At 71.9% G+C, this 56,777-nt stretch carries 49 protein-coding genes, 2 pseudogenes and 1 riboswitch (1 of these 52 running past the window's edge); of the genes and pseudogenes, 40 read left to right on the top strand and 11 right to left on the bottom strand.

All coding sequences use genetic code 11. The features are described 5' to 3' along the window. From ACFWM7_RS02230 to ACFWM7_RS02220, 3 genes are all read left to right on the top strand, one after another. On the top strand, positions 1-1,186 hold the 3' portion of the coding sequence (locus ACFWM7_RS02230) for a sensor histidine kinase (RefSeq protein ID WP_383254026.1). It extends 35 nt beyond the left edge of the window; the window shows 1,186 of its 1,221 coding nt (coding positions 36-1,221); its start codon lies off the left edge, out of view; it ends in the stop codon at positions 1,184-1,186. Positions 1,187-1,343: 157 nt separating this feature from the next. After that, positions 1,344-2,093, top strand: a complete 750-nt coding sequence (locus ACFWM7_RS02225) for a response regulator (protein WP_383254024.1) — start codon at positions 1,344-1,346, stop codon at positions 2,091-2,093. A 91-nt stretch (positions 2,094-2,184) separates the two neighbouring features. Further along, a complete protein-coding gene (locus ACFWM7_RS02220; protein WP_383254022.1) occupies positions 2,185-3,381 on the top strand; it encodes a cytochrome P450 in 1,197 nt (398 codons plus the stop codon). 18 nt (positions 3,382-3,399) lie between these two features. Here the strand turns inward: ACFWM7_RS02220 and ACFWM7_RS02215 are convergent, their stop codons facing one another. Continuing rightward, a complete protein-coding gene (locus ACFWM7_RS02215; protein WP_383254019.1) occupies positions 3,400-4,419 on the bottom strand; it encodes a Gfo/Idh/MocA family oxidoreductase in 1,020 nt (339 codons plus the stop codon). Between the two features lie 98 nt (positions 4,420-4,517). On the opposite strand from ACFWM7_RS02215, the gene ACFWM7_RS02210 reads away from it, so the two are divergent. From ACFWM7_RS02210 to ACFWM7_RS02165, 10 genes are all read left to right on the top strand, one after another. Continuing rightward, positions 4,518-5,276 carry a GntR family transcriptional regulator gene (locus tag ACFWM7_RS02210; protein ID WP_383254017.1) on the top strand — a complete coding sequence of 253 codons (759 nt, stop codon included), beginning with the start codon at positions 4,518-4,520 and terminating at the stop codon, positions 5,274-5,276. Positions 5,277-5,864: 588 nt separating this feature from the next. Continuing rightward, positions 5,865-6,839, top strand: coding sequence for a sugar ABC transporter substrate-binding protein (locus ACFWM7_RS02205; protein ID WP_383254064.1), 975 nt, complete (start codon positions 5,865-5,867; stop codon positions 6,837-6,839). Beyond that, positions 6,836-7,882 carry an ABC transporter permease gene (locus ACFWM7_RS02200; protein WP_383254015.1) on the top strand — a complete coding sequence of 349 codons (1,047 nt, stop codon included), beginning with the start codon at positions 6,836-6,838 and terminating at the stop codon, positions 7,880-7,882. Before ACFWM7_RS02205 ends, ACFWM7_RS02200 begins: the two co-directional genes overlap by 4 nt. Further along, entirely contained in the window at positions 7,879-8,724 is an 846-nt protein-coding gene (locus ACFWM7_RS02195; RefSeq protein WP_383254013.1) for an ATP-binding cassette domain-containing protein, read from the top strand. Before ACFWM7_RS02200 ends, ACFWM7_RS02195 begins: the two co-directional genes overlap by 4 nt. Positions 8,725-8,857: 133 nt before the next feature. Further along, complete coding sequence (locus ACFWM7_RS02190) at positions 8,858-10,024, top strand: ROK family glucokinase (RefSeq protein ID WP_383254009.1); 1,167 nt, start codon at positions 8,858-8,860, stop codon at positions 10,022-10,024. Positions 10,025-10,136: 112 nt separating this feature from the next. Then, on the top strand, positions 10,137-10,733 hold the full coding sequence (locus ACFWM7_RS02185) for a hypothetical protein (protein WP_383254004.1): 597 nt from the start codon (positions 10,137-10,139) through the stop codon (positions 10,731-10,733). A gap of 561 nt (positions 10,734-11,294) precedes the next feature. Next, entirely contained in the window at positions 11,295-12,518 is a 1,224-nt protein-coding gene (locus ACFWM7_RS02180; RefSeq protein ID WP_383254062.1) for an alpha/beta fold hydrolase, read from the top strand. A gap of 12 nt (positions 12,519-12,530) precedes the next feature. Then, the gene (locus ACFWM7_RS02175; protein ID WP_383254001.1) at positions 12,531-13,184 is read left to right on the top strand and encodes an MBL fold metallo-hydrolase; all 654 of its coding nucleotides are present in this window, start codon (positions 12,531-12,533) and stop codon (positions 13,182-13,184) included. Positions 13,185-13,226: 42 nt separating this feature from the next. Beyond that, positions 13,227-14,006, top strand: coding sequence for an exodeoxyribonuclease III (locus ACFWM7_RS02170; protein WP_383253998.1), 780 nt, complete (start codon positions 13,227-13,229; stop codon positions 14,004-14,006). A gap of 86 nt (positions 14,007-14,092) precedes the next feature. Next, on the top strand, positions 14,093-14,839 hold the full coding sequence (locus ACFWM7_RS02165; protein WP_383253996.1) for a Clp protease N-terminal domain-containing protein: 747 nt from the start codon (positions 14,093-14,095) through the stop codon (positions 14,837-14,839). Between the two features lie 36 nt (positions 14,840-14,875). On the opposite strand, the gene ACFWM7_RS02160 is transcribed toward ACFWM7_RS02165, so the two are convergent. Further along, positions 14,876-15,655: an SDR family NAD(P)-dependent oxidoreductase gene (locus ACFWM7_RS02160; RefSeq protein WP_383253992.1), complete on the bottom strand. Its 780-nt coding sequence runs from the start codon at positions 15,653-15,655 to the stop codon at positions 14,876-14,878. Between the two features lie 109 nt (positions 15,656-15,764). On the opposite strand from ACFWM7_RS02160, the gene ACFWM7_RS02155 reads away from it, so the two are divergent. The 5 genes from ACFWM7_RS02155 to ACFWM7_RS02135 all read left to right on the top strand — a co-directional run bounded on the left by ACFWM7_RS02155 (position 15,765) and on the right by ACFWM7_RS02135 (position 19,591). Continuing rightward, on the top strand, positions 15,765-16,205 hold the full coding sequence (locus ACFWM7_RS02155; RefSeq protein WP_205082024.1) for a DUF6278 family protein: 441 nt from the start codon (positions 15,765-15,767) through the stop codon (positions 16,203-16,205). 146 nt (positions 16,206-16,351) lie between these two features. Beyond that, positions 16,352-17,095: an amino acid ABC transporter ATP-binding protein gene (locus tag ACFWM7_RS02150; RefSeq protein WP_383253990.1), complete on the top strand. Its 744-nt coding sequence runs from the start codon at positions 16,352-16,354 to the stop codon at positions 17,093-17,095. A 12-nt stretch (positions 17,096-17,107) separates the two neighbouring features. Then, positions 17,108-18,037, top strand: a complete 930-nt coding sequence (locus ACFWM7_RS02145; protein ID WP_383253987.1) for a glutamate ABC transporter substrate-binding protein — start codon at positions 17,108-17,110, stop codon at positions 18,035-18,037. A 16-nt stretch (positions 18,038-18,053) separates the two neighbouring features. Continuing rightward, entirely contained in the window at positions 18,054-18,698 is a 645-nt protein-coding gene (locus ACFWM7_RS02140; RefSeq protein WP_383253985.1) for an amino acid ABC transporter permease, read from the top strand. Further along, positions 18,695-19,591 carry an amino acid ABC transporter permease gene (locus tag ACFWM7_RS02135; RefSeq protein WP_383253983.1) on the top strand — a complete coding sequence of 299 codons (897 nt, stop codon included), beginning with the start codon at positions 18,695-18,697 and terminating at the stop codon, positions 19,589-19,591. The genes ACFWM7_RS02140 and ACFWM7_RS02135 overlap by 4 nt, the downstream gene beginning before the upstream one ends. A gap of 32 nt (positions 19,592-19,623) precedes the next feature. Here ACFWM7_RS02135 and ACFWM7_RS02130 read toward each other — a convergent pair whose 3' ends face one another. Then, positions 19,624-21,216, bottom strand: a complete 1,593-nt coding sequence (locus ACFWM7_RS02130) for a CocE/NonD family hydrolase (RefSeq protein ID WP_383253981.1) — start codon at positions 21,214-21,216, stop codon at positions 19,624-19,626. 148 nt (positions 21,217-21,364) lie between these two features. Then, positions 21,365-22,573, bottom strand: a complete 1,209-nt coding sequence (locus ACFWM7_RS02125; RefSeq protein WP_383253978.1) for an Ig-like domain-containing protein — start codon at positions 22,571-22,573, stop codon at positions 21,365-21,367. A 142-nt stretch (positions 22,574-22,715) separates the two neighbouring features. Between ACFWM7_RS02125 and murJ the strand changes: the two genes are divergently transcribed. Further along, a complete protein-coding gene (murJ, locus tag ACFWM7_RS02120) occupies positions 22,716-24,374 on the top strand; it encodes a murein biosynthesis integral membrane protein MurJ (protein ID WP_383253976.1) in 1,659 nt (552 codons plus the stop codon). Positions 24,375-24,409: 35 nt separating this feature from the next. Here the strand turns inward: murJ and ACFWM7_RS02115 are convergent, their stop codons facing one another. Beyond that, complete coding sequence (locus ACFWM7_RS02115) at positions 24,410-25,153, bottom strand: hypothetical protein (RefSeq protein ID WP_383253974.1); 744 nt, start codon at positions 25,151-25,153, stop codon at positions 24,410-24,412. Positions 25,154-25,258: 105 nt separating this feature from the next. On the opposite strand from ACFWM7_RS02115, the gene ggt reads away from it, so the two are divergent. The 3 genes from ggt (at position 25,259) to ACFWM7_RS02100 (ending at position 29,057) form a co-directional block, all read left to right on the top strand. Further along, positions 25,259-27,076 carry a gamma-glutamyltransferase gene (ggt, locus tag ACFWM7_RS02110; RefSeq protein WP_383253972.1) on the top strand — a complete coding sequence of 606 codons (1,818 nt, stop codon included), beginning with the start codon at positions 25,259-25,261 and terminating at the stop codon, positions 27,074-27,076. An 82-nt stretch (positions 27,077-27,158) separates the two neighbouring features. Further along, positions 27,159-27,893 (top strand): glycoside hydrolase family 75 protein, encoded by a 735-nt coding sequence (locus ACFWM7_RS02105; protein WP_383253970.1) that lies wholly within the window; start codon positions 27,159-27,161, stop codon positions 27,891-27,893. A 48-nt stretch (positions 27,894-27,941) separates the two neighbouring features. Next, complete coding sequence (locus ACFWM7_RS02100; protein WP_383253968.1) at positions 27,942-29,057, top strand: NADAR family protein; 1,116 nt, start codon at positions 27,942-27,944, stop codon at positions 29,055-29,057. A 59-nt stretch (positions 29,058-29,116) separates the two neighbouring features. On the opposite strand, the gene map is transcribed toward ACFWM7_RS02100, so the two are convergent. Beyond that, positions 29,117-29,884 carry a type I methionyl aminopeptidase gene (map, locus tag ACFWM7_RS02095; RefSeq protein ID WP_383253966.1) on the bottom strand — a complete coding sequence of 256 codons (768 nt, stop codon included), beginning with the start codon at positions 29,882-29,884 and terminating at the stop codon, positions 29,117-29,119. A gap of 73 nt (positions 29,885-29,957) precedes the next feature. On the opposite strand from map, the gene ACFWM7_RS02090 reads away from it, so the two are divergent. The 8 genes from ACFWM7_RS02090 (at position 29,958) to ACFWM7_RS02055 (ending at position 39,033) form a co-directional block, all read left to right on the top strand. Beyond that, on the top strand, positions 29,958-30,227 hold the full coding sequence (locus ACFWM7_RS02090) for a helix-turn-helix domain-containing protein (protein WP_383253964.1): 270 nt from the start codon (positions 29,958-29,960) through the stop codon (positions 30,225-30,227). 41 nt (positions 30,228-30,268) lie between these two features. Next, entirely contained in the window at positions 30,269-30,649 is a 381-nt protein-coding gene (locus ACFWM7_RS02085) for a PPOX class F420-dependent oxidoreductase (RefSeq protein ID WP_383253962.1), read from the top strand. A 137-nt stretch (positions 30,650-30,786) separates the two neighbouring features. Beyond that, on the top strand, positions 30,787-32,511 hold the full coding sequence (locus ACFWM7_RS02080; RefSeq protein WP_383253960.1) for a hypothetical protein: 1,725 nt from the start codon (positions 30,787-30,789) through the stop codon (positions 32,509-32,511). A 196-nt stretch (positions 32,512-32,707) separates the two neighbouring features. Continuing rightward, complete coding sequence (locus ACFWM7_RS02075; RefSeq protein WP_383253957.1) at positions 32,708-33,550, top strand: nitrilase-related carbon-nitrogen hydrolase; 843 nt, start codon at positions 32,708-32,710, stop codon at positions 33,548-33,550. Continuing rightward, on the top strand, positions 33,547-34,830 hold the full coding sequence (locus ACFWM7_RS02070) for an aspartate aminotransferase family protein (protein ID WP_383253955.1): 1,284 nt from the start codon (positions 33,547-33,549) through the stop codon (positions 34,828-34,830). Before ACFWM7_RS02075 ends, ACFWM7_RS02070 begins: the two co-directional genes overlap by 4 nt. A gap of 102 nt (positions 34,831-34,932) precedes the next feature. Beyond that, on the top strand, positions 34,933-36,333 hold the full coding sequence (gene hydA, locus ACFWM7_RS02065) for a dihydropyrimidinase (RefSeq protein ID WP_383253954.1): 1,401 nt from the start codon (positions 34,933-34,935) through the stop codon (positions 36,331-36,333). Positions 36,334-36,343: 10 nt separating this feature from the next. Next, on the top strand, positions 36,344-37,345 hold the full coding sequence (locus ACFWM7_RS02060) for a TIGR03842 family LLM class F420-dependent oxidoreductase (protein ID WP_383253952.1): 1,002 nt from the start codon (positions 36,344-36,346) through the stop codon (positions 37,343-37,345). Between the two features lie 119 nt (positions 37,346-37,464). Continuing rightward, the gene (locus ACFWM7_RS02055) at positions 37,465-39,033 is read left to right on the top strand and encodes an NCS1 family nucleobase:cation symporter-1 (RefSeq protein WP_383253950.1); all 1,569 of its coding nucleotides are present in this window, start codon (positions 37,465-37,467) and stop codon (positions 39,031-39,033) included. A gap of 103 nt (positions 39,034-39,136) precedes the next feature. Here the strand turns inward: ACFWM7_RS02055 and ACFWM7_RS02050 are convergent, their stop codons facing one another. After that, complete coding sequence (locus tag ACFWM7_RS02050) at positions 39,137-39,898, bottom strand: hypothetical protein (protein WP_383253948.1); 762 nt, start codon at positions 39,896-39,898, stop codon at positions 39,137-39,139. A 196-nt stretch (positions 39,899-40,094) separates the two neighbouring features. On the opposite strand from ACFWM7_RS02050, the gene ACFWM7_RS02045 reads away from it, so the two are divergent. The 6 genes and pseudogenes from ACFWM7_RS02045 (at position 40,095) to ACFWM7_RS02020 (ending at position 47,454) form a co-directional block, all read left to right on the top strand. Beyond that, positions 40,095-40,487, top strand: coding sequence for a hypothetical protein (locus ACFWM7_RS02045; protein ID WP_383253944.1), 393 nt, complete (start codon positions 40,095-40,097; stop codon positions 40,485-40,487). A 203-nt stretch (positions 40,488-40,690) separates the two neighbouring features. Next, positions 40,691-42,184 (top strand): amidase, encoded by a 1,494-nt coding sequence (locus ACFWM7_RS02040; RefSeq protein WP_383253940.1) that lies wholly within the window; start codon positions 40,691-40,693, stop codon positions 42,182-42,184. Between the two features lie 223 nt (positions 42,185-42,407). Continuing rightward, positions 42,408-42,581, top strand: a pseudogene (locus ACFWM7_RS02035) (LuxR C-terminal-related transcriptional regulator); the annotation flags it as partial. A gap of 156 nt (positions 42,582-42,737) precedes the next feature. Then, positions 42,738-44,960, top strand: a complete 2,223-nt coding sequence (locus tag ACFWM7_RS02030) for an NADP-dependent isocitrate dehydrogenase (RefSeq protein ID WP_383253936.1) — start codon at positions 42,738-42,740, stop codon at positions 44,958-44,960. 136 nt (positions 44,961-45,096) lie between these two features. Continuing rightward, on the top strand, positions 45,097-46,701 hold the full coding sequence (locus tag ACFWM7_RS02025; protein ID WP_383253935.1) for a molybdopterin-dependent oxidoreductase: 1,605 nt from the start codon (positions 45,097-45,099) through the stop codon (positions 46,699-46,701). A 105-nt stretch (positions 46,702-46,806) separates the two neighbouring features. Further along, a complete protein-coding gene (locus tag ACFWM7_RS02020) occupies positions 46,807-47,454 on the top strand; it encodes a fasciclin domain-containing protein (protein WP_383253933.1) in 648 nt (215 codons plus the stop codon). Positions 47,455-47,543: 89 nt separating this feature from the next. Here ACFWM7_RS02020 and ACFWM7_RS02015 read toward each other — a convergent pair whose 3' ends face one another. The 3 genes from ACFWM7_RS02015 to ACFWM7_RS02005 all read right to left on the bottom strand — a co-directional run bounded on the left by ACFWM7_RS02015 (position 47,544) and on the right by ACFWM7_RS02005 (position 51,246). After that, positions 47,544-49,193 carry an FAD-dependent monooxygenase gene (locus ACFWM7_RS02015; RefSeq protein ID WP_383253930.1) on the bottom strand — a complete coding sequence of 550 codons (1,650 nt, stop codon included), beginning with the start codon at positions 49,191-49,193 and terminating at the stop codon, positions 47,544-47,546. Positions 49,194-49,274: 81 nt separating this feature from the next. After that, positions 49,275-50,141, bottom strand: coding sequence for an oxygenase MpaB family protein (locus ACFWM7_RS02010; protein ID WP_383253927.1), 867 nt, complete (start codon positions 50,139-50,141; stop codon positions 49,275-49,277). A 40-nt stretch (positions 50,142-50,181) separates the two neighbouring features. After that, entirely contained in the window at positions 50,182-51,246 is a 1,065-nt protein-coding gene (locus tag ACFWM7_RS02005; protein WP_383253924.1) for a biotin/lipoate A/B protein ligase family protein, read from the bottom strand. Positions 51,247-51,445: 199 nt separating this feature from the next. Here ACFWM7_RS02005 and cobF point away from each other — a divergent pair, with 199 nt between their 5' ends. Next, entirely contained in the window at positions 51,446-52,234 is a 789-nt protein-coding gene (cobF, locus tag ACFWM7_RS02000) for a precorrin-6A synthase (deacetylating) (protein ID WP_383254059.1), read from the top strand. 61 nt (positions 52,235-52,295) lie between these two features. Here the strand turns inward: cobF and ACFWM7_RS01995 are convergent, their stop codons facing one another. Further along, positions 52,296-52,493, bottom strand: a complete 198-nt coding sequence (locus tag ACFWM7_RS01995; protein ID WP_030084228.1) for a hypothetical protein — start codon at positions 52,491-52,493, stop codon at positions 52,296-52,298. A gap of 238 nt (positions 52,494-52,731) precedes the next feature. Here ACFWM7_RS01995 and ACFWM7_RS01990 point away from each other — a divergent pair, with 238 nt between their 5' ends. The 3 genes and pseudogenes from ACFWM7_RS01990 to metE all read left to right on the top strand — a co-directional run bounded on the left by ACFWM7_RS01990 (position 52,732) and on the right by metE (position 56,750). After that, positions 52,732-53,439, top strand: a complete 708-nt coding sequence (locus ACFWM7_RS01990; protein ID WP_383253918.1) for a TetR/AcrR family transcriptional regulator — start codon at positions 52,732-52,734, stop codon at positions 53,437-53,439. A gap of 62 nt (positions 53,440-53,501) precedes the next feature. Then, positions 53,502-53,903: pseudogene (locus ACFWM7_RS01985) on the top strand (MFS transporter); the annotation flags it as partial. Positions 53,904-54,093: 190 nt separating this feature from the next. After that, positions 54,094-54,240, top strand: a riboswitch (cobalamin riboswitch). A gap of 185 nt (positions 54,241-54,425) precedes the next feature. Beyond that, on the top strand, positions 54,426-56,750 hold the full coding sequence (gene metE / locus ACFWM7_RS01980; RefSeq protein WP_383253914.1) for a 5-methyltetrahydropteroyltriglutamate--homocysteine S-methyltransferase: 2,325 nt from the start codon (positions 54,426-54,428) through the stop codon (positions 56,748-56,750). Positions 56,751-56,777: the final 27 nt, after the last annotated feature.

Here is a 56,777-nt window from a genome sequence, read left to right as displayed (position 1 = left end):
GGCGATGGCCGACCCCGAGCTGCCGGACGACCGGATCCGGACGCGGCGGACCGTGCGGGACTGGGCCGTCGACATCGCGGCCTTCCTCATCGCCGCGGGCATCGGCATGCTGGCCCTCGGCACGATCGAGGCCGACGACACCACGGCCGACATCGTCGTCTTCGTGGACTCGATCGTCGGCGCGCTGGCCTGCTGCGCCCTCTGGCTCCGGCGGCGCTGGCCCGTCGGACTCGCCGTCGCCCTGACCGTCCTGTCGGTCGTCGAGCCCGTGGCCGCCGGGGCCCTGCTGGTCGTCCTCTTCAGCCTGGCCGTCCACCGCCCGTTCAAGCCGGTCGCGATCGTCGGGGCGCTCGCGCTGGCCCTGGTGCCGCTGCAACCGCTCCTGCGCCCCGACCCGGCGACCTCCTTCCTCGCCTCGATCGTCTTCGGCGTGCTGCTGATCCTTCTGGTGATCAGCTGGGGCATGGCCGTACGTTCCCGGCGCCAGCTCGTCGTCAGCCTCCGCGAACGGGCCCGCCGCGCCGAGGCCGAGGCGGAGCTGCGCGCCGAACAGGCCCAGCGCCTCGCCCGGGAGGCCATCGCCCGCGAGATGCACGACGTCCTGGCCCACCGGCTGACCCTGCTCAGCGTGCATGCGGGGGCCCTCGAATTCCGGCCCGACGCCCCCGCCGCCGAGGTCGGCCGGGCCGCAGGCGTCATCCGGGACAGCGCCCACGAGGCCCTCCAGGACCTCCGCGAGATCATCGGCGTCCTGCGCGGACCCGGCGACACCGACGAGACCCACCGGCCCCAGCCCACCCTCGCCACCCTGGACGCCCTCGTCGCGGAGTCCCGGCTCGCGGGCATGAAGGTCGCCGTCGACAACCGGGTCACCGCCGCCGGGGACGCCCCCGCCGCCACCGGCCGCACGGTCTACCGGATCGCTCAGGAGGCCTTGACCAACGCCCGTAAGCACGCGCCCGGCACCGAGGTCTCCCTCACCGTGACGGGCGGCCCCGGCGAGGGCCTCACCGTGGGGGTGGAGAACCCCGCCCCCACCGAACCCTTCGAACGGGTTCCGGGCTCGGGCCAGGGACTCATCGGCCTCACCGAACGCGCGACCCTCGCCGGGGGAGAGCTGGAACACGGCCCGACGAAGGACGGCGGCTTCTCGGTCCGGGCCCGACTGCCGTGGCCCGCCGCGTGACGGGGGCCGTGGGGGAGCGGGTGACGCCCGCTGTACGGGTGGGCGTCGTGCGGGGGCGGGTGACACGGTCCGTACGGGAGCGGGTGAAGCGGTCCGTACGGGGACGAGTGACGCCCGCCGTACCGGCGCCGCGCACCGGCTGGCTACGGTGGCCGTCATGAACACCCCGGCGTCCCCGACACCCCCGGCCTCCTCCGCGCCGCCGCCCGGACCGCCCGTCCGGCTGCTGATCGTCGACGACGACCCGCTGGTCCGGGCAGGGCTGACGCTGATGCTCGGCGGCGACGAGGGCATCGACATCGTCGGGGAGGGCGCGGACGGCCAGGAGGCCGAGGAGCTGGTCGAACGGCTGCGCCCCGACGTCGTCCTGATGGACATCCGGATGCCGGTGATGGACGGACTCACCGCGACCGAGCGGCTGCGGCGCCGGCCCGACGCCCCCGAAGTCGTCGTCCTCACCACCTTCCACGCCGACGAACAGGTCCTGCGGGCCATCCGGGCCGGAGCGGCGGGATTCGTCCTGAAAGACACCCCGCCCGCCCGGATCGTCGACTCGGTCCGCCGGGTCGCCGCCGGGGATCCGGTGCTCTCGCCTGCCGTCACCCGCCAGTTGATGGCCCGCGCCGCGGGTGGCGGGCACGACGACCGGGGCGGCCGCGCCGAGCGTGCACGCAGGCGTTTCGACCAACTCGCCGAACGGGAGAGGGAGGTCGCCGTCGCCGTCGGACGCGGCGGATCCAACGCGGAGATCGCGGGCTCCCTCTACCTCAGCGTCGCCACCGTCAAGACTCACGTCTCACGGATTCTCGCCAAACTCGAACTGAACAACCGCGTACAGATCGCCCTGTTGGTCCATGACGCGGGACTTCTCGACACGGACCAGGAGGACGGCGGCGGCCTACGCTGAGCGGAGCATGCGAGGGCTGCCCGGCGCGCTGTGAGGGTACGTTCGGTGAACCCGGCCCCGTCCGCCGCAACTCTTCCCGGAGGCAACCGCGTTGACTGCCCAGCCCCTGGTCGATCTCGCCGCGCTCGGCGAGCGGTTCACCCGCGACCCCTACCCCGCCTACGCCGCCCTCCGCGCGAAGGGCCCGGTCCACCGGGTGCGGATCCCCGAGGGCGCGGACGCCTGGCTCGTCGTCGGGTACGAGGCGGGCCGCGCCCTCCTCGCCGACCAGCGGCTCTCCAAACACTGGAGCCGTGCCTCGCCCACCCTCGGGGTCAGCAAGGTGTCCGCGGGCTCCTCGATGCTCGGATCCGACGCCCCCGACCACACCCGGCTGCGCAAGCTGGTCGCACGCGAGTTCACTCCGCGCCGCATGGAGCAACTGGCTCCTCGCATACAGGAGATGACCGACGAGCTGCTCGACTCGATGCTCGCGGCCCCGGACCGTACGGCGGACCTCGTCGAGGCGCTGTCCTTCCCGCTGCCCATGGCGGTGATCTGCGAGCTGCTCGGCGTCCCGTTCCTGGACCGCGAGGACTTCCGTACGTGGTCGGGCCAGGCGGTCTCCTCCATCGACCCGTCCGTGCGCGCCTCCTCCACCCAGGCGATGACCGCGTACATCGTGGGGCTGCTGGCCGACAAGCGCGAGAAACCCGGCGACGACCTGCTGAGCGCGCTGATCCACACCGCCGACGAGGGCGGCGACCGGCTGTCGGGCGAGGAACTGGTCGGCATGGCCTGGCTGTTGCTGGTCGCCGGGCACGAGACCACCGTCAACCTCATCACCAACGGCGTGCACAACCTCCTCGCGCACCCCGAGCAACTGGCCGCCCTGCGCGCGGACTTCTCGCTGATCGACAACGCCGTCGAGGAGATCCTGCGCTTCGAGGGGCCGGTGGAGACGCCCACGTACCGCTTCACGACCGAACCGATCGACGTCGGCGGCACGGTGATCCCGGGCGGCGGTGAGCTGGTCCTCGTCGCCATGTCGGACGCCAACCGGGATCCCGCCCGCTATCCGGACGGATCCCGTTTCGACATCACGCGCGACGCCCGGGGGCACATCGCCTTCGGGCACGGCATCCACTACTGCCTGGGCGCGCCGCTGGCCCGTATCGAGGCCAGGATCGCGATCCGGTCGTTGCTGGAGCGCTGCCCGGACCTCCGGCTGACCGCCGACCCGGCGACGCTCGACTGGCGCGCGGGGATGCTGATGCGGGGGCCGCTGAGCCTTCCGGTCGCCTGGTAGCGCCCGGGTCGCGGAGGCTCAGCCGCCGGGGATCTCGGTCATCGCCACCGGTCGGCGCTCCCGGCGGGAGACCTCGCACGCCTCGGCGATCCGCAGGGCGTGCAGGGCCTCCCGCCCGTCGCACGGGTTGGCCAGCTCGCCGCGGACCACGCGCAGGAACGCGGCCAGCTCCGCCTCGTACGCCGGGGCGAACCGTTCCAGGAACCCCGGCCAGGGCTTCGCCGGGGCGCCGGGGCCGCCCGGCTCGGCCGAGGCCAGCGGCGTACGGTCGTCCAGTCCGACGGCGATCTGGTCCAGCTCGCCGGCCAGCTCCATCCGTACGTCGTACCCGGCGCCGTTGCACCGGGTCGCGGTGGCGGTGGCGAGCGTCCCGTCGTCGAGGGTGAGCAGCGCGGCGGCCGTGTCCACGTCCCCGGCCTCCCGGAACATCGCGGGCCCGGCGTCCGAGCCGGTGGCGTACACCTCGCTCACCTCGCGGCCGGTCACCCAGCGCAGGATGTCGAAGTCGTGGACCAGGCAGTCGCGGTACAGCCCGCCGGAGAGCGGGAGGTAGGCGGCGGGCGGCGGTGTGGGGTCGGAGGTGACCGCCCGCACGGTGTGCAGCCGGCCGAGCCTCCCCTCCCGCACGGCGGCCCTGGCCTCGCCGTACCCGGCGTCGAAGCGCCGCATGAAGCCGAGCTGGAGCAGGCTCCCCGCCGCCTCGACCTCGGCCAGCGCGGCGAGCGTGCCGGGCAGGTCCAGGGCGATCGGCTTCTCGCAGAAGACCGGCAGCCCGGTCCGGGCGGCCCGCGCGATGAGCCCGGCGTGGGCGGCGGTCGCCGAACAGATCACGACGGCGTCGGGCAGCCCGTGGGCCTCGCCCGCCCCGGTGAACAGATCGTCCACCGTGACCGCTGTCCCTCCGGTCCGCAGGGCGGCCGCGGCGGCCCGCTCCGGGTCCGCGTCCGCCAGCAGCAGAGCGTCCACGGCGGGGTGACGACTCAGCACCTCCGCATGGAATGTGCCGATCCGTCCCGTTCCGATCAGTCCGATGCGCATGGGCCCAAGGTGGCGTTCGCCCGGTCACCATGTCAAGCGTTTGTCCTGACAAACGCCACGCCATGGCTATGTCCGGACAAGCGAACTACGCTCGCCCCGTGACCGCACATGGAACCGACCGGCCGCTGCCGCTGAGCGTGGACCGCACCAGCCCGGTGCCGCTCTACTTCCAGCTGGCGCAGCAGTTGGAGACCGCCCTGGAGCAGGGGCGGCTGGCTCCCGGCGCCCTGCTCGGGAACGAGATCGACCTCGCCGCCCGTCTCGGCCTGTCGCGGCCGACCGTCCGCCAGGCCATCCAGTCGCTCGTCGACAAGGGGCTGATGGTGCGCCGGAGAGGGGTCGGCACCCAGGTCGTCCACAGCCAGGTCCGCCGCCCGCTGGAGCTCAGCTCGCTCTACGACGACCTGGAGGCGGCCGGGCAGCGCCCCGCCACCACGGTCCTGCGCAACACCACGGAGCCGGCCACCGCCGAGGTCGCCGCGGCGCTCGGCGTCGCCGAGGGCAGCGAGGTCCACCTCGTGGAGCGACTGCGCAGCGCGCACGGCGAGCCGATGGCCCTCCTGCGCAACCACCTGCCGCCGGGGCTGCTGCCCCTGCGCACCGAGGAGCTGGAGGCGACGGGCCTCTACCGACTGATGCGGGCGTCCGGCGTCACACTGCACAGCGCCCGCCAGTTGGTGGGCGCGCGCGCTGCGACGACGGGGGAGGCCGGGGCCCTGGACGAGGAGCGGGGGGCGCCGTTGCTGACGATGGAGCGCACGACGTACGACGACACGGGGCGGGTGGTCGAGTTCGGCTCCCATGTCTACCGGGCGGCGCGATACGCGTTCGAGTTCCAGCTCCTGGTCCGCCCGTAGCCACACCCGTGCCGGCCCGTTCCTGGACGCCCCACTCCAGCCCGTCCGGCGCCTCCTCCGGCCCGTTCCTGGACGCCCACTCCAGCCCGTCCGGCGTTTGAGGACGGAACCCTTGCGACGGTGTCGGATGCGCCCGGTGGGTTCCTGTGCCTCGGGGCCTTGAGAAGTTTGGGCCCACCAGCCCCGGGGTTCCGTCCTCAATCGCCGGACGGGCTACAAGGCGCTCGCCCAGCCCCCCGCCGGACGGGCTTCAAGGCGCGGGCCCGCCCAGACCCCGCCGGACGGGCTTCAAAGGCGCGGGCCCGCCCAGACCCGCCGGACGGGCTTGAAGGGCTGGGTGAAAAGGTCCGGGCACACGGGTTGCGCTCGACGCCCCCCGTGCCCCAGGCTCCGTGTCCGTCGGCCGACCCGCACAAGGGTTCCGTCCGTGAACGCCGGACGGGCGGGGCCGCGGGCGGGCCCGGGCAGGGCTCGGGGATACTTGGCAACCGGCCCGGGGCCGTACACACCCCGGCCCGGGCAACCGCACAGCGAGCAGCAGCAGAAGGGCACGGCGTCGTGGCAAGGGTTCGGACAGGGGTACGCGCGCTGGGCGCCGTGCTGGCAGTGGTGCTGGCGGCCGCGGGATGCAGCAGCACCGGCGGCAAGCGGGCGGAAGAACGCGCGGCCGCGGCCGCCGAGGGGCGGGCCGCGGTGAACACTCCGCGCTGGACCTTCGCCATGGTCACCCACTCGGGCGACGGCGACACCTTCTGGGACATCGTCCAGAAGGGCGCCGAGCAGGCCGCCGTCAAGGACAACATCAACTTCCTCTACTCGCACAACGACGAGGCCAACCAGCAGGCCCAGCTCGTCCAGACCGCGATCGACAAGAAGGTCGACGGGCTGATCGTCTCGCTGGCCAAGCCGGACGCGATGAAGGCCGTGGTCGCCAAGGCCGTCAAGGCGGGCATCCCGGTCGTCACCGTGAACTCCGGCTCCGCCGAGTCGAAGGAGTTCGGGGCGCTCACCCACATCGGCCAGGACGAGACCATCGCCGGTGAGGCAGTCGGCGACGAGCTGAACGGCCGGGACCGCAAGAAGGTCCTGTGCGTCCTGCACGAGCAGGGCAACGTGGGCCACGAGCAGCGCTGCGCCGGCGCGAAGAAGACCTTCGACGGCACGATGCAGAACCTGTACGTCGACGGCACCAACATGCCCGACGTCACCGCGTCCATCGAGGCCAAGCTCCAGTCCGACAAGAGCATCGACGCGGTCGTCACCCTCGGCGCCCCCTTCGCCGACGCGGCCGTCCAGGCCAAGCAGACCGCGGGCAGCGACGCCGAGATCGACACCTTCGACCTGAACGCCAAGGTCGCCACCGGCCTCCAGGACGACAAGCTCGGCTTCGCCGTCGACCAGCAGCCCTACCTCCAGGGCTACCAGGCCGTCGACCTGCTCTGGCTCTACCGCTACAACCGCAACGTCCTCGGTGGCGGCCTCCCCGTCCTCACCGGCCCGCAGGTCATCACCAAGGACGACGCCGACGCGCTCGCCGACTACACCAAGCGGGGCACCCGATGAGCGGCTCCACCGCCGCGCCCGACCAGCTGGACGAGCGCCTCGTGCGCACCTCACCGCTGCGCAAGTTGCTCGGCCGCCCCGAGCTGGGCTCGGTCGTCGGCGCGGCAGCCGTCTTCCTGTTCTTCGCGATCGTCGCCGACAGCTTCCTCCAGGCCTCCAGCTTCGGCACCGTGCTGTACGCGGCCTCGGTCCTCGGCATCATGGCCGCCCCGGTGGCCCTGCTGATGATCGGCGGCGAGTTCGACCTCTCCGCCGGCGTCATGGTGACCAGCTCCGCGCTGATCTCCTCGATGTTCAGCTACCAGATGACCGCCAACGTCTGGGTCGGCGTTCTCGTCTCGCTGCTGGTCACGCTCGCCATCGGCGCGTTCAACGGCTTCATGCTGACGCGCACCAAACTGCCCAGCTTCATCATCACGCTCGGCACGTTCCTGATGCTGACCGGCCTGAACCTCGGCTTCACCAAGCTCATCAGCGGCACGGTCTCCACCAAGGCCATCGGCGACATGGAGGGCTTCGACTCGGCCCACGCCCTGTTCGCCTCCACGCTGACCCTCGGCAGCGTCGAGTTCAAGGTGACCATCCTCTGGTGGATCGCCCTGGTCGCCATCGCCACCTGGATCCTGCTCCGTACCCGCTTCGGCAACTGGATCTTCGCCGTCGGCGGCGAGGCCGACGCCGCCCGCGCGGTCGGCGTCCCCGTGATCCGTACCAAGATCGGGCTCTACCTCGGCGTCGCCTTCGCCGCCTGGATCTCCGGCCAGCACCTGCTGTTCAGCTACGACGTCGTCCAGTCCGGCGAGGGCGTCGGCAACGAGCTGACGTACATCATCGCCGCCGTCATCGGCGGTTGCCTGATCACCGGCGGCTACGGCTCCGCGATCGGCTCGGCGGTCGGCGCCTTCATCTTCGGCATGACCAGCAAGGGCATCGTGTACGCCGAGTGGAACCCGGACTGGTTCAAATTCTTCCTGGGAGCGATGCTGCTCCTGGCCACCCTGCTCAACGCGTGGGTGCGCAAGCGCGCGGAGGCGACGTCATGACGGACACTTCCGACAAGCCTGTCGGTCCCCTCGTCGAGCTGGACGACGTGTCCAAGTTCTACGGGAACATCAAGGCCCTGGAGCACGTCTCGCTGGAAGTCCACGCGGGCGAGATCACCTGCGTCCTCGGTGACAACGGCGCAGGCAAGTCCACCCTCATCAAGATCATCGCGGGGCTGCACCGGCACGACGCCGGACGCTTCCTGATCGACGGCGAGGAGACCACCCTCGCCAACCCGCGCGACGCCCTGGACCGGGGCATCGCCACCGTCTACCAGGACCTAGCCGTCGTCCCGCTGATGCCGGTCTGGCGGAACTTCTTCCTCGGCTCCGAGCCCACGACCGGCGTCGGCCCCTTCAAACGCCTCGACGTCCGCAAGATGCGCGAGACGACCCGTACCGAACTGCTCCGCATGGGCATCGACCTGCGCGACGTCGACCAGCCCATCGGCACCCTGTCCGGCGGTGAGCGCCAGTGTGTGGCCATCGCCCGCGCCGTCTACTTCGGCGCCAAGGTCCTCGTCCTGGACGAGCCGACCGCCGCGCTCGGCGTGAAGCAGTCCGGCGTGGTGCTCAAGTACGTGGCGGCCGCCCGCGACGCCGGGCTCGGCGTGGTCCTCATCACGCACAACCCGCACCACGCCCACCTCGTCGGCGACCGGTTCGTCCTCCTCAAGCGCGGCGTGATGTCCGGCAGCCACACCAAGGACGACGTCACGCTCGATGAGCTGACCCGGCAGATGGCGGGCGGCAGCGAGCTGGAGGAGCTCAGCCACGAGCTGGAGCGCACCCCGACGCCCACCCTCCCGGGCAGCCACGGCACGAAGGGCGAGGCTCCCTGAGCGGCGACCGCCCCGGCGCGGCCGACCCCGCCCATGGCCCTACGGGGGCCGGGCAGTGGCAGAATCGAGCGCGGCGGGCGCCGTCCGCCGCCGGCCGCGACAGCGGCCCGGCCCCCCAGACCCCGCAGGGACGATGAGCACGTACCGCGACTTCGCACACCGCGGCTCCGCCCGCGCCACCGTCCTCAAGACCGTCGGCACCAAGGAACGCCGCTCGCACCTGTCCGCGCCCCGGGTGCCCACGGTCGGGATCGACATCGGCGGCACCAAGGTGATGGCGGGCGTCGTCGACGCCGACGGCAACATCCTGGAACAGCTGCGCACCGAGACGCCCGACAAGTCCAAGAGCCCCAAGGTCGTCGAGGACACCATCGTCGAACTGGTCCTGGACCTCTCCGACCGCCACGACGTCCATGCGGTGGGCATCGGCGCGGCGGGCTGGGTGGACGCCGACCGCTCCAAGGTCCTGTTCGCCCCGCACCTCGCCTGGCGCGACGAACCCCTGCGCGATGCCATCGCCTCCCGCCTCGTCGTCCCCGTCATGGTCGACAACGACGCCAACACCGCCGCCTGGGCGGAATGGCGCTTCGGAGCGGGCCGCGGCGAGGACCACCTCGTCATGATCACCCTCGGCACGGGCATCGGCGGCGCGATCCTGGAGGACGGGCAGGTCAAGCGCGGCAAGTACGGCGTGGCCGGTGAGTTCGGCCACATGCAGGTCGTGCCCTCGGGCCACCGCTGCCCCTGCGGCAACCGGGGCTGCTGGGAGCAGTACAGCTCCGGCAACGCCCTCGTCCGCGAGGCCAAGGAACTGGCCGCCGCCGACTCCCCGGTCGCGCACTACCTGCTGGACCGGGTGAAGGGCAACATCCCCGACATCACCGGGCCCCTCATCACCGAACTGGCCCGCGAGGGCGATGCGATGTGCATCGAACTCCTCCAGGACATCGGCCAGTGGCTCGGCATCGGCATCGCCAACCTGGCCGCCGCGCTCGACCCCTCCTGCTTCGTCATCGGAGGCGGTGTCAGCGCCGCCGACGACCTCCTGATCACCCCCGCCCGGGACGCCTTCAAGCGCCACCTCACCGGCCGCGGCTACCGCCCCGAGGCGAGGATCGCGAAGGCGCAGCTCGGCCCCGAGGCGGGTATGGTCGGCGCCGCGGACCTGGCCCGGCTGGTCGCCCGCCGATTCCGCCGGGCCAACCGGCGGCGCGTCGAGCGGTACGAGCGGTACGCCCAGATCTACGACCAGGCGGCGAGCACCATCCGCAACACACGGTCCACCCGTACCGCCGACTGAACCGCGGGCGCCCTTTGCGGCGTCCACCTTTCAGTACGCCTGTTCCGTACGCCTCTTCCGTCTGGCCTCTTTCAGCACGCCGTCGCCGCAGCACCTTAGGGACCACCTGATCATGATCGCAGCCGAGCACCCCGTGGTGCCGCACCAGTCGGAGTCTCCGGGCGACGGCGAGGGCAAGCCACCCGAGGACCCCCGGCATGTGTTCAAACGGCGCTTCATCACCGCCACGATCATCGTGCTGCTGATCGGCATCCCGGCCGGCTACCTGCTGATCTCGGCCGGCCAGAGCCGCCGCTCGGGCATGGACAAGGAGACCGAGGCGGCCGCCCAGGGGCTGCGCGAGGGCTGGCCCTCCAAGATGCAGCGCCGGATCTTCGAGATCCCGATTCCCGGCAACGGGCAGGGTGTGCAGTATTACGAGACGAACAACTGGAAAGCCAGCCGGATGTACGCGAAGTTCCGGACGACCTCCGCCGGTCTCGACCGCTTCCTGACCGGCGTGGGCACCGGACGTGCGGCACTGGAGCCGGACAAGATCTCCATCAGCCCGCGGGACATCAAGATCACCGGCTGGACCTTCGGCCCGGGCGAGCACTGGGCCGGCACGACGCACAGCAACAAGAAGCCGCGCCCCACCCAGAACATCACGGTCAACATGACCGATCCGGCCAGTCCTGTCGTGTATGTCGTATCGGCGGCGACCCCCTGACCGGGGGCCGGAGGGGCGCTCAGTAACCTGGAGCGAGTGAGCGAAGTGAGCGAGACGACCCCGCAGCCCGTGCAGGCCCCCCACCCCGGTGGGCCCGCCCCGCACCCCGGAGCGCCTCACCAGGCGGTTCCGGCCCCGCACCAGGGACCGGACGCCGTGCCTCTGTCGGCCGCTCCGGAGTCCTGTCCGGCGCCCGGTGACAGCGGGGCCCCCGGGTTCCCGCAGGCTCCGGTGACCGCACAGCCGGACCGGATCCCGCTCGCCCCGCCGGCGCCGCAGGGTCCTTTCGCCCCGCAGGCCACTTCCGTATCGCCGGCGCCGCAGGGTCCTTTCGCCCCGCAGGCCACTTCCGTGCCGCTGGCGCCGCAGGGTCCTTTCGCCCCGCAGGCCACTTCCGTACCGCAGGCCCCTCCCGTACAGCAGACAGCTCCCGCCCCGCAGGGTGCTCCTGCCGCGGCCCTCTCGGCACCGTCCCCGTCCGCCCCGTCCGCCCCACAGGGGCCGACCGGCGCCCCGCGGACGCTCCAGTACCGCTTCGACGGGCCTGAGGATGCCCCGGTCCTGGTCATCGGTCCCTCGCTCGGGACGACGTGGCACATGTGGGATCGCCAGATACCCGAGCTGTCCCAGCACTGGCGGGTCTTCCGCTACGACCTCCCCGGCCACGGCGGTGCGCCCGCCCACGGTGCCACCTCCGTCGCGGAGCTGGGCGACCGGCTGCTCGCGACCCTGGACGGGCTCGGCGTCCGGCGCTTCGGCTACGCGGGCTGCTCCATCGGCGGCGCGGTCGGCGCGGACCTGGCCCTGCGCCACCCGCACCGGGTCGCCTCGCTGGCGCTCGTCGCGTCCTCGCCCCGGTTCGGCACGGCCGACGAGTTCCGTCAGCGCGGGGTGATCGTCCGCACCAACGGCCTGGAGCCGATGGCCCGCACCGCGCCGGAGCGCTGGTTCACCCCCGGCTTCGCCGCCGCGCAGCCCGCCATCGTGGAGTGGGCCGTGCAGATGGTCCGCACGACCGACCCCGGCTGCTACATCGCCGCCTGCGAGGCGCTCGCCGCGTTCGACATCCGCGGCGCCCTGGGCCGGATCGGCGTCCCCACCCTGGTGCTGGTCGGGGCGGAGGACCAGGTCACCGGGCCCGCCGAGGCCCGCACGCTGGTCGCCGGGATACCGGACGCCCGTCTGGCGCTCGTCCCCGGGGCCTCCCACCTCGCGCCCGTCGAGCAGCCCGCCGCCGTCAGCGACCTGCTGCTGATGCACTTCTCCACCGCCTGGCAGCAGGACACCTCGGCCGCGATCCCCGTGCTGCCCCACATCAGCGCGCCCGTCGGTCCCAGCGTGCCGTTCGTCCCGGTCGCCGAGATCTCCCCGGCCGCCGCGCCCGAGGCCCCCGCACCGACGCCGGACGACCGGTACGAGGAGGGCACGAAGGTGCGCCGCGAGGTGCTGGGGGACGCCCACGTCGACGCCGTGAACGCCGCTGCCGACGCCTTCACCGAGGACTTCCAGGAGCTGGTCACCCGGTACGCCTGGGGCGAGGTCTGGAGCCGCGACGCCCTCGACCGGCGCACCCGCAGCGTCATCACGCTCACCGCGCTCGTCACCTCCGGCCACCTGGAGGGTCTGGCCGCGCACATCCGGGCCGCCCTGCGCAACGGCCTGACGCCCGCCGAGATCAAGGAAGTTCTGCTCCAGACCGCCGTCTACTGCGGCATCCCGGCCGCCGGAGCCGCCTTCGCCGTCGCGCAGAAGGTGATCCAGGAGGAAACCACGCCGCCCGCGTAGCAGGATGGAGCCATGAACGCATCGCCCGGGGCACTCACCCTCACCAAGAAGACCCACTCCTGCGTCCGGATCGAGAAGGCGGGGCAGGTCCTCGTCATCGACCCCGGGGGCTTCTCCGAGGACGACGCGGCGCTCGGCGCGGACGTCATGCTGGTGACGCACGAGCACCCGGACCACTTCAACGAGGCGCGGCTGCGCGCGGGCCTGGAGACGAACCCGGCGGCCGAAATCTGGACGCTGCGCAGCGTCGCCGACCAGCTCTCGGCGGCCTTCCCGGGCCGGGTGCACACCGTGGGCGACGGGGACGCGTTCTCCGCCGCCGGATTCGACATCACCGTGCACGGCGAGCTGCACGCGGTGATCCACCCGGACATCCCGAGGATCACCAACGTCGGCTTCCTCGTCGACGGTTCGGTCTTCCACCCCGGCGACGCGCTCACCGTTCCCGAGCGTCCCGTGGACACCCTGCTGCTGCCGGTCATGGCCCCCTGGAGCAAGATCTCCGAGGTCATCGACTACGTACGCGAGGTGAAGCCGCGCCGCGCCATCGACGTCCACGACGCCCTGCTGACCGATCTGGCGCGGCCGATCTACGACAACCAGATCAGGGCCCTGGGCGGCGCGGACCACGGCCGGCTGGCCCCGGGCGGCACCACCGAGCTGTGAGCCCGGCGGCCGCTGTCAGTGGGAGCCGCTAGGTTGGCTGCCATGCGCATCGCCACCTATAACGTCAATTCGATCACCGCCCGGCTGCCGAGGCTTCTGGCCTGGCTGGAGAGCAGCGGCACCGATGTGCTGTGCATCCAGGAGACCAAGTGCACGGCGGAGCAGTTCCCCGCCGAAGCCCTGCGCGAGGCGGGTTACGCATCCGCCGTCAACGCCACCGGCCGGTGGAACGGGGTCGCGCTGCTCTCCCGCGTCGGCCTCGCCGACGTCGTCACCGGCCTGCCGGGCGGCCCGGAGTACGAGGGGGTGGAGGAGCCCCGCGCGATCTCGGCGACCTGCGGCCCGCTGCGCCTGTGGTCGGTGTACGTGCCCAACGGCCGCGAGGTCGAGCACGAGCACTACGCGTACAAGCTGCGCTGGCTGGAGGCCCTGCGGAAGGCCGTCGCGGGGGACGCGGCGGGGGCGCTGCCCTTCGCGGTCCTGGGCGACTTCAACGTGGCCCCGACCGACGAGGACGTCTGGGATCCGGCGCTGTTCGAGGGGGCCACGCATGTGACGCCCGCCGAGCGCGCCGCCCTCGCGGCCCTGGAGGCGGAAGGCCTGAGCGAGGTCCTGCCCCGCCCCCTCAAGTACGACCGCGCCTACACCTTCTGGGACTACCGCGAGCTGCGGTTCCCCAAGAACAAGGGCATGCGGATCGACCTGACCTTCGGCAACGCCCCCTTCACCGCCGCCGTCAAGGACAGTTACGTCGACCGTGAGGAGCGCAAGGGCAAGGGTGCGTCCGACCACGCCCCGGTGGTCGTCGACCTGGACCTCTGAGCCGGACCGAGCGGGGGCGGGAGAGGCCGCGGACCAGGTGACAACTCAAGGTTGACACTTCCTGGGTGTCAACCTACGGTTGTCACATGACGCAGCCTCTTCCCGTCACCCCTTCCGTACGCCTCGACGATCTGATCGAGGCCATCAAGAAGACCAACGACGACGCCCTGGAGCAGCTCTCCGGCGCGGTGCTCGCCGCCGACCACCTCGGCGACGTGGCCGACCACCTCATCGGCCACTTCGTGGACCAGGCCCGGCGCTCCGGCGCCTCCTGGACCGACATCGGCCGGAGCATGGGGGTCACCCGCCAGGCCGCCCAGAAGCGCTTCGTGCCCAAGAAGGGCGAGGGCTCCTCGGACCTGGACCCCAACGAGGGCTTCAACCGCTTCACCACCCGCGCCCGCAACGTGGTGGTCGCCTCCCACAACGAGGCCCAGGCCGCCCGGCACGCCGAGATCCTCCCCGCCCACCTGATCCTCGGCCTGCTCGCCGAGCCCGAGGCCGTCGCCGCCCGCGTCCTCGTCGGGCAGGGCATGGCGCCGGACGTGCTGCGGGCGGCGGCGACCGCGGCGCTGCCCGCCGCCGTGGACGCGGTGCCCGAGATGATCCCGTACGACATGGACGCCAAGAAGGTCCTGGAGCTGACCTTCCGTGAGGCCCTGCGCCTCGGCCACAACTACGTGGGCACCGAGCACATCCTGCTGGCCCTGCTGGAGTTCGAGGACGGCTCCGGCGTGCTGACCGGCCTCGGCCTGGGCAAGGAGGACGTGTCCGCCGCGGTGGAGCGGGCCGTGGGCGAGGCGGCCGGGGCCCTCCGGCAGCAGAAGCCCTGAGCCACGCGGCAACCCCTGTGCTCGTGGACGGCGGTCTCAGTGCGCCGAGAACCCGCCGTCCACGAACACCGACTGCCCGGTGACGTACGCCGAGGAGCGCCCCGCCAGGAACACCGCGGCCCCCGCGAAGTCCTCCGCGAGACCGTTGCGGCCGATCAGGGTCCGCGCGGCCAGTGACTCCACCTTCTCCGGGTCCGAGGCCAGGTGCTCGTTCAGTGGCGTCAGCACGAACCCGGGCACCAGGCTGTTCACCGTCACGCCGTGCGGCGACCACGCCTCGGCCTGCGAGCGGGTCAGCGACTCCAGGCCGCCCTTGGACACCCCGTAAGCGCCGCTGTTCACGAACGCCCGGTGCGCCTGCTGCGACGTGACGTGGATGATCCGCCCGTACCCCCGCTCGGCCATGCCCGGCCCGAACCGCTGCCCCAGCAGGAACGGCGCCTTCAGGTTCACCGCCATCGTGGTGTCCCAGACGTCCTCGCCCAGCTCGGTCATCGGCGGACGCAGATTGATCCCGGCGCAGTTCACCAGGATGTCCGGCTCCCCGAACGCCGCCGCGGCCCCGTCCGCCCCGGTGCGCACCCCCTCGGGCGTACTCAGGTCCGCGCTCACCCAGGCGGCCCGGCAGCCCTCGGCGGTCAGCTCGCCCACGGTCGCCCGCAGCTCCGTCTCCCGGCGGGCCACCACGACGACGCGTGCGCCGGCCCGGGCCAGGGCGCCGGTGATCGCCCGGCCGATGCCGGAGCTGCCGCCGGTGACCACCGCCACCCGGCCCTCCAGCGAGAACAGTTCCGAGACGTATGTCTGTGCACTCATGTACGCACCTTAGATATCCGCTCGGGCCCCCGGTCGGGGCGGGGTGGGGGATCGGTGAACGCCGCGCGCCCTGTGGTGCGGAACCTGGCCGGGATGGGATCCTAGTGGTATGAACATCCCTTTCTTGGACAACTGGCGTAAGCGCCAGGGTGGTACGCATGCGGGCGCGCTCGCCGCCGCCGTCGAGGCAGACCCCGACGGTGTGGCCGAGCTGCTCGCCGAATGCGAACTGCTGCGCGTCCGGGCGGGGCAGCACGGACTCGAACTGGACGACACCCCCGCCTCGTTGACCGCGCTCGACCAATTGCCGCCCCGCTGGCGCGACGACCCCGAGGAGCTGCCCTGGCTCGGCAACGACGCCGGCCTCTACCTCGGCACGGTGATCGTACGGACGGTGCCGGGCGCCGCGTGGGACGTCTGGCCGAGCGGCCAGCCCGTGGTGCGGCTGGAGTCCGGGCGGGAGATCGACGTCGTCGCGGCCGGTCTCGACTGGGCGATGGCGGGCAGCCCGGAGCTCTCCCAGGTGTACGCCGAGTCCGCCGAGAACTGAGCCGAAGGGCCGCCGGGCCCTGCCTTCCTCACCTAATCTAGATAAACAGCCTTTTGCGCCATTTACGCGTGTCGGGTGCGAAGTCCCTTTTCGCGATGGATAGTTTGCGCTGACCTCGACACAGCGACAAGTGGGTAGGGCAGCGCATGGCCGTCGATCCGTTGATCGAACTGAGGGACGTCAACAAACACTTCGGGGAGTTGCACGTACTTCAGGACATCAATCTCACCGTCGGCCGCGGGGAGGTGGTGGTGGTCATCGGCCCCTCCGGCTCAGGGAAATCCACCCTGTGCCGGGCGATCAACCGGCTGGAGACGATCGAGTCCGGCAGCATCACGATCGACGGCAGACCCCTCCCCGAGGAGGGCAAGGGCCTGGCCCAGCTCCGCGCCGAAGTCGGCATGGTCTTCCAGTCGTTCAACCTCTTCGCCCACAAGACCGTGGTGGACAACGTCTCGCTGGCGCAGCTCAAGGTCCGCAAGCGCAAGAAGGACGAGGCAGACCAGCGCTCCCGCGAACTGCTGGACCGGGTCGGCCTGGCCGCCCACGCCGACAAGTTCCCCGCCCAGCTCTCCGGCGGTCAGCAGCAGCGCGTGGCCATCGCCCGTGCCCTGGCCATGGACCCCAAGGCGCTCCTCTTCGACGAGCCCACCTCGGCCCTCGACCCGGAGATGATCAACGAGGTGCTGGAGGTCATGCAGCAGCTCGCCCGGGACGGCATGACCATGGTCGTGGTCACCCACGAGATGGGCTTCGCCCGCTCCGCGGCCAACCGCGTCGTGTTCATGTCCGACGGCTGCGTCGTCGAGGACCGCACCCCGGAGGACTTCTTCACGAACCCTTCGAGCGACCGCGCCAAGGACTTCCTGTCCAAGATCCTCAAGCACTGAGGGGGGCATTCCATGTTGCGTACGAGGAACACGCGTACGGGCAGGGCCGCCGCCCTCGTGGCCGGTCTCCTGCTCGCCGCGCTCGTTGCGGGCTGCGGCAAGGACGGCAGCCCGCCCGTCAAGGGCCCCAAGGCCGAAGCCCTGCCGGTGTACCAGGTCGACACCGGCTTCGAACTGCCCGACTCCCGCACCTGGACCAAGGCGAAGGGGCGCGGCTATCTGATCGTCGGCGCCAAGGAGGACCAGCCCTACCTGGGCGAGAAGGACCCGGCGAGCGGGATCTACTCCGGCTTCGACATCGAGATCGCCCACATGATGGCGGCCTCGCTCGGCTTCGAACCGAAGACCATCCGCTTCCGCACGATCGCCTCCGCCAACCGCGAGACCGCCCTGCAGAACGGCCAGATCGACTACTACGTCGGCACCTACACCATCAACGACATGCGCAAGAAGCTCGTCGGTTTCGCCGGCCCGTACTACATGGCCGGCCAGGGACTGCTGGTGCGCACCGACGAGAACGACATCAACGGGCCCCAGGACCTGGCGGGCAAGACGGTCTGCTCGGCGGCCGGATCCACGCCCTACCAGCGGATCGCCGCCGACTACCCCAAGGCGACCCTCGTCGCGTACGACACGTACTCGATCTGCGTCGACAACCTCCTCACCTACCAGGTCGACGCCGTCACCACCGACGACGCGATCCTGCTCGGCTTCGCCGCCAAGGCGCCCGACGAGATGAAGGTCGTCGGCAAACCCTTCTCGGAGGAGCCGTACGGCATCGGCGTACCGCGCAACGACAACGCCCTGCGCAACGCCCTCGACGACGCGCTGGAGGCCAACGAGAGAGACGGCAACTGGAAGAAGGCGTACGACGCGACGCTGGGCCTCTCCGGAGCGCCCGCGCCGACCCCGCCGCCCATCGACCGCTACCCGGCGACCTGAGGGGACGGGCCCACCCATGGATGTACTGACAGAGAACTTCTCGCTCTACGGCAAGGGCTTCCTCGGCACCGTCGAACTGACCGTCTACGCCTCGGCGCTGGCGCTCGTCCTCGGCTTCCTGATGGCGGCCTTCCGGGTCGCGCCCGTCGGCTCCTTCCGGGTGCTGGGCACGGTCTGGGTCACCGTGCTCCGCAACACCCCGCTGACGCTGCTGTTCTTCGCGGTCCTGCTCGGCCTGCCCCGCTTCGGGCTCGTCCTGCCGTTCCAGCTCTTCGCCGTCATCGCGCTCGGCTGCTACACCTCGGCGTTCATCTGCGAGGTGCTGCGCTCCGGCATCAACACCGTGCCCAAGGGCCAGGGCGAGGCCGCCCGCAGCCTCGGCATGAACTTCGGCCAGACCTTGAGCACCGTGGTGCTGCCGCAGGCGTTCCGGTCGGTGATCCCGCCGGTCGGCTCGACCCTCATCGCGCTGGCGAAGAACTCCGCCATCGCCGGGGCGTTCAGCGTCACCGAACTCCTCGGCACCTACAAGACGCTCAACGAACTGGGCTACAGCATCATCTGGTCCTTCATCTGGATCGCCGTCGGCTACCTGATCATCACCCTGACCATCAGCGCGGTGTTCAACGTGATGGAGAAGCGCTGGGGAGTGGCACGATGACCAAGACCCTCACCCGTAGGACGTCCCGAGCTTCGGCACCCGAGGCCAGCGCGCTCTACGACATCCCCGGACCGGTGACCCGCAAGCGGCACCTGATGTACGGGATCGCCTCGACGGTCCTGATCGTGGCGCTGTTCGGCTGGATCGTCCATCTGCTCTTCGACACCGACCAGTTCACCGCGCAGAAGTGGACGCCCTTCGAGTACAAGGGCATTCAGGAACTGCTGCTGCGCGGGCTCGGCAACACCCTCAAGGCGTTCGCGTACGCCGCGGTCCTCTCGCTCGCGCTCGGCGCGCTCCTCGCGGTCGGCCGGCTCTCCGAACACCGGGTGCTGCGCTGGCTTTCCACCCTGCTGGTCGAGTTCTTCCGGGCCATGCCGGTGCTGGTGATGATCTTCTTCATCTTCGTGGCGCTGAAGGTCCAGCCGCTGCCCGCCCTGGTCGCCGGGCTCACGCTCTACAACGGCTCCGTCCTCGCGGAGGTGTTCCGCACCGGGATCAACTCCGTGGACCGGGGCCAGCGCGAGGCCGCGTACGCCCTCGGGATGCGCAAGACACAGGTCACCACGTTCGTCCTGGCTCCCCAGGCCGTACGCGCGATGCTGCCGACCATCATCAGTCAGCTGGTGGTCGCGCTCAAGGACACCTCACTGGGCTATCTGATCACCTACGAGGAATTCCTCCACGCCGGAAAGCTGATCGCGTCGAATCTCGACTACGATCTTCCCTTCATCCCCGTCGTGATGGTGATCTCGCCGATCTACATCGGGATGTGCATGCTGCTCTCGTGGTTCGCCACCTGGGTGGCCAAGCGGCAGCGGCGCAACCTGAAGACCCGAGCGGTCGGGGTGGCCCCGGCCGAACCAGGAACGCTGCTGCCGGGAGGGCAGTAGCCGGGCAGTGCCCGCCCGGCAGCAGTCGGTGATCACTTCTCGCGCAGCGGGACCGAGAGATGACTCGGGTCCGTGCCGGGCGAGGAGAAGGTCAGCTGCGCGCCGGTCGGGTTGTGCTCGATGTACAACGGATCGACGGTGTCGATCACCAGGGCGAGCCGGTGACCGGCCGGGACGTCGTAGGCCGTGGAGAAAAGCTCCAGGTCGACGGGGAACGGCCGGCCCGGCGTCTGCCCGTGGAAGGTGTACGGAGCATTGCTGACCAGTCTGCCGACGCCGAGCGGCCCCACGTCGTAGAGATACGCGACGAAGGTGCCGCTCGGCTTCGTGCTGCTGACCGTCGTGTGCAGGGTGGACGTGCCCCTGATTCGCTGCCCGGTGGCGTACCGCTCCGACTGCCAGACGCTCGCGAACGTACGCGGCAGCAGCGGCACGGAGACCATGGGCGGCAGCTTCAGGAACTGGTCCAGCGCGTTGGACAGGATCGAGATACCGCCGTTCGCGCCGGAGTCGACATTGGCCCACACCTTCTTGGTGCCGTCCAGCGGGATGCGGTTCTTGAGCGCGCCGACCGACTTCCAGTCCGCGTAGCCCTCGTACCCCTTGTCCGTGCGGGACTTGAGCTGGACGGGCTGCTCGGTGTCGATGCCGTTCCGCTCGCCCCTGAGATAGCGGTCGAACCAGCGGCGGGTGCTCGTCCAGGTGTCGTTGGGCAGCCCCAGCAGCCCGGTGGCCTCGGCGGTGGCGTGGTCGCCGGGGCGGAACTCCAGCCGCTTGGGGCCGGTGAGCTTGTCGTAGAACGAGGCGTACTGGTTGGGCGGGAAGATGGTGTCGCCCCAGGCGTTGCCCATCATGATCGCCGCGCCGTTGGCGTTGATCCGGTCCAGATACGTCAAGGGGGAGCGCTTCTTCCCCCAGGCGATCATCTCCGGCTCCCTGTCCAGCTTGGAGCCGAGGAAGTCCTTGAGGGTCTGGCTGAGTTCGTCGCTGGGCCGGCCGGTGACCAGGCCCGCGCCGCCGAGCAGGGCGGCGGCCTGGAGGTGCTGGGTGCGGCCGCTGTAGATCGAGTCGATCAGGTCGGCCCAGCCGCTGAGCGCGGCCACCGCCTTGATGCGCGCGTCGTGTCCGGCCGCCAGCAGGCTGATGCCCGCCCCGTAGGAGACGCCGCCCATGCCGATGCGGTCCGGGTCGGCGGAGGTGTGCTCCAGCGCCCAGTCGATGACGGCCGAGGCGTCCGCGATGTCCGGCGGACCGGCCACCTCGATCTTCCCGCCCGAGAGCCAGAAGCCGCGCGAGGTGTAACTCACCACGACATAGCCGGAGTCGGCGAGCTTCTGGGCCTGGGCCAGATACTCGATCTGCGGCATGGCCCAGCTCGTCGGGAAGACGATCAGCGGATGCTTCGCCCCGGCCCGGGCTCCGGCCGGCGTGAAGACGTTGCCCTTGAGCGTGATGCCTCCGGAGCCGGGGATGTCGTGGAACGTCAGGCCCCCGGCCGTCGTGCTCGCGAGCGGGGCGGGGGCGGCGGTCGCCGCAGGCGCGGCGGCGAGCGCGCCCCCGGCGAGCAGGGCGACGGCGGTGGTGATCGAAGCGGTGGTGCGCAGTGCCGGTTTCGGACGTACCACGGGTCACTCCTCACGCGTGTCAGTGCAAAGTGACCCGACGGTAACCCCGGTTGTTTACCGCTGGTAACTACCAGGAGTGTTGCGTGAAGGTAACGATTGTTGGACGTGGCGTCAGTAGTGGTCCGGGGTCGGAACGGGCGCTACCGGGTCACTTCAGGGCGCTCTTGGCCTGCCAGTCGGCCCACGAGACGTTCCACGCGCCGTAGCCGTTGCCCTCGGCGACCGTGCCCTTGGCCTCTGCGCCGGTCATCTCGAACGGGTCGCCCACCCGCACCTGCCCGTACAGCGCGGAGGCGTTGGCGTCACTCATCCCCACGCAGCCCGAACTCCGGTTGGCCTGGCCGAAAACGCCCGCGTTCCACGGGGCCGCGTGCGCGTACATTCCGGACCAGGTCAGCCGCATCGAGTAGTCGACCATCTTGTCGTAGGCGTCGCCGAGGCCCACTGTCTCGGAGCGCATGTTGATGGTGCCCTCCTTCGACATCAGGACCGCCGTGCCCCGCCAGGAGGCCTTCTCGCCGCCCGGAGTGCCCGCCGACATCGGGATGTCCATGACCTGCTTGCCGTCCCGGTGCAGAGCGAGGCGGTGGCCGTCCAGGTCGACCTTGACGATCTGGGCCGCGCCGATCGTGAACGTCGTCGTGTAGTCGCGGACGAACCAGCCGCCGTCCGCCCCCGTGTCGACGCCGTTCAACCGCGCGTCCAGCGTCACCTTCGTGCCGGGCTTCCAATACTCCTTGGGCCGCCAGTCGACGCGGTCCTTGCCCGAGTAGTCCTGGAGCCAGCCCCAGGAGCCCTCGGTGTCGTTGGACGTGGAGACCTTCAGGGCCTTCTCCACGGCCGCCTTGTCCTTCACCGGGTGGTCGAAGACGACGGACAGCGGCTGCGCGATGCCCACGGTCGTGTTCTTCCCCGGCGCCAGGAGAAGCTTGTTGACCTTCTCGGCCTCGGCGGTGGTGAACGCCGCCTTGTCGCTGCCGCCGTCCGCGTCCGTCGCCTCGACGGTGTACGCGGTGCCCGGCGCGGCGACCCGGTCGGACGTCCAGGTCCGGCCGTCGGCGGATATCTTCCCGGCCAGCGCACCGCCCTCGTCCGCTGTCACCGACACCGCCTTCAGCTTCCCCTGCGCCAGCGTCACCTTGACCGGTTCGCCCGGGGCCGCCGCCTTGCCCGTGAGGTTCACCGAGACGCTGGTGTCGGGCGCCTTGCCGTCCCCGCCCACCTCGGCGGAGCCCGAGGAGCCGCCCGAGCACGCGGTGAGCGCGGCGGCGAGCAGCGCCGCGGGCCCGGTCAGGGCGAGCCGGGACCTCCGGCCGGCCGGGGCGGAACGAGGGATGCGCGGGCGTGCGGAACTCACGGAAATACCTCCAGGGCAAGGGTGCTCAGCAGGGGAGAGGCATTTCCCCCATGTCGGGTTCCTTCAGCCCCCGGAAAAACCTCACTCCGCGGCCCGGGTACGCTCCACCGTCGGCCAGAACTCATCACCCGGGGGACCATCTGTGAGCGCGACCGTCGACGGAACCCCGGGCACCACCGGCCCTGCCGCCCGATCCGCCTCGGTGCTGCGCAGCGGGGCCGTGATGGCGGCCGGTTCCGTCGTCTCGCGCGCCACCGGCTTCGTCCGCTCGGCGGTCGTCGTCGCCGCGCTCGGCACCGGGCTGACCGCAGACGGCTACACGGTCGCCAACACCGTCCCCAACATCCTCTACATCCTCCTCATCGGCGGCGCGCTCAACGCCGTCTTCGTTCCCGAACTGGTCCGCGCCGCCAAGGAACACGCCGATGGCGGAGCCGCGTACACCGACCGGCTGCTCACCCTGTGCACCGTCGGCCTCCTCGCCCTCACCGCGCTCGCTGTGGCGGCGGCACCCCTGATCGTCGGCCTCTACACCGACTACGAAGGACGCCAGGCCGAACTGACCGCCGCCCTCGCCCGCTACTGCCTGCCGCAGATCCTCTTCTACGGGCTCTTCACGCTGCTCGGTCAAGTCCTGAACGCCCGCGGCCGGTTCGGCGCGATGATGTGGACCCCGGTCCTCAACAACGTCGTCATCATCGGGGTGTTCGGCCTCTACATCGCCGTCGCGGCGAACGCCGACGGCACCCTCACCGACACGCACGCCCACCTCCTCGGCTGGGGTACCACCGCCGGGATAGCCGTGCAGACGCTCGCCCTGATCCCCGCGCTGCGCGCCGCGAAGTTCCACTGGCGGCCCCGGTTCGACTGGCGCGGCAGCGGACTGACCCGGCCGATGCGCGCGGCCGGCTGGCTGGTGCTGCTGGTCCTCACCAACCAGCTCGCCTACTGGGTCGTCACCCGCCTCTCCACCGCCACCGGGCTCCACGCCGCCGAGCAGGACATCGCGGGCGGGGCGGGCTACACCGCGTACAGCTACGCCTACCAGCTCTGGGTCGTTCCACAGGGCATCATCACGGTCTCGCTCGTCACCGCGCTGATGCCCCGGATGAGCCGGGCGGCGGCCGACGGCGACCTCCCCGGGGTGCGGCGCGACGTGGCGTACGCCCTGCGCACCAGCGCCGCCGTCGTGGTGCCCGCCGCCACCGCCCTGCTGGTGCTCGCGCCGTGGGTGATCGGCTCCGTCTTCGGGTACGGACGCACCACCGCCGCCGACATCACGGTGATGGCCGGAATCATGATGGCGTTCGCCCCCGGGCTGATCGCCTTCTCCGGGCAGTACGTCCTCTCGCGCGGCTTCTACGCGATGAGCGACACCCGCACCCCGTTTCTTCTCAACCTGGTGATCGCCGCCGTCCAGGCGGGCCTGTCGGTCGCCGCCTACCTGCTGCTGCCCGCCCGCTGGGCGGTGACCGGGATGGCCGGGGCGAGCACGGTGGCCTTCTTCGCCGGGTTCGCGGTCACCGGGTACGTCCTGTCCCGCCGGCTCTCCGGGCCCGGAGCCGCCTCCTTGCTGCGCTCACCGACGCTCGGCGCGCACGCCCGCCTGATCGCCGCCTGCCTGCCCGCCGGAGCCCTGGCGTACGGGGCGGCGCGCTCGGCGGCGGGGGCGGGCGACGTGGCGGCGGCCGGGGCCGGGACGCTCGCCCTTGTCCTCGCCGTAACGCTGCTGGCCCGGCCGCTCGGGATGACGGAGATCACCACGATGCTGACGGCCGGCCGGGCCCGGCTGCGCCGCTGAGGGCGAGGGGTGTCGCCGGACACCCCCTGGCCCGGTCAGCTGCCCGCCCGGTGCGAGGCGGGCGTGTTCGGCGCGGGGGCCTGGGCCTCGCGCGTCACGTCGCCGACCAGCTCGACCACATCGGGGCCGTACGCCTGGGAGTTGACGACCTTCAGCAGCAGGCAGAACGACTTGTTCCCGTGCTTGCGGCGCAGCTTGTCGTGGTTCCGGGCGACGTAACGGGTGGCCGCCTGGTTGGTGATGGCCCGCTGGCCGCAGAACAGGAAGACGGGACGCGACTCCTGACCCCCCGTCAGGCGTGCGAGCAGGACGTACTCCGCGGTGCCCGGCTCCATCCGGTAGCGCTCCGAGCCGACCTGGAACGCCACCCGGTCCGGCCCCGGGTCCTGCTCGACGTTGATCCGCACCCCCGGCAGCAGGGTCCGCAGATGGGCGGCCATCCGCTGGTTGGACGTCGGGCCGCCGACGCAGAACTCCGTACGCTCCCCGAACCCCTGCTGGGCCGTGTCGTGCGTGACGATCTGGGCGTTGGCCCCGCACCCCTTGATGAGCGCGGAGAGTTCGAGCAGGGCGAAGGCGTCGATGCGGTGCACCGACCCCTCGGCGCCCGCGTAGCGGTTGACGACCAGCAGGCATTCGGAGTTCGACGGCAGCCCGAAGAAGGCCTGCTTGCGGCGGAGCCCCCGCCGCCAGAGGTAGGTTCGGGCGAGCCAGCCCAGCGAGGCACTGATCCCGGCGGCTATCACGCCCAGCACGATGTTGCGCACGTCGTCCGTCATGGGCGCGCATGGTATCGGTCATTCGGGTAACCGTTCGAGGCGGTCCTGACGATCCGGGTTGCCCGGGGCTACCCTGCGGCGGAGATCCGTTGACTGGAGGTACGTATGCGCCGTTCCATCGGTCGGAACACGTCGCTGTTGGCCGTACTCGCCGTGGTCGCCTCGGTCGGAGCCGCCGCCCCGGCGGCCTCCGAGGCGACCGCCACGCCGCGCCCCGCGCCGCCCAAGTCCCCGGTGGCGGTGGGACATGGGGGAGCGGTGTCGAGCGTCGACCCGGACGCGTCGGCCGCCGGGATCGAGGTGCTGCGCAAGGGCGGCAACGCGGTGGACGCGGCCGTGGCCACCGCGGCGGCGCTCGGCGTGACGGAGCCCTATTCGGCGGGCATCGGCGGCGGGGGCTACTTCGTCCACTACGACGCGAAGAAGCGCACCGTGCGGACCATCGACGGCCGCGAGACCGCGCCGCGCAGTGCCGACGCCTCGCTCTTCCTGGAGAACGGCAAGCCGATCCCGTTCGAGGAAGGCGTGACCAGCGGCCTCGGCGTCGGCACGCCCGGCACCCCGGCCACCTGGGAGCGGGCGCTGGACGCCTGGGGCTCCAAGTCCCTGCGTACGCTGCTGAAACCGGCCGAACGCCTGGCCCGGGACGGCTTCGTCGTGGACGGCACCTTCCGCTCGCAGACAGCCTCCAACCAGGCCCGGTTCGCCGACTTCCCCGCCTCCGCGAAGCTGTTCCTGCCCGGAGGTGAACTGCCCGTCGTCGGCTCGGTGTTCAAGAACCCCGACCTGGCGCGTACGTACGAGAAGCTCGGCCGCAAGGGCGTCGGGGAGCTGTACCGGGGCGAGCTGGCCGACGACATCGTGCGTACCGTGCGCAAGCCGCCCGTCGACCCGGACGCCACCCGCGTCGTCCGCCCCGGCGACCTGACCCGCAAGGACCTGGCCTCCTACCGGACCCTGCGCAAGGACCCGACCAAGGTGAACTACCGGGGCCTGGACGTCTACGGCATGGCCCCCTCCTCGTCCGGCGGCACCAGCGTCGGCGAGGCCCTCAACATCCTGGAGTCCACCGACCTCTCCCGGGCCGACAAGGTCCAGTACCTCCACCGGCTCATCGAGGCGAGCCGGATCGCGTTCGCCGACCGGGGCCGCTGGGTCGGCGACCCCGCCTTCGAGGACGTACCGACGAAGGAACTGCTGAGCCGGCGGTTCGCGGACGCCCGGGAGTGCCTGATCCGGGACGACCGGGCGCTGACCAGCCCGCTGGCGCCGGGCGACCCACGAAACCCGGAGCGGTGCGGCAGCGGCGGCACGGCCGCGCCGACGACGTACGAAGGTGAGAACACCACGCACCTGACGACGGCCGACAAGTGGGGCAACGTCGTCGCCTACACCCTGACCATCGAGTCCACCGGCGGCAGCGCCATCACCGTGCCCGGGCGCGGCTTCCTGCTCAACAACGAGCTGACCGACTTCTCCTTCACCCCCGCCAGCCCGGCGGTCCACGACCCGAACCTGCCGGGACCGGGGAAGCGGCCGCGCTCCTCGATCTCGCCGACCATCGTGCTGAAGCACGGCAAGCCGGTGCTCGCCCTCGGCTCGCCGGGCGGGGCCACGATCATCACGACCGTGCTCCAGTCGCTCACCGGACATCTGGACCGGGGACTCCCGCTGGTCGACGCGATCGCCGCGCCGCGCGCCAGCCAGCGCAACGCGCCGACGACCGAGATCGAGCCGGACCTGTGGAACAGCCCGGTCCGCGCGGAGCTCGAGAAGCTCGGCCACGCCTTCAAGCAGAACCCCGAGATCGGCGCCGCCACCGGGGTGCAGCGGCTGCCCGACGGCCGCTGGCTGTCGGCGGCGGAAAAGGTGCGCCGGGGCGGTGGCTCGGCCATGGTGGTGCATCCGGGCGGCGGGCACTGAGGCGGGAGGGGTGCGCCCCCCGGACGCGTCGCCCAGGGGGTCCGTACGGGCCCCTCGTCCACGGGAAGGGTCCTTCCGCACCATGCGCACCCGCATGCTCGCCCTGACATCCGCCGCCTGCGGCGCCGCGCTCCTCGGAGCGGCGGCGCTGCCCGCGTCCGCGTCCGCTGCCGGTTCCGGTTCCGCGTCGGCTTCCGCGTCCGGCCCCGCGCAGGAGCCGGAGGCGGAAGCGGGCGTCGTGACCGCCGCCGACCTGCTCGCCGAGGCCCGTGCCTGTTCCCGGATCTCGAAAGGCACGTACCGCACCGACAGCGGCAGTGCGAAGGCCACGGTTCCGGTCTGCGGCACGCGGGACGCCGTGTTCTGGAAGGCGGACATGGACATCGACTGCGACGGCCGGAAGACCAAGGCCTGCAACCGGAAGACCGACCCGTACTTCCTGCCGGAGACCGCGTTCCAGAGCTCCCGCGGCGAACCCCTCGACTCCGCCGCACTGCCCCATGTGGTCGTACCGGGCCCGAGCAAGGTGTGGGACTACCGGAAGTCGGGGCTCACCGGCGGCAGCGTCGTGGCGGTCGTGTACCGGGACCGGGTGCGGTACGGCGTGATCGGCGACACCGGCCCCACGGGCATCATCGGGGAGGCGTCGTACGCCATGGCGAAGGCGCTGGGCATCGACCCGGACCCGTCGACCGGGGGCGCCGAGTCCGGCGTCACCTACATCGCGTTCAAGGACTCCCGCATCTCCCCGATCGAGAGCCGCGCCCGGGCGCAGAGCCGGGGAGCGGCGCTGGCCCGGGAGTTCGTCGGTCGGTGACCTCGCCGACCAGGGCCCGCGCGGGACGCCGCCCGGCACAATGACCGCATGATCGGCCAACGCATCACCCATCGCACGGCGGACGGCGTCCGCATACCGGGCACATGGCGGCACGCCTTCATCAACAACGGCGGGACGTACTACCTCACCGACCTGTTCATCTACGCCGACGGGCTCATCGACTGCTGGGGCCTGGTCACCGTCGAGGAGTTCGAGCGGAAGCTCCGCACCGGCTGGGTGGCCACCCACCTCCCGGAAGGGGCCGAGGCGTCCGCGCACGGCCTTGCCGCGTGGACGTTCGGGGAGACGCACGCCCGGCTCACCCCGGAGCTGCTGCTCGCCGAGGTCCGGGACACCCTCGACGAGCTGAACGGCCGCCCCGACTCCACCGGCAGATGCCTGGCCGCCGTGGACGCGTTCCTGGCCGACCGGTCCGAGGCGAACCGGGCCGCCGTCCGCGCCGCCTACCTCGCCGTCCCGGAGACCAAGCGTCATTACGCGCTGGGCGACATGGACCGCAAGGACCAGCCGCTGCGCGCGCTGGCGGCCGGGCCGGGCGGCATGCTGGAAGGCAGCCCCGACGGAGTCATCACGGCGGAGGCCTACGAGGAGGCCGTCGCCTACTTCGAGGAGCGCGCACGGCTGATCGCGGAACTGCCTTTCCGGGAGCCCGCGGACGGCTCGGCGACCGCGCACGCGCCCGCGGTCCACCTGCCGCACTCCTACCCGAGGCAGCGCGCCGAGAGCCCCGGCAAGGTGGCCCTGCGCAACGACTACCCCGCGCCCATCGACGTGGACGGCACGCTCTACCCCTCGGTCGCCCACGCCTACTGGGCCCTGTCGGTCGCCGATCCCGCCGAGCGGGCCGCCGTCGCGTCGGCGGAGACCGCCTGGGCCGCGAGCGCCCTGGCCGCCGACTCCGTACGGCACGACGGCTGGGAGCACGCCCGCAGCGCGGTCATGGCCGCACTTCTCCGCACCAAGTTCACCCAGCACCCGGACCTCGCGGAGATCCTCCTCGCCACCGACGACGCCACCCTCGTCTACGACGACGCGAACTCCCTCTTCTGGGGCGACAATGGGGGGCGGGGGCGCAACTGGTCCGGGCGGCTGCTCGAACTCGTGCGTTCCGAACTGAGCGCCCGGCGCGCCGGGTTCATGTGACGGGCAGCCGCCGGGTTCATGTACGGACGGCCGCCGAATTCATGTGACGGGCGGCTCGCTCACAGCGCGGTCAGGACGCGCGGGCCGTCGTCGGTGATCGCCACCGTGTGCTCAGCGTGCGCTGCCTGGCTGCCGTCCGTCGTCCGCAGCGTCCAGCCGTCCTCGTCGTGCCGGAACTCGTCGCCGCCTCCGGCGATCAGCATGGGCTCGATGGCGAGGACCATGCCGTGCCGCAGCGGCATGCCGCGCCCGCGGCGTCCCTCGTTCGGCACCGACGGGTCCTCATGCATGGACCGGCCGATGCCGTGGCCGCCGTAACCTTCCATGATCCCGTAGCCCGCCTCGCGGCAGACCGTGCCGATCGCGTGGGCGATGTCCCCGATCCGGTTCCCCACCACGGCCGCGCCGATGCCGGCCTCCAGCGCCTGGTTGGCGGTGGCGATGAGCCGGGTGTCGGCGGACCGGGCCTCGCCCACGGTGAAGCTGATCGCCGAGTCACCGGCCCAGCCGTCCAGGAGTGCGCCCGCGTCCACGCTGACCAGGTCCCCGTCGCGCAGCGGCTCGGCCGAGGGGATGCCGTGCACGATCGCGTCGTTGACCGAGACGCAGATAACGGCCGGGAAGGGGGTGGGCGCGAAGTGCGGCCTGTAGTTCAGGAAGGGGGAGGCCGCGCCGGCCTTGCTCAGCACCTCGCGGGCCGCCTCGTCCAGGTGGCGGGGTGTCACGCCGACTGCCGCCGCCTCCCGCGCCCGGGTCAGGATCTGCGCGACGACCCGGCCGGCCTCGCGCATCGCGTCGATCTGTGTGTCTGTCTTGATGTGCACCATGCCCATTACTATACCGGTCAGAGCGGTATAGTAATGACGGTATAGAAATGGCATCCCGTAGTAGGATGGCCCCATGGTCCGCACCCCTCTGACCCCCGAAGAGCGCCTGCGCGGCGAACGGCTCGGCGCGATGCTCCGTGCGGCGCGCGGCGATCGCAGCATGGCCGCCGTCGCCGCGAGCGCCGGAATCTCCGCGGAGACCCTCCGGAAGATCGAGACCGGCCGCGCTCCCACGCCCGCCTTCTTCACCGTGGCCGCCCTCGCCGGGGCGCTGGGCCTCTCCATGGACGAGATCCTCGGCCGCTGCGCGCCGGAACCGGTCGCGGCACCGCTGATCGCGTAGTGGCTCGGCGTCCGTGACGGCCAGGGCGTAGGGTCACGCCCGTGACTCTCCAGGACTTCGCACGCAGCGAGTACGTCAGCCTCACCACGTACCGGAAGAACGGCACGCCCGTCGCCACGCCCGTCTGGGCCGCCGCCGAGGGCGAGGTGCTGTACGTCTGGACGCGCTCCGACTCGTGGAAGGTGAAGCGGCTCCGCAGCAACGGCAAGGTCGTCGTCACCGTCTGCGACGTACGCGGCAGGATCGCCGAGGGCGCCCCGAGCGCGGAAGGCGACGCCAGGCTCCTCGACGAGGACGGCACCCGTGCGGCGCGCAAGCTGCTGGCCCGCAAGTACACCTGGAAGTTCTGGCTCGTCGACTGGCCGGCCACGGTCGCCCGGCTCGGCAAGCGTCCGCACACCGGGATCGCCATCACCTTCTGAGCTGCCCTCCGCGCCCCCTCGCGCTCCCGCCGCAGCGCGCCCGAAAGCTGCGCGTAGCCGCCCCGTAACACGGCTGCGGTCGAATGCCTCCGGACTGGAAGGCTCCAGTCGACGGTCGGCGGTCGGCGAGGGCAACGATGACGGTGCATCAGCAGGCGTACGAAGTAGGGGCGTTCGCGCAGTACCTGCGGGATCTGGTGGCGCGCCTGGACTCCGGCAGCGGATGGTACGGGGTCTTCGCCCGGCGCGACCCGGCGGGCATGCGGTCCTGCCTCGACGGGGTGGAGATCCCGCCCTGGGACGTGGTGGAGTCGCTGCTCGCGGACCTCGCGGCCCTGCACGGCGCCAGGTTCGCCGAGCAGGTATCGGTCCGCGCCGCCGCGCTCTACTCCGCGTCCGCCGCCACCCACGACCGGCGGCCCGGCGGGCGCCAGGAGCTCGTCCACCGGCTGGAGTTGATGGTCCGCGAGCAGCACCGGGCGGCGGAGCGCCTGCGTGGCGCGGGGCACGGCGACCCGGACCCGGCCGGACCGGAAGCCCTGGCCTGGGCCCGCGACGACCACGAACGGGCCACCGCCCGGTGCGCGGAACTGCGCAAGCGCCTGGCGGCGGTGACGGCACCCGAGGGCTGGTTCCGGGCGGAGGGCGGGGAGGGTGGCGAGGGCTCGGCGGCTGGGGGGCCCACCGGGGGCGCTGGGCCCTACGGGGTTGCCGAGTCCGCCGGGGTTGCTGAGTCCGCCGGGGTCGCTGAGCCCTACGAGGCCGCCGGGGCCGTCGGGGCGGCTGGGGCCTACGGCGTCGCCGGGGCCGCTGAGCCCTACAGAGTCGCCGAGTCCGCCGGGGCCGCTAGGCCCTACAGGACCGCTGATCCCTACGGGAGTGCCGAGCCCTACGCGACGGCCGAGTCCTTCGGGGCCGCCGCCCCCACCGACGCCGCCGCCCCCACCGGGACCGCCGCCCCCGCCAGGATCCCGGGGCCGCGGGTCGAAGTTCGGGCCCCGGTGGCCGAATTGCCGCGCCCCGGACGGCTCGCAGGTGACAGCGCGACCGGGAGCGGGACCGGGGCGGACGCCCCCGCGCCCGCGCCCGCTCCCCGGCGCAGGAAGCCGCGAGGCGCCCGGTTCGCCGGTCTGGAGGTCGATGAGGAGGCGGCCGGTCCGGCCCTCTCGCCGGCGCCCGGACCGCTCGTGCCGCCCCGCGCAGGCGTGCCCGCCCCGCGCGGGGCACGCTTCGGCGGCGCGGCGGAGGAGGACCACGGCGGCCGGGGCCGCGCCGGGCGAGGCCGCGGGCAGGGCGCCCCGCCGGGTCCGGACGCCCTGCCGGATCCGGCCGCCGGGCAGGCCGTCGCCGGGGCCGTGGCCCAACTGGTCGGGCTGCGCGCCGAGGGCCGCAGCGGTGAGGCCCACGTGGTGCTCTGCGAGGTCGCGGCCTGGCCCGCGCCCCGGTTGCCCGTGCTCGCCCTCGCCCTGCACCGCGCCGGGCTCGCCGCCGACTGGACGACCCTGCTCTGGGAGGCGTCCTCGCTCCCGCCCGCGGGGTTCGCCGCCGCGGCGGGTGCGCTGGCCGCCGCCGGGCGGGAGGCGGACTGCGGGCTGCTGTTGCGCCAGGGAGTGGCCCGCCCCGCCGCCGAGGTGGCCGAGGCGGTGCTCGCCCTGGACGGGGTCGGCCGGGAACGGGAGGCGCGCGACCTGCTCGGCGCCTTCGTCCGCGTCCGCACTCCGCAGGAGGCCGCCGCGCTCGCCGGGAACGGCGGCGGCACCCGGCTGCTGCCGCTCCTCCTGGCGGCCGCCCGAGAGGTGTCGGTGGAGCGGGAATGGGACCTGGTCCACGCGCTGCGAGTGGCGGGCGTGCCGGGGGTCTGAGCCCCGCGTCGAGCACCGAGGATCGGCGCCGTGTCCGTTGTGGACCGGTCGGGTGCGAAACATGATCGACTCCGCCGGTTCACGGCGATGGTCTTGCCCCGCCGGACGGACGGGCTTACGTTCTCCATCCATGCACCGATCTACGTGCGTAGAGAACGCGTGCAGGCTCTCTGACGCCGCGTCGAAGGAGCAGCTCATGTCCCACGTCGTACGCGCCGCACTCGTCCAGGCGACCTGGACCGGCGACACCGAATCCATGATTGCCAAGCACGAGGAACACGCGCGCGAGGCCGCCCGGCAGGGGGCGAAGATCATCGGCTTCCAGGAGGTGTTCAACGCCCCCTACTTCTGCCAGGTCCAGGAGCCCGAGCACTACCGCTGGGCCGAGCCCGTGCCCGACGGGCCGACCGTCAAGCGCATGCAGGACCTGGCCCGCGAGACCGGCATGGTCATCGTCGTCCCGGTCTTCGAGATCGAGCAGTCCGGCTTCTACTACAACACCGCGGCCGTGATCGACGCCGACGGTTCCTACCTCGGCAAGTACCGTAAGCACCACATCCCGCAGGTCAAGGGGTTCTGGGAGAAGTTCTACTTCAAGCCCGGCAACGCCGGCTGGCCGGTCTTCGAGACCGCCGTGGGCAAGGTCGGCGTCTATATCTGCTACGACCGGCACTTCCCCGAGGGCTGGCGGCAACTCGGTCTCGCTGGAGCCCAGTTGGTGTACAACCCGTCCGCCACCTCGCGCGGACTCTCCAGCCACCTCTGGCAGTTGGAGCAGCCGGCCTCCGCCGTCGCCAACGAATACTTCGTCGCCGCGATCAACCGCGTCGGCCGTGAGGAGTACGGCGACAACGACTTCTACGGTACGAGCTACTTCGTCGACCCGCGCGGCCAGTTCGTCGGGGAGGTCGCCAGCGACAAGGAGGAGGAACTCGTCGTACGCGACCTGGACTTCGACCTGATCGAGGAGGTCCGCCGGCAGTGGGCCTTCTACAGGGACCGACGACCCGACGCCTACGACGGGCTGGTGGAGCCGTGACCGGACTGCACGAGCGCCACCTCGCCGTCAGCCCCGAGTGGCTGGCCCTCTACTACCGCCGCCCCCTCGAACTGACCCACGGCGAGGGTCGCCACGTCTGGGACGCGGACGGCAACCGCTACCTGGACTTCTTCGGCGGCATCCTCACCACCATGACCGCCCACGCCCTGCCCGAGGTGACCAAGGCGGTCGCCGAACAGGCCGGGCGGATCATCCACTCCTCCACCCTCTACCTCAACCGTCCCATGGTGGAGATGGCCGAGCGGATCGCCACCCTCTCCGGCATCCCCGACGCCCGGGTCTTCTTCACCACCTCCGGCACCGAGGCCAATGACACGGCTCTCCTGCTCGCCACCGCGTACCGCAGGTCCAACCAGATCCTCGCGATGCGCAACAGCTACCACGGACGGTCGTTCTCCACGGTCTCGATCACCGGCAACCAGGCCTGGTCGCCCACGAGTCTGTCCCCGCTCCAGACGCTGTACGTCCACGGCGGCGTCCGCACCCGGGGCCCGTACGCCGAGTTGAGCGACGAGGCGTTCATCCGGGCATGCGTGGCCGATCTGGAGGACCTCCTCGGGCACACCCGCAACCCGGCGGCCCTGATCGCCGAACCCATCCAGGGCGTCGGCGGGTTCACCTCGCCGCCCGACGGACTGTTCGCCGCGTTCCGCGAAGTCCTGGACCGGCACGGGGTGTTGTGGATCTCCGACGAGGTGCAGACCGGCTGGGGCCGCACCGGCGAGCACTTCTGGGGCTGGCAGGCGCACGCCGAGCACGGGCCGCCGGACATCCTCACCTTCGCCAAGGGCATCGGCAACGGCATGTCGGTCGGGGGAGTGGTGGCCCGCGCCGAGGTGATGAACTGCCTCGACGCCAACTCCATCTCCACGTTCGGCGGTTCACCGATCACCATGGCCGCCTCGCTCGCCAACCTCGGCTACCTCCTGGAACACGACCTCCAGGGCAACGCCCGGCGCGTCGGCGGACTCCTGATCGAGCGGCTGCGCTCCATCGCCGCCGCTTCCTCCGCCGTGCGCGAAGTGCGCGGCCGGGGCCTGATGATCGGCATCGAGCTGGTGAAACCCGGCACCGACGAGGCCGACCCGGAGGCTGCCGCGGCCGTCCTCGAAGCGGCCCGCGCCGGCGGCCTCCTCATCGGCAAGGGCGGCGGCCACAGCACCAGCGTGCTCCGGATCGCCCCGCCGCTGACCCTGACCGTCACCGAGGCCGAGGAAGGCGCGGCGATCCTCGCGGACGCCCTGCACGCGGCGGGCTGACCCCCGCCGGACGGACCCGCCCGTACGTCCACGAACCGCGCGGGGCGTCCCCGACCCGTACGCCAGGAGGGCCGTCGGGGCGCCCCGAGTTGAGGAGATCCCATGAGTCGCACCGTCATCCACGGTGGCCTGGTCATCACCGCGTCCGACGAGATCCACGCCGACGTGCTCGTCGAGGGCGGCCGGATCGTCGCGCTCGCCGCCCACGGGACCGACGCCGCCGAGAGCTGGAGCGCCGACCGGCGGATCGACGCGACGGGCAGGTACGTCATCCCGGGCGGCGTCGACGGGCACACCCACATGGAGATGCCGTTCGGCGGGACGTACGCCGCCGACACCTTCGAGACCGGCACCCGGGCCGCCGCCTGGGGCGGCACGACCACCATCGTCGACTTCGCCATCCAGAGCGTGGGCAAGTCCCTGCGCGAAGGGCTCGACGCCTGGTACGCCAAGGCCGACGGCAACTGCGCCATCGACTACGCCTTCCACATGATCCTCGCCGACGTGAACCCGTCCTCGCTCAAGGAGATGGACCGGCTCGTCTCCGAGGGCGTCACCTCCTTCAAGCTGTTCATGGCGTATCCAGGGGTCTTCTACTCCGACGACGGCCAGATCCTGCGCGCCATGCAACAGGCCTCCGGCAACGGCGGGTTGATCATGATGCACGCGGAGAACGGCATCGCGATCGACGTCCTGGTCGAACAGGCACTCGCCGCAGGCCACACCGACCCCCGCTACCACGGGGACGTCCGCAAGGTCGCCCTGGAGGCCGAGGCCACCCACCGCGCCGTCCAGCTCGCCCGGGTCGCCGGAGCCCCCCTCTATGTCGTCCACGTCTCCGCCGACGAGGCCGTGGAGGAGATCGCCGCCGCCCGCCACAAGGGGCTCCCGGTCTTCGGCGAGACCTGTCCGCAGTACCTGTTCCTCTCCACCGACAACCTCGCCGGGCCCGATTTCGAGGGCGCCAAATACGTCTGCTCCACGCCGCTGCGCCCCAAGGAGCATCAGGAGACGCTCTGGCGGGGCCTGCGCAACAACGAACTCCAGGTCGTCTCCACCGACCACTGCCCCTTCTGCTTCTCGGGCCAGAAGGAGATGGGCCGCGGTGACTTCTCCAAGATCCCCAACGGCATGCCGGGCGTCGAACACCGCATGGACCTGCTGCACCAGGCCGTCGTGGACGGGCACATCACCCACCGCCGCTGGATCGAGATCGCCTGCGCCTCCCCGGCCCGGATGTTCGGCCTCTACCCGAAGAAGGGCACCATCGCCCCGGGCGCCGACGCCGACATCGTCATCTACGACCCGGCCGCCGAACAGACCCTCTCCGCCGAGACGCACCATATGAACGTCGACTACTCGGCGTACGAGGGCAAACGCATCACCGGTCAGGTCGAGACCGTGCTCTCGCGCGGCGAAGTCGTCATCGACGGGCGGAAGTTCACCGGCCGCGCCGGACACGGCATGTACACCCCCCGCGCCACCTGTCAGTACCTCGACTAGGAGACCCGCCATGGACTTCGGCCTCGTCCTCCAGACGGACCCGCCCGCCTCCGCCGTCGTCGGCCTGATGCGGCGTGCCGAGCGCAACGGCTTCCGCTACGGCTGGACCTTCGACTCGGCGGTGCTCTGGCAGGAGCCCTTCGTCATCTACAGCCGCATCCTGGAGCACACGGAGAAGCTGACCGTGGGCCCGATGGTCACCAACCCGGGCACCCGCACCTGGGAGGTGACCGCCTCCACCTTCGCCACCCTCAACGACATGTACGGCAACCGCACCGTCTGCGGCATCGGACGCGGCGACTCCGCGATGCGCGTCGCGGGCCGCCGGCCGGGCACCCTGGCCCGCCTCGGCGAGGCCATCGACGTCATCCGGAACCTCGCCGAGGGCCGGGAGGCGACGGTCGACGGGCGGCCGGTGCAGATCCCGTGGGTGAAGAACGGGCGGCTGCCGGTGTGGATGGCGGCGTACGGGCCCAAGGCTCTGGCGCTCGCCGGGCAGAAGGCCGACGGCTTCATCCTCCAGCTCGCCGACCCCTTCCTCACCGAGTGGATGATCAAAGCGGTACGGGACGCGGCGGCCGACGCCGGACGCGACCCCGACTCCGTCACCATCTGCGTCGCGGCCCCCGCCTACGTCGGCAACGACCTCGACCACGCCCGGGAGCAGTGCCGCTGGTTCGGCGGGATGGTCGGCAACCATGTCGCGGACCTGGTCGCCCGTTACGGCGAGCACTCAGGCCTGGTCCCCGAGGCGCTCACCGCGTACATCGCCGGGCGCTCCGGCTACGACTACAGCCACCACGGGCGCACCGGCAACCCGGACACCGCCTTCGTCCCCGACGAGATCGTCGACCGGTTCTGCCTGCTCGGTCCCGCCGAGGCGCACATCGAGAAGCTCCAGGCACTGCGGGACATGGGCGTGGACCAGTTCGCGCTGTACAACATGCACGACGCCCGGGAAGCGACCATCGACGCCTACGGTGCCACGATCATCCCGGCCCTCACCGACTGACCTTTCCCACAAGCCTGTTGGGACGCGCACCCCCCACGGCACTGAACCGCCCCCCACTGAACCGCACCGCACCGCACCGCCCCGCACGGCACCGCTCCCGAGCGAAGGGCTCCGCCGCCATGACCGCCACCGTCCCACCCACCCCGCCGACTCCACCGGAACCACCCACCCCACCGTCCTCCCCGCACGACGCGATACCCGGCCCGGCCGCCTCCGGCCGGGTCGAACTCGCCCCCGGACACGTCCCCGACGACCCCCGCTTCGCCAACGACGACCTGCTGCCCGTCCCCGTGGAGCGGCGCACCTGGACGACGTACAACTTCGCGGCCCTGTGGATCGGCATGGCCCACAACATCCCGTCCTGGCTGCTCGCCTCCGGCCTGGTGGCGCTCGGCATGGACTGGAAACAGGCCGTGTTCACCATCGCGCTCGCCAATGTGATCGTGCTCGCCCCGATGCTGCTCACCGGCCACGCCGGGCCCAAGTACGGCATTCCCTTCCCGGTCCTGGCCCGCGCCTCCTTCGGACTGCGCGGCGCCAACCTGCCCGCACTGATCCGGGCCGCCGTCGCCTGCGCGTGGTTCGGCATCCAGACCTGGATCGGCGGCGTCGGCATCTTCACGCTGCTCGGCAAGATCTTCGGCGGCTGGGCCGGCGCGGCGGAGATCGGCGGGCAGCCCTGGACGCTCTGGCTCTGCTTCGTCCTCTTCTGGGCGCTCGAACTGGCCATCATCTACCGGGGGATGGACACCCTGCGCCGCTTCGAGAACTGGGCGGCCCCGTTCGTCCTGGTCGGCGCGGTGGTCCTGCTGGTCTGGGTGGCGGTCAAGGCGGGCGGCTTCGGTCCGCTGCTGGACCAGCCGTCCGCGCTCGGCTGGGGCGCCGACTTCTGGCCGGTCTTCTTCCCCTCGCTGATGGGCATGATCGCCTTCTGGTCGACGCTCTCGCTCAACATCCCCGACTTCACCCGCTTCGGCGCGGGCCAACGCGCCCAGATCCGGGGGCAGTCGCTAGGGCTGCCGACCACGATGACGTTCTTCGCCCTGCTCTCGGTGTTCGTCACCTCCGGATCGCAGGCGGTGTACGGGGTGGCCATCTGGGATCCGGTCCAGCTCGTCGCCCGGACCGACAACGTCTTCGGCCTCGTCTTCGGTCTGGTCACCGTGCTGATCGCGACGATCTCGGTGAACATCGCGGCGAACGTGGTCTCACCGGCGTACGACCTGGCGAACCTCGCACCGAGGTTCATCAGCTTCCGGACCGGGGCGCTGATCACGGGCGTGATCGGGGTCGTCATCATGCCGTGGAAGCTGACCGAGACGCCCGAGCTGTACATCTTCACGTGGCTGGGCCTGGTCGGCGGCCTGCTCGGTACGGTGGCGGGCATCCTGATCGCCGACTACTGGATCGTCCGTCGCACCGTCCTCGACCTGCCCGACCTCTACCGGCCGGGCGGCCGCTACTGGTACCGCAGCGGCTGGAACTGGCGGGCGGTGGTGGCCTTCGCGGTCGGCGGCGTCCTCGCGGTGGGCGGTTCGCACTCGGCTCCCGGCAAGGGCCCTTTCCCCGCCGACGGACTGATCCCGTTCCTGAAGCCGCTGGCGGACTACGGCTGGGCGGTCGGGCTCGCCTCCTCGCTGCTGCTGTACGTGGCGCTGACCCGCCGGGAGAACTCGGCGGCCCGCTGAGCGCCCGGCCGGGGCGTCACGGGTTCGAGGCTCCGCTGCACGGGTTTGACGCTGCGGCCCAGCAGGCCGCTACACGGGTTTGACGCTGCGGCCCAGCAGGCCGCTACACGGGCTTGATGCTGCGGCCCAGCAAGGCCGTGACGTCCACCGTCTCGTCCGCCGAGGGAGTGGCCGCGGGCACGGGCCGGTCGAAGCCGGAGAAGTCCACGGTCCCTTCCTCGCCGGCGTTCCGCACGGTGATGCGCACCGGGTACGGCGTGCCCTCGGCCGCCACATAGGCCGTCAGGCGCTCGCCGCCCTCCGCCCGGGTCACGGGGACGGTGGGCGCGCCGTTCACGTCGGTCTTCGCGCCCTTCGTCAGGGAGTCGAGGTCGGCGGTGCCGACGTTGTCCGTGATCAGCTTGCGGAACGTGTCGAGGTCGCAGATCTCGGTCACTTCCAGCAGCCGGGGGTCCTCGGCCGAGGCCTTCATGTACCGGCCGTCGAGGATCGCGTCGAAAGTGGAGCCGCCGACCGGCACATGGTTCTTCCAGAAGGCGGCGTCCGGCTTCAGCCAGACGTCGTCGCCGCGTTTCACGATCTCCACCGAACCGTCGTCGCCCATGTCGACCCCGCCCGCGCAGTTCCCCTCCCGGTCCAGTGTGAGGTCGACGCTCATGTCCTCCCCGGCCCCGTCGGTGCTGCCGCGCGCGCTCAGATGCAGCGAGCCGACGCCGACCAGGGCGTCGCGCGCGCGTTCGGCGATCTCCTCCGCGGGGAGCGCGTCGATGTCGTCGTCAGCCTGCGCGAGTGTGCCACCCGTGACGGTGAGAGCGACGGCCGCCGCACCCGCGGCCGCCCGAGCGGCCCATCGGTGTCCGCTCACGTCGCCTCCTCGAAAAGGCCCCGGTCAGGGCGTGCGAACCAGGATGACCGGCACATTCGAGCGTACGCCGGGAGTGGGGGCGCCGCCCGGCGTGCGCACGGAGAGTGAAACGCGGCGGTGTTTTCGGCCACGGAGCGTGGGCAGAGCTGCGGTGATCCCGCCCGGGATCACGTACGCACCACGAGGGAGAACGACCATGAACCTGTTCACGGGGACGAGGAGCACGGGCGGCCCGGCCGCGGGGAAGCGCTCCCGGTCCGCCCTGCGGGCGCTCGCCGCCACGGCGACGGCGGCCGCGCTGGCGGTCCCGTTCACCGCGGCGACCGCGACCGCGTCGGCGGCTCCGGCCGCGATTCCGCCCGGCCTGTCCTGCGACACCGGCAAGCACGCCATCGACGACTACACGGGCTTCGCCCTCTGCCGCAACAACGGCAGCCAGACGCAGGTCTTCTGGGTCCATCTCGTCTGCGGCTGGTCGCCGGACGTCGACGGCGACCGCGTCACTCTCCGGCCCGGCGAGTCCGGCCAGTCCACCGCCCATTGCGGGAGCCTCGGCACCGGCATCGGCGAGATCCACGTACGCCCCTGACGCAGGGCGCGTAGTCAGTAACAGCCGGAACAGCCGGAACAGCCGGAACAGCCGGAACGGCCGGAAAAGCCGTAACGGCCGTAACGGCCGGAACGGCCCGACGGGTTGAGCGTGTCGCCTCCTCTCGTTACCCTCCAGTAAGTACGTGTGGGCGCAGCCGGGACGACCGGTCGGCCCCGCGACCCGAGGGAGGCGGCACGCCCATGTCCTCAGCGGAGCCCACCGAAGCGGAGCCCACCGCGCAGACCGGCCCGGCGGTACGGGATGCCGGTCGTGCTCCCCGCCCGGCCGCCCCCCTTCCGCCGCCGCTGCCCGGACTCGCGGAGAGCGCCCGTCGGCTCGCCGACGCCACCGTCACCTCCGCCGCACTCGTGGCCGACGCCCTCGCCCGGATCGAGGCCACGCAGCCCACCCTCAACGCCTTCCGCCACCTGCGCGCCGAAGCCGCCATCGCCGACGCCGCGGAGGCCGACCGCAGGCTCGCGGCGGGGGAGCGGCTGCCGCTCCTCGGCGTGCCGGTCGCCGTCAAGGACGACACCGATGTGGCGGGCCTGCCCACCCACTTCGGCTGCGACGGCGAACGGCCCCCGGCCGCGTCCGACAGCGAGGCGGTCCGCCGACTGCGCGCCGCCGGAGCCGTAGTCGTCGGCAAGACCAACTCCTGCGAACTGGGCCAGTGGCCCTTCACCGAGGGCCCCGGCTTCGGCGCCACCCGCAACCCGTGGAACACCGCGCACACCCCGGGCGGCTCCTCCGGGGGATCGGCCGCCGCCGTCGCCGCCGGGCTCGTCCCCGTCGCCCTCGGCTCGGACGGCGCCGGATCCGTCCGCATCCCCGCCGCGTGGACGCACCTCGTCGGCATCAAACCGCAGCGCGGACGCGTCTCGGTCCACCCGCACAGCGACGCCTTCCAGGGCCTCACCGTGAACGGCCCCCTCGCCCGTACGGTCGCCGACGCCGCGCTGCTGCTGGACGCCGTCGCCGGGGCCCACCCCGAGGACTTCCACCGCCCGCCCGCCGTGCGCGCCGCCGACGCCGCCCGCCGCGACCCGGGCCGCCTGCGCATCGCGCTGGCCTGGCGTCCCCCGCTCACCCTCACCGGCGCCGGACCGGACCCCGAGGTGCGCCGGGCCGTCACCGCGCTCGCCGACACCCTCGCCCGGCTCGGCCACCACGTCGAGGAGGCCCGCCCCCGGTACGGGCTGATCGGCCTCGCGTTCGTGCCCCGCGCCACGGCGGGCATCGCCGAATTCGCCGCCCGGCACCCCGAACCGGCCCTGCTCGACCCGCGCACCCGCAGCGCGCTGCGGACCGGGACGCGGCTGGGCGGGCGGGTGGTCAGGGCCGCCCGCGCCCGCGAAGTGCGCCAGCACCGCAGGATCGGCGCCCTCTTCGACGCCTCCGGGTTCGATGTGCTCCTCACCCCGACCACGGCCGCCCCGCCGCCGCGGATCGGCAGGTTCGACGACCTGAGCGCCTGGCGCACCGACCTCGCGATGACGGCCGCCTGCCCCTACGCCTGGCCGTGGAACGTCCTCGGCTGGCCCGGGGTGAACGTCCCGGCCGGCTTCACCCGCTCCGGCCTCCCGGTCGGGGCCCAGCTGCTCGGCCCCTCCCGCAGCGAGGAACGGCTGATCGCGCTCGCCGCCCAGTTGGAGGACGACCGGCGCTGGCACGAGCACCGGCCACCGGCCTGAGGTCCCACGCCCACACCGCCCGGCCCGGTGGTACGAGGTCCCACGCCCACACCGCCCGGCCCGCTGGTACGAGGTCCCACGCCCACACCGCCCGGCCCGCTGGTACGAGGTCCCACGCCCACACCGGCCGGCCCGCCGGTCCGAGGCCCCACCCTCACACCGGCCGGCCCGCTGGTTTGAGGCTCCACGCCCACACCGCCCGGGCGGCCTCCGTCAGCTCCGCCTCCACTCGCCCGCGATCACCCGCCGGCTGATCGGCGAGTCCGTCGCCCGCCCGCCGGACCCCTCCACCGCCCCGGGCCTGGAGGCCCCCACCCGCCGTGAGCGCGAGGTCACCGCGCTGGTGGCACGCGGTCTCAGCAACGAGCAGATCGCCGTCCACATGGTGGTCAGTCCAGGCTGGTCGAGCCCCGGTCGTGGGGCGGCGACGGCCGGACCCCGGGGTTCCGACGCGCCACGGTGCGTAAAGCCGTGCGGGGGCCTTGTGGAGCCCCGCCCCGCGAAGAGATATCTTGATGTCAAGCAATGTTGCAGACGTGGAGCGGAGCACCCGGTGACTGACTCGACCATCATCTATACGCACACCGACGAGGCCCCTGCCCTGGCGACGTACTCGTTCCTGCCCGTGATTGAGGCCTACGCCTCGACCGCAGGCGTCACGGTCGAGCGCCGTGACATCTCCCTCGCGGGCCGGATCATCGCCAGTTTCCCGGAGCGGCTGAAGGCCGAGCAGCGTATCGATGACGCACTCGCCGAGCTGGGCGAGCTGGCCAGGACGCCCGGCGCGAACATCATCAAGCTGCCGAACATCTCGGCCTCGATCCCGCAGCTCAAGGCCGCCATCGCCGAGCTCCAGGAGCAGGGCTACGCGCTCCCGGACTACCCGGACGACCCGCGCACCGACGAGGACAAGGACGTCCGCGCCCGCTACGACAAGGTCAAGGGCAGCGCCGTGAACCCGGTGCTGCGCGAGGGCAACTCCGACCGCCGCGCCCCCGCCTCCGTCAAGAACTACGCCAAGGCCCACCCGCACCGCATGGGCGCCTGGACGGCCGACTCGAAGACGAACGTCGCCACCATGGGCGTCGACGACTTCCGCTCCACCGAGAAGTCCGCGGTCATCGCCGAGGACGGCACGCTCCGCATCGAGCTGCACGGCGACGACGGCGCCACCACCGTGCTCCGCGAGTCCGTACCCGTCCTCAAGGGCGAGGTCGTCGACGCGGCCGTCATGCGCGTCGCCGCGCTGCGCGAGTTCTTCACCGCGCAGGTCGCCCGCGCCAAGGCCGAGGGCGTGCTGTTCTCCGTGCACCTCAAGGCCACCATGATGAAGGTCTCCGACCCGATCATCTTCGGCCACGCGGTCCGCGCCTTCTTCCCGAACACCTTCGCCAAGTACGGCGAGCAGCTCGCCGCCGCCGGCCTGACCCCCAACGACGGCCTGGGCGGCATCCTCAAGGGCCTCGGCTCGCTGCCGGACGTCGGCGCCGAGATCCAGGCGTCCTTCGAGGCCGAGCTCGCCGAGGGCCCCGCCCTCGCGATGGTCGACTCCGACAAGGGCATCACCAACCTGCACGTCCCCAGCGACGTCATCGTCGACGCCTCCATGCCCGCCATGATCCGCACCTCGGGTCACATGTGGGGCCCGGACGGCGACGAGGCCGACACCATCGCCGTCCTCCCGGACAGCAGCTACGCCGGTGTCTACCAGGTCGTCATCGACGACTGCCGCGCCAACGGCGCCTTCGATCCGGCCACGATGGGCTCGGTGCCCAACGTCGGTCTGATGGCGCAGAAGGCCGAGGAGTACGGCAGCCACGACAAGACCTTCGAGATCCCCGCCACCGGCACCGTGCGCGTCGTCGACGCGAGCGGCGCGCTCGTGCTGGAGCAGGCCGTCGGCGCCGGCGACATCTTCCGGATGTGCCAGACCAAGGACCTGCCGATCCAGGACTGGGTCAAGCTCGCTGTCACCCGCGCCCGCGCCACCGGCAACCCGGCCATGTTCTGGCTGGACGAGACCCGCGCGCACGACGCCAACCTGATCGCCAAGGTGAAGACGTACCTCGCCGACCACGACACGGACGGCCTGGACATCTCCATCAAGTCCCCGGTCGAGGCCACTGCCTTCTCCCTGGAGCGCATCCGCCGCGGCGAGGACACCATCTCCGTCACCGGCAACGTGCTGCGTGACTACCTCACCGACCTCTTCCCGATCCTGGAGCTCGGCACCAGCGCGAAGATGCTCTCCGTCGTCCCGCTGATGAACGGCGGCGGCCTCTTCGAGACCGGTGCGGGCGGCTCGGCCCCCAAGCACGTCCAGCAGCTCGTCAAGGAGAACTACCTGCGCTGGGACAGCCTGGGCGAGTTCCTGGCTCTCGCGGTCAGCTTCGAGCACCTGGCCACCACCACGGACAACGCGCGGGCCCAGGTCCTCGCCGACACCCTGGACCGGGCGACCGGCGCCTTCCTCAACGAGGACAAGTCCCCGAGCCGTCGCCTCGGCGGCATCGACAACCGCGGCAGCCACTTCTACCTGGCCCTCTACTGGGCCCAGGAGCTGGCGCAGCAGACCGACGACGCCAAGCTCGCCGAGGCGTTCGCGCCGCTCGCCAAGACCCTGTCCGAGCAGGAGGAGACCATCGTCGCCGAGCTGATCGCGGTGCAGGGCTCCCCGGCCGAGATCGGCGGCTACTTCCAGCCCGACCCGGTCAAGGCCGCGGCGGTCATGCGCCCGTCCGCCACGTTCAACCAGGCGATCGCGTCCCTCGCGTGACCCTTCGCAGTCCGCTTCACCGCATGACCGCATGACCGCTTTATCGCTCCGCCCCGGCAGGCCCCGCGCCCGCCGGGGCGGTTCGCGTTCCGGGCCGATCCGGAATCGGACCAATCCGCCGGTCCCACGGCTCCGAATGACCACCGTGAGGATCACCCGGACAGCCCTGACCCGCGGCACGCTCGCAGCCCTGAGCGGACTGCTGGCGGGATTCGCCGCCCTGACCGTCGCCGAACTCGTCTCGACGGCCGTCAGGCCGGAGGCGAGCCCCGTGACAGCGGTCGGCGGAGCGGCCATCGACCGGACGCCCGCCGGGGTGAAGGACTGGGCGATCCGGAACTTCGGCGAGAACGACAAGTTCGTCCTGCAACTGGGCATCGTCGTCACCCTCGCCCTCTTCGCGGTCGCCGTCGGCCTGTTGGCGCTGCGCCACCGTCGTACCGGCTCCGCCGCCGTCCTCGCGTTCGGTGTGGTCGGCGCCGCCTCGGCCGTCAGCCGCCCGGACTCCACCGGTGTGGTGGACGGGCTGCCGTCGCTGGCCGGCACGGCGGCCGGGGCGATCCTCCTGTACGTCCTCGTCGGCACGCTCACCCGGCCGCGCCGGATCGCGGGGGAGGAAAGCGCGGGGGAGGAACAGGACGACGAGGGTGGCTGGGACCGGCGCGGCTTCCTCATCGCCGCCACCGCGGCGGCCGCCGCCTCCACCGCCGCCGGAGCGGTCGGCCGGACGCTCAACGGCCGCAGCGCCCAGGACGCCGTCGCCTCCCGTGAGGCCGTCACGCTGCCCACCCCGGCCTCGCCCGCCCGGCCGACCCCGGCGGGAGCGCAGCTGCGGGTTCCCGGCCTCCCCCCGTTCACCACGCCCAACGACAAGTTCTACCGGGTCGACACCGCCCTGGTGATCCCCAAGGTCGACGCGAACAGCTGGCGGCTGCGGATCCACGGCGAAGGCGTACGCCAGGACCTGGAGTTCACCTACCAGGACCTGCTGAACCGGCCCCTGATCGAACGCGAGATCACCCTCTGCTGCGTCTCCAACGAGGTCGGCGGCCCCTACATCGGCCACGCCCGGTGGATCGGCGTACGCCTCGCCGACCTGCTCAAGGAGGCGGGCGTCAAGCCGCCGTCCCGGGGCGGAAAGGCGGACCAGATCATCGCCCGCTCGGTGGACGGCATGACGCTCGGCACCCCCGTCGAGGACGTCATGGACGGCCGGGACGCGATGCTCGCCGTCGGCATGAACGGTGAACCGCTGCCCTTCGTCAACGGGTTCCCCGTCCGCATGCTCGTGCCCGGCCTGTACGGGTACGTCTCGGCCTGCAAGTGGATCGAGGACATCGAGCTCACCACGTTCGACACGTACGACGCGTACTGGGTGAAGCGCGAGTGGGCCCGCGAGGCCCCGATCAAGACCCAGTCCCGGATCGACACCCCCAAACCCTTCGGCCGCCCGGAGGCCGGCACGGTCATGGTCGCCGGGGTGGCCTGGGCCCAGCACCGCGGGATCGAGAAGGTCGAGATCCGCGTGGACGACGGCCCCTGGCGCCCGGCCCAACTGGCCGAGCAGGACACCGTCGACACCTGGCGGCAGTGGTCCTACCCGTGGAAGGCGACGCCCGGCGGTCACACCCTGACCGTCCGCGCCACCGACCGCACGGGCGAGGTCCAGACCGAGAAGCGCACCAAGACCGTCCCCGACGGTGCGAGCGGCTGGCACTCCGTCGTGGTCACCGTCGACTGACCCCAACAGACCTCCCATCCCCACCAACCATCTCCACCCGCCATCCCGACCAGTTCATTTCACCTACCGATGCGCATCCCCCTTCCGACCATTCAGGAGAGTTCCATGAACGCCCTTCGCCACCGCCGTGCAGCCGTCGCCGTCGTCGCCGCCGTACTGCTCCCCCTGTCGCTCGCCGCCTGCTCCGATGACAGCTCGGACAAGGCGTCCGACAGCTCCTCCGCTGCGGGATCGACCCCCGAGGAGTCGAAGCCGGCCGCCGGTGACGACGCCACGACCGACAAGCCGTTCGGCCCGGCCTGTGCGACCGTCCCGAAGGACGGCGCGGGCAGCTTCGACGGCATGGCCCAGGACCCGGTCGCCACCGCCGCGTCCAACAACCCCGAACTCTCCACGCTGGTCACCGCCGTGAAGAAGGCCGGCCTGGTCGACACCCTCAACAACGCCCAGAACATCACCGTGTTCGCGCCGACCAATGATGCCTTCGCCAAGATCCCGAAGGCCGACCTGGACGCGGTCCTGGCCGACAAGGCGATGCTCACCAAGATCCTCACCTACCACGTCGTGGGCGAGAAGCTGGCCCCGCAGCAGCTGGAGAGCGGCACCTACGACACCCTGGAGAAGAGCACGCTCACCACCTCGGGCTCCGGCGAGTCCTACAAGGTCAACGACACCGCCAACGTGGTCTGCGGCAACGTGCCCACCGCCAACGCCACGGTCCACATCATCGACACCGTGCTGATGCCGAAGTAGTCGACAGGGCCGTCGAACGTCGGCCGCCCCGCTGCGCCAGGACCGCGGTCAACCTCCAAGGTCCCGTCCGCAGCGGGGCTTTCGCGCCCTCACGGCCCGAAGACCTTCGCCAGCGCCTCCTTCAGTCCGCCCACCGTCGGCGGACGGAGGCAGGCGGTCAGATACCCGTCCGGGCGTACGACGAACGCCGCGCCCTCGCCGGCCCCGTACCGGAGCGCGAACTCGCCCCGGCTGTCGTGGTGATGCGGGAACCCCGTCGCCCCGCCCGGGGCGTCGGCGGGCAGGACCCAGTGCGTCTCCATCCGGCCGCCGGTCAAATCCCGTGCCGCCGCTGCGAGATCGGCGGGCACGTCACCGGCCGGGTGGTGGCCGTACCCCAGCAGGATGTGACCGCGCCCGCGCAGCAGGTCGTAGAGCCGCACCGGGTAGGCGGCGATGTCCCCGGTGAGTCCGCCGCAGTCCGGGGCCCGGTCGCCCGGCCGGAGCGCGGCCTCGTCGCCCGGAGGCAGCGGTGTCACGATCGGGCTCTCCCGGTAGCCGACGAGGAGTTGGGCCTCGCGCAGCAGCAGCGTCTCCACGTCCGTCGGGTCCGCCTGCACCCCCTCGGCGGCGTGCCGGACGGTCCGGCCCACCACCTCCTCGCCGACCGGGTGCCGCTCCGCGTCGTAACTGGCCGGCAGGTGCGGGTGCGCCGCGTCCCCGACGGCCAGGGCCAGCTTCCACGCCAGGTTGCAGGCGTCCTGGATCCCGGTGTTCATGCCCTGGGCGCCGGTCGGCGGATGGATGTGCGCCGCGTCCCCGGCGACGAACACCCGGCCCTCCCCGTACCGGTCCACCAGCCGGTGGCTGATCCGGAACACCGACGACCAGCGCAGCGCGGACGCGGTCACCGGCTCCGGCGCCAGCCGGTCCAGGACCTTCTGGATGTCGGCGAGGCCGGGGGCCGTGCCGCCCTCCAGGCCGTGCGCCACCCCGTCCCCGCCGCCCGCAGGACCGGTCGCCTCCACCTGCCGCGCGGCGGACAGCTCAGGCGGCACCAGCATTGACATCCGGTAGCGGCCGTTCCCCGGCAGCGGGATGCAGACCAGCAGATCGTCGACCGCCCCGTCCTCGCCGCGGTGCATCGAGCGCACCCCGTACCCGGGCGGCAGATCCCACCCCACCTCCACATCGGCGAGCATGTACTCCTCCGGGAACGCACCGCCCTCGAAGGTGAGCCCGAGCCCCTTGCGCACCACGGAGTGCGCCCCGTCGCACCCGACCAGGAACCGGGACCGGACCTCCTCCTCGACGCCGGCCGCGGTCGTGAGTCGGCTGGTCACTCCGGCGGGATCCTGGGCGAACGCCACCAGCGCGGTCGAACGCTCGATCCCGGTGCCCCGGCGCCCGAGGAACTCCTCCAGAAGGCGTTCGGTGTCGCACTGCGGCAGCGCGGCGAAGCCGTACGGCACCTCGGGCGGCAGGGCCAGCTCGATCCGGCCCTGCTCGGCCCCGTTCACGTAACTCAGCTGCCCGCGCATCGGGACCGCCGCGTCCAGCACCTCCCGCACGAGGCCCATCCGCTCGAAGAGCTCCAGGGTGCGCGGCTGGATGCCCACCGCCTTGGCGTACGGCAGCCGGGCGGGCAGCCGGTCCACGATCCGGCAGGCCACCCCCGCCCGCCGCAACTCGACGGCCAGCGTCAGGCCGACCGGGCCCGCGCCCACCACCAGGACGTCCGTCGATTCGCTGCGTGCCACCGGGGTCTCCCGTCGTGGGCCCCCCGCGTACGGTCCCCTCCATCGTCCTGCCCGTGGCGGCCATCGGCACCCGGGCGGTCCTCAGCCTCCCGCAGGCGGGGTCATCGCCCATCGGATGGTCCTGGTCAGCGCCTTCCCGGCGGGCCGCACGCAGACCTCCTCGACCCCCGGCACCCGGGGCAGCCGCAACGGCTCCCGGGCCCACGGCGGGAGCGCGGCCACGGCGTTTGCGGCGAGTACGGCGTACGGGGGACGGACCGGCCAGGGCAGCGGCGGGTGCAGAAGGATGAAGCGGGCCGCGTCCAGGGCCTCCCGGGTGGCGCGCAGCTCCGGGCGGTAGGCGGCGATGCGTTTTGCCAGTTCCGTCCGGTCGTGCGGCGGGTCGGGGACGCCGAGGGCGTGCGCCACCGTCGCCATGTCGTGGATGTAGCCGTCGCACCCGGCACCGTCCAACGGCCGTGCCCCGTACCGCTGATGGGCCCGCAGGAAGCTGTCCACCTCGGCGACGTGCACCCAGCACAGCAGATGTGGATCCGCCGCGTGGTACGGCTCCCCGGAGGGCGCGATCCCCCGCACTCCCTCGTGCACGGACCGTACGCGGTCGACGGCTTCCTGGGCGTGCTCGGCCGTGCCGAACGTGGTCACCGCCAGAAACGTGCTGGTCCGCTGGAGCCGCCCCCACGGATCGCCCTTGAACCCCGAGTGGCCGGCGACGGCGGCCATGGCGAGCGGGTGCAGCGACTGGAGGAGCAGGGCGCGCAGCCCGCCGATGAACATGGACGCGTCCCCGTGCACCCGGCGCACCGGCCGGTCCGGGCCGAACCAGCGGGGGCCTGGGGTGTTGTGGATCCGGGCCCGGTTCTCCGGCCCGGAAGGCCCCGCCACCCGGGCGAACAGGCTCCTGCCGAGCCGTTCCCGCACTCCGGAGCCGGACGCTGTCTTGTCCATACGACCCAGTATGCGGCGGCGCCCGCCCGCCGAGGGGTTCCTACGGCACCCGGGCCGTCCACTCCGGCGTGGCGAACTTGGTCCGTACGAGCTCCTCGGCGCGCGCCAGCTCGGCGGCCGTCACGCTGCCCCGGGCCAGGCCGTGCCGCTTGCGGAACGACTCGATCATGCGCTCGATCACCACCTGGCGCGGCAGGCCGGTCTGCCGCCGCAGCGGGTCCACCCGCTTCTTCGCCGACCGGGTGCCCTTGTCCGACATCTTCTCCTTGCCGATGCGCAGCACCTCCAGCATCTTGTCGGCGTCGATGTCGTACGCCATCGTCACGTGGTGCAGCACGGCCCCCGGCCCGCCGTCCGGCCCGACCACCCGCTTCTGCGCGGCCCCCGCGATCTTGCCGACCTCGGTGGCGATGTCGTTGAGCGGCTGGTACCAGGCCTTGATGCCCATGTCCGCGAGTGCTTCGAGGACCCAGTCGTCCAGGTAGGCGTAACTGTCGGCGAAGGACAGCCCCGACACCAGTGCCTGCGGGACGGCGAGCGAGTACGTGATGGTGGAGCTGGGCTCGGCGAACATCGCGCCGCCGCCGGAGATCCGGCGCACGACGTCCACGCCGTGCCGCTCCACACCCGCCGGATCCACCTCGTTGCGCAGCGACTGGAAGCTGCCGATGATCACAGCGGGGGAGTCCCACTCCCAGACCCGCAGCGTCGGCGGCCGCACCCCCGCCGCCACCTCGGCGGTGATGACCTCGTCCAGCGCCATGTGCAGCGCGGGCGACTGCGGGGCCTCGTGGATCAGCTGCCAGTCGTAGTCGCTCCACTCGGTGGCCTGCGCGAGCGCCCGGCGTACGGCGATGGCGACGCCCTCCGCGCTCAGCCCGAGTATCACCGTGGAGTCGGGCAGCGCCGCCTCGATCCGGGCCGCGAGCCCGGCGGAGTCGGTGTTGGCCGGAGCGCCTTCCAGCGCCGCGTCGATCGCGAGGATCGCCTCGTCGGGTTCGAGGAAGAAGTCCCCGGCGACCCGGACGTTCCGCAGCGCCCCGCCCGCCACCTCCAGGTCCACCACGACCAGCTTGCCGCCGGGAACCTTGTACTCACCGTGCACAGCACCGCCTCCAGCTCGGAATCTCTCTGCCCGGCTCGGTGATGAGCCGGACACATCCGGCTATAACGCGCGCGGGGGCGTCGATCATCCCCCGCTCATGCGTCGGTGCGCGTGGGGACTGATACATCGTTGGGCGCCCTAGTAAGTCCACCCCGCCCCGCCCCTGGCATGATCGGCCGACATGGCAGACATGGCTGGAATGAGCGACGCACCCCGGCACATCCTCGTCATCGGCATGGGCGCCGGCGATCCCGACCACCTGACCCTGGCCGCGGTGAAGGCCATGCGCCGGGCCGACGTCTTCTTCGTGCTCGGCAAGGGCAAGGAGAAGGAGTCCCTGACCCGGCTGCGGCGCGACATCCTCGACGAACACCTCACCGGCCCGTACCGCGTGGTGGAGGCCGACGACCCGTGGCGCGACCGCACCCAGCAGGACGCCGGGCGCTACACCTCGGCCGTGCACGACTGGCGGCAGCGGCGCGCCGACATCTGCGAGCGCCTGATCATCGAGGAGCTCGCACCGGGGCAGTACGGAGCCTTCCTGGTCTGGGGCGACCCGGCCCTGTACGACAGCACGCTCGCGATCCTCGACGACATCCGGGCGCGCGGCACGGTGGAATTCGGCCATGAGGTGATCCCCGGCATCAGCAGCGTCTCCGCCCTCGCCGCCCGGCACCGCGTCACCCTGAACCAGGTGGGCCGCCCCGTCCACATCACCCCGGGCAGGCGGCTGGCGCAGGGTTTCCCCGAGGACGACGGCGACATCGTCGTGATGCTCGACGGCCACGAGAGCTTCACCCATCTGACGGGCAGGGGCCTGTGGATCCACTGGGGCGCGTACATCGGCACCCCCGACGAGATCCTGGTCTCCGGCCCGCTCGACGAGGTGGCCGGTGAGATCAGCCGCCTCCGCGCCGAGGCCCGCGAACGGCACGGCTGGATCATGGACACCTACCTGCTGCGCCGGGCGCCGGACGACAACCTCTAGGGGCCGAGTCGAGGCGCGGGCGGCGGGGGCCTCCGCACCTCGTCGTCGGACCGGTGGGGTGTCAGCGCCGGGTCTCGTGCGCCCGGATCACGCCGAGTCCGTGCCCCAGGCTCGGGCATTCGGCGGTCAGGTCGTCGCCCCGCACCAGGTAGTTGTGCACCCGGCCGTCCGTGGGCCGTTCGATCGCGCGATACAGCGTGCCGTTCACGGTGATCGTCCAGTCGTCGCCGTCCTGGGCCCACCCGACTGTCTTCTTCATAGGGCGATGTTCCTTTCCTCGGTCGGCCTCGCCGCGGGTCGGCGGCCGTGTAGTGGGAAGAAGAACGGCTTGTGACGCTCCGTGGTTCCGCGTTCTCTACGCCATTCGGTTACATCTGGGTCACTGCCTCCGCACAGTCGAGACGAGCGACCTGACCGAGGGTCAGGAAAGGGGTGGCGAACAGTCGAACGGTCGGGGAACGTGCGTCGCCCGCCATCGAGTAGTCAGTGTCTACTCGATGGTGCTGGAAGTTCCTCATGGGAGACGAAGCCCCTCTGCGGGAGCGACTGGTGGACGTCGGCGCCGACATGCTGGCGACCGAGGGGATCGGGCGTTGGGGCTGCGGGAGATCGCCCGGCGCGCCGGGGTCTCGCACGGCGCCCCGCGCCGCTACTTCCCGACCCACCGCTCGCTGCTCTCCGCCGTCGGGGGGCGCGGGTTCGACGCGTTGAAGGACCGGCTCGACGCGGCCGTCGACCCGGCCGGGGATCCGCGTACACAGGTGTGCCGCCTCGCCGAGGCCTATGTCGGATTCGCCGTCGAGCACCGCCCGATGTTCGAGCTGATGTCCCGTCATGACCTGCTGGAGAGCGGGGCGATGCAGACGGGGCAGACGAACTGCCCAGACTGCGGGACAAGACCCTCCCGATGTCGCGTCGGTCGTCGCGCTGATCGCCCGCCACCGGCAGGACGCCGTCCGGGCAAGGCCGCCCGGGCCCGGGCCCGGGAGCGCCCCGGATGCCGTGGCTCCGCGCCCCGAGGACGCCCCCGCCGCCGTGGCCGCCGTCTTCTGGGCGAACGTCCACGGCATCGCCCAACTGTGGAGCTGGGGGAGCCTCTCCCTCACCCTCGGCGTCCCCGCACCGGGCGACGCGCACGCCACGAGAGCCTCGCTCCGCTCATCGCCCGGACCGTCGACGCCCACCTCGGACCGGCGAACCCGTGACCGCCCCCGCGGCAGCCCCGGTACGGCCTCGGCTCGCCCTCGCGCGCAGTGTCGCCGGGGCGATGATCGTCGCGCTCGACGGTTCCGTCCTCATGGTGGCTCAGCCCAGCCTCCAGCGCGACCTCTCCGCGACCCTCGCCCAGGTCCAGTGGACGAGTACGGCATACCTCCTGGCGGGGGCGAGTCTCCTCGTCCTCGCCGGACGCCTCGGGGACCGCTACGGCCACAGCCGCCTCCTCCTGATCGGATCCCTCGGTTTCGGGGCCGCGTCCGCGGGCATCGCCGCGGCGCCCTCGATCGGCTGGGTCATCGCGCTGCGCGCCGTACAGGGAGTGTTCGGGGCCCTGTTGCAGCCGGCGACACTGGCCCTGCTGCGCCAGGTCTACCCGCCGGACCGGCTCGGACCGCCGGTGGCCCTGCGGACGGCGCTCCTGGTGCTCGCGGCGACGGCCGCGCTCGCGCTGGTCCCGGCGGCGATGCTGCCGGGCGCGCAACGGCGTGGCGGGCCACCGGAAAGCGCCGACCGGAAGGCGGCGGAACCGATCCCGTGTCCCACATCACCGTCCGAAGTCTGAACAACGGTGTGCGCCCGGCGGTCGTCCCCTTAGGGTGGCCGGTGCAGCTGGTTCGCCCTGTCAGCCGGACAGGGTGTCGTAAGAGGGAACCCGGTGGGAATCCGGGACTGCCCCGCAGCGGTGAGTGGGAACGACCGCCGTCATACGCACTGGGCCCGGCCGGGTCTGGGAAGCGACGGCCAGTAGGTGTCTGCCCCGGCAGACGTGCCCGCGAGTCCGAAGACCTGCCCGTTGCCCGCACGCGACCGTTCGCGTGCGGAGTTCCCGGTGACCTCGTGGGCGGGTCGGCGCAACCGTCAGGTGGACGGACACGGTTCTCCGTGTCCCGGTGTCCGCCCGGCGCGTCGTTCCTTCGCGTCCGCGTCCCGTCCCGGGATCTGCACCGCAGACACGCTCGCGAAGGAGAGTCACGTGACAGCGAAGCCCGAAGCCGCGGCAGCACGGGCCACCGTGTACGGCTACCCCCGCCAGGGACAGAACCGTGAACTGAAGAAGGCCATCGAGGGCTACTGGAAGGGCCGCGTCACCGCGGACGCCCTCCGGCAGACCGCCGCCGACCTGCGCCGGGGTACCTGGCAGCAGCTTGCCGAGGCCGGAGTCCACGAAGTGCCGACCGGTGATTTCTCGTACTACGACCATGTCCTGGACACCAGCGTCATGGTCGGCGCTGTCCCCGAGCGGCACCGTGACGCGGTCCGCACCGACGCCCTCGACGGTTACTTCGCCATGGCCCGGGGCACGCAGGACGTCGCTCCGCTGGAGATGACGAAGTGGTTCGACACCAACTACCACTATCTGGTGCCCGAGTTGGGGCCGGACACGGTGTTCACCGCCGACTCGGCCAAGCAGGTCGCCGAGTTCGGCGAAGCCCTCGCGCTCGGCCACACCCCGCGCCCGGTGCTGGTCGGCCCCGTCACCTACCTCCTGCTCGCCAAGGCGGCCCCCGGCGTGGCACCGGACTTCGAGCCGCTGACCCTGCTGGACCGGCTGCTTCCGGTGTACGCGGAGGTCCTCGCCGACCTGCGTGCGGCCGGCGCCGCATGGGTCCAGCTGGACGAGCCCGCCCTCGTCCAGGACCGCACCCCGGCCGAGCTGAACGCCGCCGCCCGCGCCTACCGCGAGCTCGGTGGACTCGCCGACCGGCCGAAGCTACTGGTCGCCTCCTACTTCGGGCGGCTCGGCGAAGCGCTGGGAGTCCTGGCCAAGGCCCCCGTCGACGGCTTGGCGCTCGACTTCACCGAGTCCGGCGCGGGCAACCTCGACGACCTCGCGGCGGCCGGGGGACTGCCCGGCAAGCGGCTGGTCGCCGGTGTCGTCAACGGCCGCAACATCTGGATCAACGACTACGAGAAGTCGCTCACCACCCTCGGCACCCTCCTCGGCCTCGCCGACCGGGTCGACGTCTCCGCCTCCTGCTCCCTGCTGCACGTCCCGCTGGACGCGGACGCCGAGCGCGACATCGACCCGCAGATCGCCCGCTGGCTCGCCTTCGCCAAGCAGAAGACCGAGGAGATCGTCGTCCTGGCCCGCGGTCTGTCCGCCGGCACGGACACCATCACGGCCGAACTCGCCGCCAACCGCGCCGACCTGGCCTCCCGCACCGACGCCGTCATCGCCCGTGACCCGGCCGTACGCGCCCGTACGGCGGCCATCACCGACGCGGACGGCCGCCGCTCCCAGCCGTACGCCGAGCGGACGCTCGCCCAGCGGGCGCACCTCGGGTTGCCGCTGCTGCCGACCACCACCATCGGCTCGTTCCCGCAGACCACCGAACTGCGCACCGCGCGCGCCGATCTGCGGGCGGGGCGGATCGACGAGGCCGGGTACGAGGAGCGCATCAAGGACGAGATCCGCGAGGTCCTCTCCTTTCAGGAGAAGGCCGGGATCGACGTCCTGGTGCACGGCGAGCCCGAACGCAACGACATGGTGCAGTATTTCGCCGAACAGCTCACCGGCTACCTCGCCACCCAGCACGGCTGGGTGCAGTCGTACGGCACCCGCTACGTCCGCCCGCCCGTCCTCGCCGGGGACATCTCGCGCCCCGAGCCGATGACGGTGCGCTGGACCGCGTACGCCCAGGCGCTGACCGAACGCCCCGTCAAGGGCATGCTCACCGGGCCGGTCACCATGCTCGCCTGGTCCTTCGTCCGTGACGACCAGCCGCTCGGCGACACCGCCCGCCAGGTCGCTCTCGCCCTGCGCGACGAGGTGAACGACCTGGAGGCGAACGGCACTTCGGTGATCCAGGTGGACGAGCCCGCGCTGCGCGAGACGCTGCCGCCGCGGGCCGCCGAGCACGCCGCGTACCTGGAATGGGCGACGGAGTCCTTCCGCCTCGCCACCGCCGGGGTGCGGCCGGACACCCAGATCCACACCCACATGTGCTACGCGGAGTTCGGTGACATCGTCCAGGCCATCGACGACCTCGACGCCGACGTCATCAGCCTGGAGGCCGCCCGCTCCCACATGCAGGTCGCCCGCGAACTGGCCGCCCACGGCTACCCCCGCGAGGCCGGACCCGGCGTCTACGACATCCACTCCCCGCGCATCCCCAGCACCGAGGAGGCAGCGGCCCTGCTGCGCAAGGGACTTGAGGCCATCCCGGCGACACGCCTCTGGGTGAACCCCGACTGCGGCCTGAAGACCCGCGGCTGGCCCGAGACCCGGGCCTCCCTGGAGAACCTGGTCGCCGCCGCACGGGAGATCCGCGCGGCGCTGCCGGACGAGGCCGCGTGATCCGGGCCCGGTGCGGGCGGCCACCGC

This window comes from Streptomyces sp. NPDC058375 (genome assembly GCF_042723425.1).
In the GTDB taxonomy this organism is placed as follows: domain Bacteria; phylum Actinomycetota; class Actinomycetes; order Streptomycetales; family Streptomycetaceae; genus Streptomyces; species Streptomyces durocortorensis.
Note: the sequence above shows the minus strand (reverse complement) of the source record. Positions and strands in the feature narration are given on the sequence as shown.

Excerpts from the sequence above, each read along its gene's own strand:
- ACFWM7_RS02225 (WP_383254024.1), top strand. The coding sequence starts at position 1,344 with ATGAACACCCCGGCGTCCCCGACACCCCCGGCCTCCTCCGCGCCGCCG.
- ACFWM7_RS02215 (WP_383254019.1), bottom strand. The coding sequence starts at position 4,419 with ATGCGCATCGGACTGATCGGAACGGGACGGATCGGCACATTCCATGCG.
- ACFWM7_RS02200 (WP_383254015.1), top strand. The coding sequence starts at position 6,836 with ATGAGCGGCTCCACCGCCGCGCCCGACCAGCTGGACGAGCGCCTCGTG.
- ACFWM7_RS02195 (WP_383254013.1), top strand. The coding sequence starts at position 7,879 with ATGACGGACACTTCCGACAAGCCTGTCGGTCCCCTCGTCGAGCTGGAC.
- ACFWM7_RS02190 (WP_383254009.1), top strand. The coding sequence starts at position 8,858 with ATGAGCACGTACCGCGACTTCGCACACCGCGGCTCCGCCCGCGCCACC.
- ACFWM7_RS02185 (WP_383254004.1), top strand. The coding sequence starts at position 10,137 with ATGATCGCAGCCGAGCACCCCGTGGTGCCGCACCAGTCGGAGTCTCCG.
- ACFWM7_RS02175 (WP_383254001.1), top strand. The coding sequence starts at position 12,531 with ATGAACGCATCGCCCGGGGCACTCACCCTCACCAAGAAGACCCACTCC.
- ACFWM7_RS02170 (WP_383253998.1), top strand. The coding sequence starts at position 13,227 with ATGCGCATCGCCACCTATAACGTCAATTCGATCACCGCCCGGCTGCCG.
- ACFWM7_RS02165 (WP_383253996.1), top strand. The coding sequence starts at position 14,093 with ATGACGCAGCCTCTTCCCGTCACCCCTTCCGTACGCCTCGACGATCTG.
- ACFWM7_RS02160 (WP_383253992.1), bottom strand. The coding sequence starts at position 15,655 with ATGAGTGCACAGACATACGTCTCGGAACTGTTCTCGCTGGAGGGCCGG.
- ACFWM7_RS02155 (WP_205082024.1), top strand. The coding sequence starts at position 15,765 with ATGAACATCCCTTTCTTGGACAACTGGCGTAAGCGCCAGGGTGGTACG.
- ACFWM7_RS02150 (WP_383253990.1), top strand. The coding sequence starts at position 16,352 with ATGGCCGTCGATCCGTTGATCGAACTGAGGGACGTCAACAAACACTTC.
- ACFWM7_RS02145 (WP_383253987.1), top strand. The coding sequence starts at position 17,108 with ATGTTGCGTACGAGGAACACGCGTACGGGCAGGGCCGCCGCCCTCGTG.
- ACFWM7_RS02140 (WP_383253985.1), top strand. The coding sequence starts at position 18,054 with ATGGATGTACTGACAGAGAACTTCTCGCTCTACGGCAAGGGCTTCCTC.
- ACFWM7_RS02135 (WP_383253983.1), top strand. The coding sequence starts at position 18,695 with ATGACCAAGACCCTCACCCGTAGGACGTCCCGAGCTTCGGCACCCGAG.
- ACFWM7_RS02115 (WP_383253974.1), bottom strand. The coding sequence starts at position 25,153 with ATGACGGACGACGTGCGCAACATCGTGCTGGGCGTGATAGCCGCCGGG.
- ggt (WP_383253972.1), top strand. The coding sequence starts at position 25,259 with ATGCGCCGTTCCATCGGTCGGAACACGTCGCTGTTGGCCGTACTCGCC.
- ACFWM7_RS02105 (WP_383253970.1), top strand. The coding sequence starts at position 27,159 with ATGCGCACCCGCATGCTCGCCCTGACATCCGCCGCCTGCGGCGCCGCG.
- ACFWM7_RS02100 (WP_383253968.1), top strand. The coding sequence starts at position 27,942 with ATGATCGGCCAACGCATCACCCATCGCACGGCGGACGGCGTCCGCATA.
- map (WP_383253966.1), bottom strand. The coding sequence starts at position 29,884 with ATGGTGCACATCAAGACAGACACACAGATCGACGCGATGCGCGAGGCC.
- ACFWM7_RS02090 (WP_383253964.1), top strand. The coding sequence starts at position 29,958 with ATGGTCCGCACCCCTCTGACCCCCGAAGAGCGCCTGCGCGGCGAACGG.
- ACFWM7_RS02080 (WP_383253960.1), top strand. The coding sequence starts at position 30,787 with ATGACGGTGCATCAGCAGGCGTACGAAGTAGGGGCGTTCGCGCAGTAC.
- ACFWM7_RS02075 (WP_383253957.1), top strand. The coding sequence starts at position 32,708 with ATGTCCCACGTCGTACGCGCCGCACTCGTCCAGGCGACCTGGACCGGC.
- hydA (WP_383253954.1), top strand. The coding sequence starts at position 34,933 with ATGAGTCGCACCGTCATCCACGGTGGCCTGGTCATCACCGCGTCCGAC.
- ACFWM7_RS02060 (WP_383253952.1), top strand. The coding sequence starts at position 36,344 with ATGGACTTCGGCCTCGTCCTCCAGACGGACCCGCCCGCCTCCGCCGTC.
- ACFWM7_RS02055 (WP_383253950.1), top strand. The coding sequence starts at position 37,465 with ATGACCGCCACCGTCCCACCCACCCCGCCGACTCCACCGGAACCACCC.
- ACFWM7_RS02045 (WP_383253944.1), top strand. The coding sequence starts at position 40,095 with ATGAACCTGTTCACGGGGACGAGGAGCACGGGCGGCCCGGCCGCGGGG.
- ACFWM7_RS02040 (WP_383253940.1), top strand. The coding sequence starts at position 40,691 with ATGTCCTCAGCGGAGCCCACCGAAGCGGAGCCCACCGCGCAGACCGGC.
- ACFWM7_RS02025 (WP_383253935.1), top strand. The coding sequence starts at position 45,097 with ATGACCACCGTGAGGATCACCCGGACAGCCCTGACCCGCGGCACGCTC.
- ACFWM7_RS02020 (WP_383253933.1), top strand. The coding sequence starts at position 46,807 with ATGAACGCCCTTCGCCACCGCCGTGCAGCCGTCGCCGTCGTCGCCGCC.
- ACFWM7_RS02010 (WP_383253927.1), bottom strand. The coding sequence starts at position 50,141 with ATGGACAAGACAGCGTCCGGCTCCGGAGTGCGGGAACGGCTCGGCAGG.
- cobF (WP_383254059.1), top strand. The coding sequence starts at position 51,446 with ATGAGCGACGCACCCCGGCACATCCTCGTCATCGGCATGGGCGCCGGC.
- ACFWM7_RS01995 (WP_030084228.1), bottom strand. The coding sequence starts at position 52,493 with ATGAAGAAGACAGTCGGGTGGGCCCAGGACGGCGACGACTGGACGATC.
- ACFWM7_RS01990 (WP_383253918.1), top strand. The coding sequence starts at position 52,732 with ATGGTGCTGGAAGTTCCTCATGGGAGACGAAGCCCCTCTGCGGGAGCG.